The organism is Limnohabitans sp. Hippo3 (genome assembly GCF_003063665.1).
Taxonomy (GTDB): Bacteria; Pseudomonadota; Gammaproteobacteria; order Burkholderiales; family Burkholderiaceae_C; genus Limnohabitans_A.
Window position 1 is genome coordinate 851,793 of record NZ_NESF01000001.1, and the last position, 56,236, is coordinate 908,028.

The 56,236-nt window shown below is 63.2% G+C and carries 56 protein-coding genes (2 of these 56 only partly in view); 26 read left to right on the plus strand and 30 right to left on the minus strand.

Annotated elements, in window-relative coordinates:
* From ccmC to B9Z34_RS03970, 4 genes are all read right to left on the minus strand, one after another.
* A protein-coding gene (ccmC, locus tag B9Z34_RS03955) for a heme ABC transporter permease CcmC (RefSeq protein WP_108426755.1) crosses the window boundary here: on the minus strand, positions 1-211 show its start. The gene continues 557 nt to the left of window position 1, outside the view; 211 of the gene's 768 nt are visible here — the first part of the coding sequence; it begins with the start codon at positions 209-211; its stop codon lies off the left edge, out of view.
* A 10-nt stretch (positions 212-221) separates the two neighbouring features.
* Positions 222-878, minus strand: a complete 657-nt coding sequence (gene ccmB, locus B9Z34_RS03960; protein WP_199220063.1) for a heme exporter protein CcmB — start codon at positions 876-878, stop codon at positions 222-224.
* A 65-nt stretch (positions 879-943) separates the two neighbouring features.
* The gene (gene ccmA / locus B9Z34_RS03965) at positions 944-1,582 is read right to left on the minus strand and encodes a cytochrome c biogenesis heme-transporting ATPase CcmA (protein ID WP_108426757.1); all 639 of its coding nucleotides are present in this window, start codon (positions 1,580-1,582) and stop codon (positions 944-946) included.
* Positions 1,583-1,779: 197 nt separating this feature from the next.
* Positions 1,780-2,106 carry a high-potential iron-sulfur protein gene (locus B9Z34_RS03970; protein ID WP_108426758.1) on the minus strand — a complete coding sequence of 109 codons (327 nt, stop codon included), beginning with the start codon at positions 2,104-2,106 and terminating at the stop codon, positions 1,780-1,782.
* A 192-nt stretch (positions 2,107-2,298) separates the two neighbouring features.
* On the opposite strand from B9Z34_RS03970, the gene B9Z34_RS03975 reads away from it, so the two are divergent.
* The 5 genes from B9Z34_RS03975 to bchO all read left to right on the plus strand — a co-directional run bounded on the left by B9Z34_RS03975 (position 2,299) and on the right by bchO (position 8,032).
* Positions 2,299-2,889, plus strand: a complete 591-nt coding sequence (locus B9Z34_RS03975; protein ID WP_108426899.1) for an NnrU family protein — start codon at positions 2,299-2,301, stop codon at positions 2,887-2,889.
* A 13-nt stretch (positions 2,890-2,902) separates the two neighbouring features.
* Positions 2,903-4,165, plus strand: a complete 1,263-nt coding sequence (locus tag B9Z34_RS03980) for a Coenzyme F420 hydrogenase/dehydrogenase, beta subunit C-terminal domain (protein ID WP_108426759.1) — start codon at positions 2,903-2,905, stop codon at positions 4,163-4,165.
* A gap of 65 nt (positions 4,166-4,230) precedes the next feature.
* On the plus strand, positions 4,231-5,256 hold the full coding sequence (gene bchI / locus B9Z34_RS03985; protein WP_108426760.1) for a magnesium chelatase ATPase subunit I: 1,026 nt from the start codon (positions 4,231-4,233) through the stop codon (positions 5,254-5,256).
* 13 nt (positions 5,257-5,269) lie between these two features.
* Positions 5,270-7,138, plus strand: a complete 1,869-nt coding sequence (locus B9Z34_RS03990; protein WP_108426900.1) for a magnesium chelatase subunit D — start codon at positions 5,270-5,272, stop codon at positions 7,136-7,138.
* Between the two features lie 6 nt (positions 7,139-7,144).
* Complete coding sequence (gene bchO, locus B9Z34_RS03995) at positions 7,145-8,032, plus strand: alpha/beta fold hydrolase BchO (RefSeq protein ID WP_108426761.1); 888 nt, start codon at positions 7,145-7,147, stop codon at positions 8,030-8,032.
* 34 nt (positions 8,033-8,066) lie between these two features.
* Here bchO and B9Z34_RS04000 read toward each other — a convergent pair whose 3' ends face one another.
* The 7 genes from B9Z34_RS04000 to B9Z34_RS04030 form a co-directional block, all read right to left on the minus strand.
* Positions 8,067-8,900 (minus strand): B12-binding domain-containing protein, encoded by an 834-nt coding sequence (locus B9Z34_RS04000; RefSeq protein WP_233249398.1) that lies wholly within the window; start codon positions 8,898-8,900, stop codon positions 8,067-8,069.
* A gap of 262 nt (positions 8,901-9,162) precedes the next feature.
* Positions 9,163-9,654 carry a TspO/MBR family protein gene (locus tag B9Z34_RS04005; protein WP_108426763.1) on the minus strand — a complete coding sequence of 164 codons (492 nt, stop codon included), beginning with the start codon at positions 9,652-9,654 and terminating at the stop codon, positions 9,163-9,165.
* 58 nt (positions 9,655-9,712) lie between these two features.
* A complete protein-coding gene (locus B9Z34_RS04010; protein WP_108426764.1) occupies positions 9,713-10,921 on the minus strand; it encodes a geranylgeranyl diphosphate reductase in 1,209 nt (402 codons plus the stop codon).
* Entirely contained in the window at positions 10,918-12,273 is a 1,356-nt protein-coding gene (locus B9Z34_RS04015) for a BCD family MFS transporter (RefSeq protein ID WP_108426765.1), read from the minus strand. Before B9Z34_RS04015 ends, B9Z34_RS04010 begins: the two co-directional genes overlap by 4 nt.
* The gene (chlG, locus tag B9Z34_RS04020) at positions 12,270-13,205 is read right to left on the minus strand and encodes a chlorophyll synthase ChlG (RefSeq protein WP_108426766.1); all 936 of its coding nucleotides are present in this window, start codon (positions 13,203-13,205) and stop codon (positions 12,270-12,272) included. The genes B9Z34_RS04015 and chlG overlap by 4 nt, the downstream gene beginning before the upstream one ends.
* A 73-nt stretch (positions 13,206-13,278) precedes the next feature.
* Positions 13,279-14,667, minus strand: coding sequence for a transcriptional regulator PpsR (ppsR, locus tag B9Z34_RS04025; RefSeq protein ID WP_108426901.1), 1,389 nt, complete (start codon positions 14,665-14,667; stop codon positions 13,279-13,281).
* A gap of 130 nt (positions 14,668-14,797) precedes the next feature.
* Positions 14,798-15,604 (minus strand): B12-binding domain-containing protein, encoded by an 807-nt coding sequence (locus tag B9Z34_RS04030; protein WP_108426767.1) that lies wholly within the window; start codon positions 15,602-15,604, stop codon positions 14,798-14,800.
* Between the two features lie 247 nt (positions 15,605-15,851).
* Here B9Z34_RS04030 and bchF point away from each other — a divergent pair, with 247 nt between their 5' ends.
* The 19 genes from bchF (at position 15,852) to B9Z34_RS04125 (ending at position 37,682) form a co-directional block, all read left to right on the plus strand.
* Positions 15,852-16,361 carry a 2-vinyl bacteriochlorophyllide hydratase gene (gene bchF, locus B9Z34_RS04035; protein WP_108426768.1) on the plus strand — a complete coding sequence of 170 codons (510 nt, stop codon included), beginning with the start codon at positions 15,852-15,854 and terminating at the stop codon, positions 16,359-16,361.
* The gene (locus B9Z34_RS04040; RefSeq protein WP_108426769.1) at positions 16,358-17,638 is read left to right on the plus strand and encodes a ferredoxin:protochlorophyllide reductase (ATP-dependent) subunit N; all 1,281 of its coding nucleotides are present in this window, start codon (positions 16,358-16,360) and stop codon (positions 17,636-17,638) included. The genes bchF and B9Z34_RS04040 overlap by 4 nt, the downstream gene beginning before the upstream one ends.
* A 17-nt stretch (positions 17,639-17,655) precedes the next feature.
* Positions 17,656-19,305, plus strand: coding sequence for a ferredoxin:protochlorophyllide reductase (ATP-dependent) subunit B (gene bchB / locus B9Z34_RS04045; RefSeq protein WP_108426770.1), 1,650 nt, complete (start codon positions 17,656-17,658; stop codon positions 19,303-19,305).
* A complete protein-coding gene (locus B9Z34_RS04050) occupies positions 19,280-23,110 on the plus strand; it encodes a magnesium chelatase subunit H (RefSeq protein WP_108426771.1) in 3,831 nt (1,276 codons plus the stop codon). Before bchB ends, B9Z34_RS04050 begins: the two co-directional genes overlap by 26 nt.
* A complete protein-coding gene (gene bchL, locus B9Z34_RS04055; RefSeq protein ID WP_019429120.1) occupies positions 23,107-24,018 on the plus strand; it encodes a ferredoxin:protochlorophyllide reductase (ATP-dependent) iron-sulfur ATP-binding protein in 912 nt (303 codons plus the stop codon). Before B9Z34_RS04050 ends, bchL begins: the two co-directional genes overlap by 4 nt.
* A gap of 21 nt (positions 24,019-24,039) precedes the next feature.
* Positions 24,040-24,747, plus strand: coding sequence for a magnesium protoporphyrin IX methyltransferase (gene bchM, locus B9Z34_RS04060; protein ID WP_108426772.1), 708 nt, complete (start codon positions 24,040-24,042; stop codon positions 24,745-24,747).
* Positions 24,744-26,195, plus strand: a complete 1,452-nt coding sequence (locus tag B9Z34_RS04065; RefSeq protein ID WP_108426773.1) for a BCD family MFS transporter — start codon at positions 24,744-24,746, stop codon at positions 26,193-26,195. Before bchM ends, B9Z34_RS04065 begins: the two co-directional genes overlap by 4 nt.
* Before the next feature lie 27 nt (positions 26,196-26,222).
* On the plus strand, positions 26,223-26,987 hold the full coding sequence (puhA, locus tag B9Z34_RS04070; RefSeq protein ID WP_108426774.1) for a photosynthetic reaction center subunit H: 765 nt from the start codon (positions 26,223-26,225) through the stop codon (positions 26,985-26,987).
* Positions 26,984-27,637 carry a photosynthetic complex putative assembly protein PuhB gene (gene puhB, locus B9Z34_RS04075; RefSeq protein ID WP_108426775.1) on the plus strand — a complete coding sequence of 218 codons (654 nt, stop codon included), beginning with the start codon at positions 26,984-26,986 and terminating at the stop codon, positions 27,635-27,637. Before puhA ends, puhB begins: the two co-directional genes overlap by 4 nt.
* Complete coding sequence (gene puhC / locus B9Z34_RS04080) at positions 27,634-28,155, plus strand: photosynthetic complex assembly protein PuhC (RefSeq protein WP_108426776.1); 522 nt, start codon at positions 27,634-27,636, stop codon at positions 28,153-28,155. Before puhB ends, puhC begins: the two co-directional genes overlap by 4 nt.
* Before the next feature lie 19 nt (positions 28,156-28,174).
* Complete coding sequence (gene acsF, locus B9Z34_RS04085; RefSeq protein WP_108426777.1) at positions 28,175-29,257, plus strand: magnesium-protoporphyrin IX monomethyl ester (oxidative) cyclase; 1,083 nt, start codon at positions 28,175-28,177, stop codon at positions 29,255-29,257.
* On the plus strand, positions 29,251-30,036 hold the full coding sequence (gene puhE, locus B9Z34_RS04090; RefSeq protein WP_108426778.1) for a putative photosynthetic complex assembly protein PuhE: 786 nt from the start codon (positions 29,251-29,253) through the stop codon (positions 30,034-30,036). Before acsF ends, puhE begins: the two co-directional genes overlap by 7 nt.
* Positions 30,037-30,046: 10 nt before the next feature.
* Positions 30,047-31,618 carry a phytoene desaturase gene (locus tag B9Z34_RS04095; protein WP_199220051.1) on the plus strand — a complete coding sequence of 524 codons (1,572 nt, stop codon included), beginning with the start codon at positions 30,047-30,049 and terminating at the stop codon, positions 31,616-31,618.
* Entirely contained in the window at positions 31,605-32,699 is a 1,095-nt protein-coding gene (locus B9Z34_RS04100; RefSeq protein WP_108426779.1) for a phytoene/squalene synthase family protein, read from the plus strand. The genes B9Z34_RS04095 and B9Z34_RS04100 overlap by 14 nt, the downstream gene beginning before the upstream one ends.
* A gap of 10 nt (positions 32,700-32,709) precedes the next feature.
* Positions 32,710-33,153 carry a BLUF domain-containing protein gene (locus B9Z34_RS04105; protein WP_108426780.1) on the plus strand — a complete coding sequence of 148 codons (444 nt, stop codon included), beginning with the start codon at positions 32,710-32,712 and terminating at the stop codon, positions 33,151-33,153.
* A 259-nt stretch (positions 33,154-33,412) separates the two neighbouring features.
* Positions 33,413-34,486: an ABC transporter ATP-binding protein gene (locus B9Z34_RS04110; RefSeq protein ID WP_108426781.1), complete on the plus strand. Its 1,074-nt coding sequence runs from the start codon at positions 33,413-33,415 to the stop codon at positions 34,484-34,486.
* A gap of 58 nt (positions 34,487-34,544) precedes the next feature.
* A complete protein-coding gene (locus B9Z34_RS04115; protein ID WP_108426782.1) occupies positions 34,545-35,876 on the plus strand; it encodes an ABC transporter substrate-binding protein in 1,332 nt (443 codons plus the stop codon).
* A gap of 34 nt (positions 35,877-35,910) precedes the next feature.
* Positions 35,911-36,813, plus strand: a complete 903-nt coding sequence (locus tag B9Z34_RS04120) for a carbohydrate ABC transporter permease (protein WP_108426903.1) — start codon at positions 35,911-35,913, stop codon at positions 36,811-36,813.
* Positions 36,814-36,839: 26 nt separating this feature from the next.
* Complete coding sequence (locus B9Z34_RS04125) at positions 36,840-37,682, plus strand: carbohydrate ABC transporter permease (protein ID WP_369907565.1); 843 nt, start codon at positions 36,840-36,842, stop codon at positions 37,680-37,682.
* Positions 37,683-37,784: 102 nt separating this feature from the next.
* Here B9Z34_RS04125 and B9Z34_RS04130 read toward each other — a convergent pair whose 3' ends face one another.
* On the minus strand, positions 37,785-38,426 hold the full coding sequence (locus B9Z34_RS04130) for a flavin reductase family protein (protein ID WP_108426784.1): 642 nt from the start codon (positions 38,424-38,426) through the stop codon (positions 37,785-37,787).
* Positions 38,427-38,536: 110 nt separating this feature from the next.
* Positions 38,537-39,517: a tripartite tricarboxylate transporter substrate binding protein gene (locus B9Z34_RS04135; protein ID WP_108426785.1), complete on the minus strand. Its 981-nt coding sequence runs from the start codon at positions 39,515-39,517 to the stop codon at positions 38,537-38,539.
* A gap of 257 nt (positions 39,518-39,774) precedes the next feature.
* On the opposite strand from B9Z34_RS04135, the gene B9Z34_RS04140 reads away from it, so the two are divergent.
* Positions 39,775-40,533: an aspartate/glutamate racemase family protein gene (locus B9Z34_RS04140; RefSeq protein WP_108426786.1), complete on the plus strand. Its 759-nt coding sequence runs from the start codon at positions 39,775-39,777 to the stop codon at positions 40,531-40,533.
* Between the two features lie 8 nt (positions 40,534-40,541).
* On the opposite strand, the gene B9Z34_RS04145 is transcribed toward B9Z34_RS04140, so the two are convergent.
* Positions 40,542-41,435, minus strand: coding sequence for a LysR family transcriptional regulator ArgP (locus B9Z34_RS04145; protein WP_108426787.1), 894 nt, complete (start codon positions 41,433-41,435; stop codon positions 40,542-40,544).
* A gap of 75 nt (positions 41,436-41,510) precedes the next feature.
* Here B9Z34_RS04145 and B9Z34_RS04150 point away from each other — a divergent pair, with 75 nt between their 5' ends.
* The gene (locus B9Z34_RS04150; RefSeq protein ID WP_108426788.1) at positions 41,511-42,158 is read left to right on the plus strand and encodes a LysE/ArgO family amino acid transporter; all 648 of its coding nucleotides are present in this window, start codon (positions 41,511-41,513) and stop codon (positions 42,156-42,158) included.
* A 214-nt stretch (positions 42,159-42,372) separates the two neighbouring features.
* On the opposite strand, the gene B9Z34_RS04155 is transcribed toward B9Z34_RS04150, so the two are convergent.
* The 16 genes from B9Z34_RS04155 to bchC form a co-directional block, all read right to left on the minus strand.
* Positions 42,373-43,770 carry a PucC family protein gene (locus B9Z34_RS04155; RefSeq protein ID WP_108426789.1) on the minus strand — a complete coding sequence of 466 codons (1,398 nt, stop codon included), beginning with the start codon at positions 43,768-43,770 and terminating at the stop codon, positions 42,373-42,375.
* Positions 43,771-43,819: 49 nt separating this feature from the next.
* Positions 43,820-44,017, minus strand: coding sequence for a light-harvesting protein (locus B9Z34_RS04160; protein ID WP_108426790.1), 198 nt, complete (start codon positions 44,015-44,017; stop codon positions 43,820-43,822).
* 12 nt (positions 44,018-44,029) lie between these two features.
* Positions 44,030-44,182, minus strand: coding sequence for a light-harvesting antenna LH1, beta subunit (gene pufB, locus B9Z34_RS04165; protein WP_108426904.1), 153 nt, complete (start codon positions 44,180-44,182; stop codon positions 44,030-44,032).
* A gap of 103 nt (positions 44,183-44,285) precedes the next feature.
* Positions 44,286-45,149 carry a carotenoid 1,2-hydratase gene (locus tag B9Z34_RS04170; protein ID WP_108426791.1) on the minus strand — a complete coding sequence of 288 codons (864 nt, stop codon included), beginning with the start codon at positions 45,147-45,149 and terminating at the stop codon, positions 44,286-44,288.
* On the minus strand, positions 45,146-46,678 hold the full coding sequence (gene crtD, locus B9Z34_RS04175) for a 1-hydroxycarotenoid 3,4-desaturase CrtD (RefSeq protein ID WP_108426792.1): 1,533 nt from the start codon (positions 46,676-46,678) through the stop codon (positions 45,146-45,148). The genes B9Z34_RS04170 and crtD overlap by 4 nt, the downstream gene beginning before the upstream one ends.
* Positions 46,671-47,498: a hypothetical protein gene (locus B9Z34_RS04180; RefSeq protein ID WP_233249399.1), complete on the minus strand. Its 828-nt coding sequence runs from the start codon at positions 47,496-47,498 to the stop codon at positions 46,671-46,673. The genes crtD and B9Z34_RS04180 overlap by 8 nt, the downstream gene beginning before the upstream one ends.
* 35 nt (positions 47,499-47,533) lie before the next feature.
* Positions 47,534-48,595: a photosynthetic reaction center cytochrome PufC gene (pufC, locus tag B9Z34_RS04185; RefSeq protein ID WP_233249400.1), complete on the minus strand. Its 1,062-nt coding sequence runs from the start codon at positions 48,593-48,595 to the stop codon at positions 47,534-47,536.
* Complete coding sequence (gene pufM / locus B9Z34_RS04190) at positions 48,592-49,569, minus strand: photosynthetic reaction center subunit M (RefSeq protein ID WP_108426793.1); 978 nt, start codon at positions 49,567-49,569, stop codon at positions 48,592-48,594. Before pufM ends, pufC begins: the two co-directional genes overlap by 4 nt.
* Before the next feature lie 47 nt (positions 49,570-49,616).
* Positions 49,617-50,453, minus strand: coding sequence for a photosynthetic reaction center subunit L (gene pufL / locus B9Z34_RS04195; protein ID WP_108426794.1), 837 nt, complete (start codon positions 50,451-50,453; stop codon positions 49,617-49,619).
* An 83-nt stretch (positions 50,454-50,536) separates the two neighbouring features.
* Complete coding sequence (pufA, locus tag B9Z34_RS04200; protein ID WP_053168888.1) at positions 50,537-50,746, minus strand: light-harvesting antenna LH1, alpha subunit; 210 nt, start codon at positions 50,744-50,746, stop codon at positions 50,537-50,539.
* A 10-nt stretch (positions 50,747-50,756) separates the two neighbouring features.
* On the minus strand, positions 50,757-50,981 hold the full coding sequence (locus B9Z34_RS04205; protein ID WP_062403216.1) for a hypothetical protein: 225 nt from the start codon (positions 50,979-50,981) through the stop codon (positions 50,757-50,759).
* Between the two features lie 44 nt (positions 50,982-51,025).
* Positions 51,026-51,169, minus strand: coding sequence for a light-harvesting antenna LH1, beta subunit (gene pufB, locus B9Z34_RS04210; RefSeq protein WP_019425952.1), 144 nt, complete (start codon positions 51,167-51,169; stop codon positions 51,026-51,028).
* Between the two features lie 140 nt (positions 51,170-51,309).
* Positions 51,310-52,836 (minus strand): chlorophyllide a reductase subunit Z, encoded by a 1,527-nt coding sequence (gene bchZ, locus B9Z34_RS04215; RefSeq protein WP_108426795.1) that lies wholly within the window; start codon positions 52,834-52,836, stop codon positions 51,310-51,312.
* Positions 52,833-54,386, minus strand: a complete 1,554-nt coding sequence (gene bchY, locus B9Z34_RS04220; protein WP_108426796.1) for a chlorophyllide a reductase subunit Y — start codon at positions 54,384-54,386, stop codon at positions 52,833-52,835. Before bchY ends, bchZ begins: the two co-directional genes overlap by 4 nt.
* Before the next feature lie 31 nt (positions 54,387-54,417).
* The gene (locus B9Z34_RS04225) at positions 54,418-55,434 is read right to left on the minus strand and encodes a chlorophyllide a reductase iron protein subunit X (RefSeq protein WP_108426797.1); all 1,017 of its coding nucleotides are present in this window, start codon (positions 55,432-55,434) and stop codon (positions 54,418-54,420) included.
* Positions 55,431-56,236, minus strand: partial view of a chlorophyll synthesis pathway protein BchC gene (bchC, locus tag B9Z34_RS04230; RefSeq protein WP_108426798.1) — the 3' portion only. The gene runs 148 nt beyond the window's last position; the window shows 806 of its 954 coding nt (coding positions 149-954); its start codon lies off the right edge, out of view; its stop codon occupies positions 55,431-55,433. The genes B9Z34_RS04225 and bchC overlap by 4 nt, the downstream gene beginning before the upstream one ends.

The window sequence follows — 56,236 nt, forward strand, 5'->3', positions numbered from 1 at the left end:
CCAGGTAAATGACCATGGCCATCCACGACACGGGCACATGGATGTAAATGATGCGGTAGGCCTGCCCCTGCTGCGCGTCGGACGGCGCGACCATGAAGCCCACCCACAAACCCGCCAGTGCCAGCACCGTGGCCAGCAGTGCCAGCCAGGGCCACAGGCGACCGGCCAGGGGGTAGAAGTGCTGCGGTGCGGCGTAATGGAAGAGCTTCATGGTCAATCCCTCATTCCAGCGCCAGGCGCAAAGCCGCCGCACACGCCCAGGGGCTGAAGGCCGCTGAACCAAGCAAAAGCGCCAGCAAGACCGAGACATGCGCTTCTGCGCCCAGGCCGCGCATCTGCGCATCGACCGCACCCGTGCCGAACACCAGCACCGGCACATACAAAGGCAAGAGCAACAGCGACTGCAGCACGCCACCGCCGCGCACGCCCAAAGTCAGCGCCGCACCGATCGCGCCCAACAAGGACAGCACCGGTGTGCCGATCAAGAGCGTGAGCGCCAGCATGCCCAAGGCCTCTGACCCCAGGCCAAACTGCAGGCCCAAGAGCGGCGACAGCAGCACCAAAGGCAAACCCGAGATCAGCCAATGCGCCAACAGCTTGGCCGCGACCAGCCAAGACAAGGGCGCGGCCGACAGCGCCAGCTGCTCCAGGCTGCCGTCCTGGTGATCGGCCTCAAACAGGCGGTTCAGGCTCAGCATGCTCGCCAGCAAGGCCGCCACCCACAACACGCCCGGCCCGATCAGGCGCAGCGTGGCGGGTTCCGGGCCGATGGCCAGCGGAAACAAGGCCGCCACCAAGACAAAGAAAAACACCGCCCCCAACCACTCGGCCTTGCGCCGCAAGGCCAAGCGCAGGTCGCGCCGCAACACGCCGCCCATGGCCTGCCAGGGGCTGGGCAGCGCGGGCGCAGACGTGTGGACCGGGACGGTGATGGCCGAGGCATTCATGCGCGGCCCAACTGCAAGCGTGCACCCGGGCCTTGCAGGTCCAGATCGTGGTGGCTGGTCATGACCACAGCGCCGCCCGCGTCCACATGCGACTGCAGCAAGGCGCGGGCCGTGGCGGTGGCCTGCGTATCCAGGCCCACCAGGGGCTCGTCCAAAATCCACAGCCGCGCCGGGCTGGTGCGCAAACGCGCCAAGGCCACGCCTTGTCGCTGGCCTTGCGACAAGACCCGCACCGGCAAATTCGCCCGGGTATGCAAGCCCTGCTCGGCCAGGGCTTGCAGCGCCTGCGCGCGGCTGAGCGCTAAACCACTGACCTGGGCATCGGCGCAAAGGTTCTCACAAGCGCTCAGATCGGGCTTGAGGCCCAGCGCGTGGCCGATGTAATGCAGCACCGAACGGTCGGGGCGCGAGAGTGGGGACTGCGAGGAAGAAGTCAAAGAGGGCCACTTGACCTGGCCGTGTGCGGCCGGGGACAGGCCGCACAGGATGCGCAGCAAACTGGTCTTGCCGCAGCCGTTGCCGCCTTCGATGTGCAACCAGCTGCCTGCGGGCACGGAAAAGCTGACGCCCTCGAACAGTGTCCGCTGGGCCTTTTGGCAGGCCAGGTCCATCGCTGTGAGCACCCAAGACGCCATGAAAGGGCTTTCCGGTCGGTTGAAGACAAAGCCCAGTGTAACGATAGATTGACACTTTGTGTGTTCAAAGACCTGAAGCAGACGGGTAAATCAGGGTAAACCTTGATCCCGAGGGCTCCACAGCCGCAAAAAAACCGCCCGAGGGCGGTTTGGCGTTCTGGGCAAACCTTTGGCTTGCCCAAGAGGCTGTGCGTGCATCAGCCTTTTTTGGCCCAAGCCGAGCACCAGCCTTTAGCAGACACTTGCTTGCCCGCGAACAGTGGGCAACCACCGGCTGCAGCACCGGCCTTGGCCTGGAACAAGGCGCAATTGGCACAGTTGTTGCCCGCGGCGTACTTGGGGTTCTTGGCCTTGTCCACTTTGGTGGCATCGGCTTTATAGGCCAGGCCCACAGCCTGCGGGTCTTTTTCATCCACCATGGCTTGGGCGGAGGCTTCGCTCACGGCCAAAACAGCAGTGGCGGCCGTGGCCACTTGCATCATGAACACGCGGCGTGTCGAGGAAAGAGAAGAAAAACGGGACATGAAGGACTCCTGATAGAAATGGTCAGAAATTACTGAGCGGTTCATTGTGCGCCAGAACAGTCACCTTGTCATTCCGGGCTTGATACTTGAGCAAAACACACAGGAAAGCCCTGCTTTTTGAATGTCAACCGCTGTGGACACACCCATGTCAGAATGCGGCACCATCCCACCCCGAACTGCAAAGGTTTTGACATGCTGCAACTGCTCATCGGCTTGGTCCTGTTTTTAGGCATCCACTCGCTGCAAAGCCTGGCACCGCAAGTGCGCCAGAACGCCATCACCCGCTGGGGAGCGCTGGGTTTCAAAGCGGTTTATGCGGCCGTGTCGTTGTTGGGGCTTTATTGGTTAATCCAAGGCTATGGCCAGGCGCGCCTCGACCCGGTGGTGTTGTGGACACCACCTCGCGGCATGCAGCACGCCACCATCTTGCTGATGTGGGTGGCCATGGTCTTGCTGGTGGCCACTTACGTGCCCGGGAACCAGATCAAAGCCAAACTGCGCCACCCCATGACCTTGTCGGTCAAGGTCTGGGCGCTGGGGCATTTGCTGTCGAATGGCAACCTGGCCGATGTGCTGTTGTTCGGGGGTTTCCTGGTCTGGTCGGTGCTGGTGTTTCGCGCAGCCCGGCAGCGCGATCGCCTGAGCATGCACACTGCGCCTGAGGGCAAGCTGCTCGGGACTTTGCTGGCCGTGCTGGTGGGCACCGGGGTGTGGGCCGCCTTCCTGATGGGCGGTTTGCACCTCTGGCTGGTGGGCGTGATGCCTTTCACCCGCGCAGGCTGAGCTCCAAGCGCCCGTGCAGCCGGCACACCCCATCGCCGCGTTCGCCGACGCGGCCCCCACCAGAAAGCTGTGCACCGACTGCGGCCTCTCGCGCACGGCCGAGCCCAAGCGCTGCGGCCAAGCCTGCCAGTTCATCCAGCCCGACTACCCGGGCCTGGAGCAGCGCGTGCACGGCCGTGTGCGCCAACAGGGCACCTCGGCGCACCCAGCCCAGCCCGATGAGTTGTTTTTCGGGCCTTACCAACAGATCCTGAGCGCGCGCCTAGACCCGCCCACGCAGGGCGCGCAGTGGACCGGCATCACCACCCGCCTGGCCGAAGTGCTGCTCGAACAAGGCCTGGTCGACGCCGTGATCGCCATGGCCGCCGACCCCAACGACCGCTGGCGGCCGCGCCCGGTGCTGGTCACCCGCGCCCAGGACATGGCGCAGTGCCGGGGCATGCGCATGGGCTACGCGCCGCTGCTGAGCCTCGTGGAGCCCGCGCTGGCCCAAGGCCATAAGCGCTTGGCCGTGATCGGCATCCCCTGCCAGATTTACGCCCTGCGCGCCATCCAGCCGCAGCTCGAACGCGAGCAAGGCCTGGAGCAGCTCTATGTCATTGGCACGCCCTGCTCGGACAACACCACCACCGAAAACTTTCACCAATTTTTGGGCCTGATTTCGGACCGACCGCAGGACATCAGCTACGTGGAGTTCCGCGCCGATTACAAGGTCGAGGTGCGCACCGACCAAGGCGACCAACGCCTGATCCCGTTTTTGAACCTGCCGCTGTCCACCTTGCCGCCCGACTTTTTCCCGCTGACCTGCCGCACCTGCGTGGACTACACCAATGTGCTGGCCGACATCACCGTGGGCTACATGGGCGGGCACGGCCAGCAGTGGTTGCTGGTGCGCAACGCGCGCGGGCAATCGGTGCTGGACGGCATCCAAGCGCAACTGGTCACCAGCGCCCCCATCAGCCGCGGCAGACGGGATGGCCCGGTGCGCGGCTTCATGGCCAACACCGAGCGCGCCGCTGGCGGCCTGCCGCTGCGGCGCATGCCCGCCTGGATCAAACCCCTGGTCAATTGGCTCATGCCCCGGGTGGGGCCACGCGGCCTGGAGTTTGCGCGCGCCCGGGTCGAGATGAAGGCCATCGAGTCCATCTTGCACCTACGCCGCGAAGCGCCAGCGCGCATCAAAAACATGCTGCCGCAGCACGTTTGGGATTTGGCGGCGCGTTATGGGCTGAAACCCGAATCTGACAAAGTGGACGCCTCCGCCAACAAGCTGTAAATTTAACTTGACACTTTGCCATGTCTTTTGGATGATGGGCCGAGAACAGTTTTGCGGAACGCCCCATGGCATTGACCTTCCCTTTTGCGGCCATCGTTGGTCAAGATGAAATGACCCTCGCCATCCAGGTGGTGGCGGTCGACCCCTCGATCGGTGGCGTGCTGGTCTTGGGCGACCGGGGCACCGGCAAATCCACCGCCGTGCGCGCCCTGGCCGACCTGCTGCCACCGATTTCGGTCGTCAAAGGCTGCCCTTACCGCTGCGACCCGGCTAGGCCCGCAGGCGCCTGCCCGGTCTGCCAGGCCCGCGACCCCAAAGCCAAAACCCCAACCGAACGCCAACCTGTGGCCGTGGTCGACCTGCCTTTGGGCGCGACCGAAGACCGCGTGGTCGGCGCACTCGATCTGGAAAAAGCCCTGTCTCAAGGCGTGAAGTCCTTCGCCCCCGGCCTGCTGGCCCAGGCACACCGGGGCTTTTTGTACATCGACGAGGTCAACCTGCTCGACGACCACCTGGTGGACCTGCTGATCGACGTGGCCGCCTCGGGCGAGAACCTGGTCGAGCGCGAAGGCCTGAGCGTGCGCCACCCCGCCCGCTTTGTGCTGGTGGGCAGCGGCAACCCCGAAGAAGGCGAGCTGCGTCCGCAATTGCTGGACCGCTTTGGCCTGTCGGTGCAGGTGCGCACGCCGCAAGACCTGGCGTTGCGCGTGAGCATCATCAAACGCCGCGACGCCTTCGACAAAGACCCTGCCGCCTTCAAAGCGCTGTGGCACAAGGACAACCAGAAACTGCAAAAACGCATCCTCAAAGCGCGTGAGCTGCTCGACGAGGTGCAGGTCAGCGACGACATGCTGATGCTGTGCGCCCGCCTGTGCCAGCAGCTGGGCACCGACGGCCTGCGCGCCGAGCTCACGCTGCTGCGCGCCACCCGGGCCTATGCCGCGCTGCAAGGCCACCAAGCCGTGAAAGCCGAGCACCTGCAAAGCATGGCCCCGCTGGCCCTGCGCCACCGCCTGCGCCGCAACCCGCTGGACGACACCGACTCGGGCGCGCGCGTTCAGCGCAGCTTGCAAGAAGTGCTGGCCGCCTGAATTGGCTGCACGCATGGCCCGCGAAGCCCCGCCACCTACCACGCCTTCGGACCCGCTGGAGCGCTGGAACGATGCGCTCACCGCGCTGCAGCTGCTGCAACTCGACCCACACGGTTTTGGCGGTGTGTGCCTGCGCGCGCCGCACGGCCCGGTGCGCGAGCACTGGCTGCAAGCGCTGGCGGGCTTGGGGCTCGGCTTGGTCAAAGTACCCGGCTCGGTGGACAGCGAGCGGTTGCTGGGCGGCATCGACCTGGCCAACACCCTGCAAACCGGCCAGCTGCACATGCAGGCGGGCTTGCTGCAACAAGCCGACCAAGGCCTGGTGTGCCTGCCCATGGCCGAGCGCCTGTCGCCCGCCCTGCTCGCCCCTTTGGTGCAAGCGCTGGAACAAGGCCAGGTGCCACCCACCCGCCACAGCGCCGCCCCCACAAGCACCCGCTTTGGCGTGGTGGCGCTCGACGAATCCTTGCCCGACGAACCGGGCGTGGGCGCGGCCCTGGCCGAGCGCCTGGGCGTGTGGCTGGACCTGCACGAGCTCTCGCCCAGCGACATCCACGCGGGGTGGCAGGGCGACAGCGAATCGGAGGACCTGCAGATTCGTCTCAGCCCCAGCGCTTTGGCCCGCGCCCGCGATCAGCTGCCGCAAGTGCAAGCGAGCGACGAACACATGCAAGCGCTGTGCGCCGCCGCTTGGGGCCTGGGCATTGGCTCTTTGCGCGTGCCCAGTTTGGCACTGCGCGTGGCCTGCGGTCATGCGGCGCTGAATGGTCGCAGTACCCTGGACGCCGACGACCTGGGCTTTGCCGCGCGCTGCGTGCTGGCCCCCCGCGCCACGCAGTGGCCGGCCGAGCCGTCTGCGCAAGAATCAGAACCGGCGCCACCGGAAGACGCCTCGGAGCCACCAGAAACACCAGACAACGCCGACCCAGCACCTGAGAGCGACGCTGAAAAAAATCAGGATCAAGACCCTGGCCCACCGCCCGAGCAGAACGCCGAACCCAGTGCCGAAGACCTGCAAGAAATGTTGGTCGCCGCCGCCTTGGCCAGCTTGCCGCCGCACATGCTCGACGCGCTGATGACGCGCCAAGGCGCGGCCAGCCACCACACCTCGGGCCGCAGCGGCCAAACCCGCGCGGGCTCGCAACGCGGCCGCCCCCTGCCCCCACGCCCAGGCCGCCCCGGCGGTCAGGCGCGCCTGCACGTGCTGGCCACCTTGCGCGCCGCCGCGCCCAAGCAGCGTTTGCGCCAAGCGCACAGCACCGGGCGCGTGGCCATCCGCGCCGAAGACTTCCACATCCAGCGCTACCAACAACGCGCCTCCAGCTGCCTGATCCTCGCCCTCGACGCCTCGGGCTCGGCCGCACTGCAGCGCCTGGCCGAAGCCAAAGGCGCGGTCGAGTTGCTGCTGCAGCAGTCCTATGCCCGGCGCGACAGCGTGTGCATCGTGGCCTTTCGGGGCGCGCAGGCGCAGCTGCTGCTGCCCATGACACGCTCGCTGGTGCGCGCCAAACGCGCCATGACCGGCCTGCCCGGCGGCGGCGGCACGCCACTGGCCCTGGCTTTAAAAATGGCGCACGAACAAGCCACGCAGCTGCAGCGCCAAGGCGTCACGCCGATTTTGGTGGTGCTGAGCGACGGCCGCGCCAACGTCACACTGCAAGGCCTGGGCGGCCGCGCCCAAGCCCAAACCGACGCCCAAAGCTGGAGCCAGCAGTGGCGTCTGAGTGGCCACCGCGCCTTGTGGATCGACACCTCGATGCAGCCCGATGCACAGGCCCAGCAACTGGCCGCCACCATGGGCGCGAGCTACCTGCCCATGCCGCAGGTGCAGTCGCAGCGCATGGCTCACGCCATCGAACGCGTGCGCAACCCCGGCGCATGAAACGCGATGTTTGAGCGTTTTTACCCCGGCATGGTCTGGGCCGAACACCGGAGCCACTGGCCACATGCTCAGCACAGCCGCTTCGTGCAAGCGGGCGGCATCCAGTGGCATGTGCAGCAAATGGGCCAAGGCCCGTGCATGCTGCTGCTGCACGGCACCGGCTCGGGCAACTTCAGCTGGCGTGGCCTCATGCCCGCGCTGGCCGAGCACTTCACGGTGATCGCGCCCGACCTGCCCGGCCACGCCTTCACCAGCCGAGGCCCCGAGGGTGCGCTGTCGCTGCCCGGTATGGCCGAGGGCTTGCGGGCCTTGATGCTGCAACTGCAACTCACGCCGCAGGTCATCGTGGGCCACTCGGCGGGCGCTGCCATTGCCGCACACATGGCGCTGCACTTTGACAGCGCGGCGCGCAGCACCCTGATCGGCCTGAACCCGGCCTGGCTGCCGCTGCCGGGCGTAGCGTCCTGGCTGTTCGGCCCTGCCGCCAAATTGGCGGCGCTCAACCCGCTCTCGGCCTGGGCCACCGCCAAGCTCGCGGCCAAGCCCGGGGCGGTGGCCGAGTGGATCGCGCGCACCGGCTCCACGCTGGACGCGCCAGGCATCGATCTGTACACCCGCGTGCTCAGCCACTCGGGCCATGTGCACGGCGTGCTGTCGATGATGGCGGCCTGGCGGCTCAAACCCCTGGCTGCGCGCCTGCACGAGATCCGCAACCCGGTGTTCATGCACATCGGCGCACAAGACCAAACCGTGGCCCCCGCCTTGGCCGACGAAGCCTGCCAGCGCTTGCCGCAAGCGCGCCAGCACATTCAGCCCGGGCTGGGCCATTTGGCGCATGAACAGGACCCGCAGGGCACAGCCGAGCACATCCTGCGCTGGTGCACTCCCCGTTGAGCAGGGCATGCAAAGCAGCGACCGCTGGCGCAGTTCAGCGGGCGCGGACCAGGTGCTTGACGGCGCCCACGGCCTCTCGCACATCCGTGAAGATGGCGTCAGCACCCAGCTCATGCGGGTCGAACGTCCGGATCATGAAAATCGGCCCCCCCAGCACCACACGGACCTTGGGGTTGCCCGAGCTTTCGCGCAAATGCCCAATCAAAGCCGGCAAGGTCTGCAGCTGCGCCTCCAGGGCCACCGAAATGCCCACCACATCAAACCATTCGTTGGCCACAGCCCGCAGCAACTCGGACTCGGAGGACGAGATTTCCAGCACCACCTCAGACCCGGCCTGACGGAAAAAGTCGGCCACGATGGTCAAGCCCAAAAAATGCTGGGAACCCGGCGCACAGGCGAGCATGATCCGCTCGCTCTCGCCCTCGACGCTGGGCCCGGCGGGTGACTCGTAGCCCAAGCGGTAAATCATCTGGTGCATCAAGGCCAGGCCACACGTGACCTGGGTGAAATCACACAGATCCTGCTCCCACAAAACCCCCAGGTGGCGGGCAGCGGGGGTGATCAATTCCAGAAAGATGCGGTCATGCGCCAAACCGCGGGCCATCAAGGCATCCACAAGCTGGTTGGCCTTCAAGCCATCGCCGCTCAGACAGTGTTGGGTGAACGCCAAAAATTCGGGAAGTTCGCCCGCTGGCAGCTGCTCGCTCAGAGCCTTGGCCTTGGCGGGGAAAAATTGCTGCACATTGAGCAATCGGGGAATGATCTGCTTTTCGATCACCGCCAGCAGGGATTCCTTGCAATCCTCTGGCAAGTTGTTGGCCCGTTTCAAACCATTCGATTGACCACCCAAGCCATTGAACTCAGACATGCGCGTTCCTTGCAGCACGAGCGTGTCACCCTTGGGGAAGGTAAAAACCGGGGCGTCAATTCGCCAGCAACATAGCATGCCGGTCCGCTGCTGCAGATTGCTTTATAGATTTTTTGCCCTGCTGCAACAAGCATGGCAAACCCCTAGCCCTGGCGGGTGGGCTGCCAGGGCAAGGCGTCAACCCTCACCTGCACAGTGGGCCCCACCCCTTCAAACCAACTGCTTTTGAACCACAGACCTAGCCAGATTAGAGTCCACGGTGTTACACGAGACCGACAAAAGGTCCGTTGAGCTGCACGGTTTGCCAGTTCAGCACAGCGGCGATGCTGACCCAGACCCAGTAAGTGATGAGCAACAAACTCGCCCAGCGCGACAGACGCCACAGACCCACGATCAGGGCCAGGATGGACAGCCACAGCAACACCACTTCGTACAGGGCCCAGTCAGGGCGCTGCAGTTTGAAGTACAGCGCACTCCACAGGATATTGAGCAGCGCGTTCGCGCCAAACAGCCCCGCCACGCGCCGACGCAAAGCGGCGGTGTCGGCCGCCTGCCAGGCCAGCCAGCCGCTGATCGCGCACAAGCTGAAAATCGTGGTCCAGATGACCCCGAACGCGGCATCAGGGGGTTTCCAGGCCGGATGCTTGAGCGCGAAGTACCACGGCCCCAATTCGGTCAAGGCCGCGCCAATGCCCGCCGTGGCATAGCTCAGCGCAAAGGCCACTGCCAAACGGGTCCAAGCAGATTTATTCATGAGCGGTATTGTCCTCGGATCCCAACTACAGGTCCGGTGTGCCACCGCACCCAGGGCATCACGTTCGTGCCAGGCCCAGCAGGTGGGCCATGTCCTTGAAGAAGATGCGCACGTGCGCCATCGGGTCCTTGCGGGCCAGCTCCTTGTTCATGTAGGACTCGAAGGTCAGGCGTTGCACGTCGCGGTCTTCGCAGATCTTGACGAACTTTTCGCGGCGGCGGTCGTTCTGGTACCAGAAGTACTGCATCACGCCCAAGATCCAGAACACCCGACCATGCTGCTTCATGAAGCTCTTGCGACCTTGTTTCAAGCAGGCGCTGTTGCCGGTTTTAAGGGCCTGGTGCGCCGCTTGCGCCACACGGCGTGCGCAGTCCATCGCGTAGTAAATGCCTTCGCCCGAAGAGGGGGCGACCACACCCGCCGCATCGCCCGCCACGATCACGTCGCGCCCGTTGTCCCATTGGGGCAGCGGCTTGAGCGGAATCGGCGCACCTTCGCGGCGCAAAGTGGGCGCGTGGGTCAGACCCGCAATTTCACGCAAACGCGCCGTGGCGCTGCGCAGCGAATAGCCTTTGTCGGCGCTGCCCATGCCCACGCTCATGGTCTTGCCGTGCGGGAACACCCAGCCGTAAAAGTCGGGCGAGACCTCGCCCTGGTAGTAAACATCGCAGCGCGCCGCGTCGTAACCGGGTTGTCCCACGGGCGCTTCGATGATCTCGTGGTACGCGAACACATATTTGGTTTTGTGCGCATTGGGAATGGCTTGGCGCGCGACTTCGGACCGGGCACCGTCGGCCCCCACCACCATGCGGGTGGACACCCTGACCGGATGGGCATGCTCGGCGGCGGCATGCTCTTTGGGCGTGACCGGGGTGTAGTGGACCCACAACATGCCGCTGTCATCGCGCTGCAACTTGTCAAAGATCGCCTGGCAACGCACCGCACCCGACTGGGCAGCGCGTTCGCGCAAATACTCGTCGAACTCGTCGCGGTCGACCATGCCGACAAAACCGTTGTCGATGGGGATGTCCACTTTGTTGTCGGCGGGCGAGATCATGCGGGCGCAGCGCACCTTGGCCACCAGCAGGTGGTCAGGAATATCGAAATCCTGGATCAGGCGCGGCGGGATCGCGCCGCCACAAGGCTTGGTGCGGCCCTGGCGGTCCAGGAGCAACACGCGCCATCCCTGGCGCACCAAATCGTGTGCGGCGGTGGCTCCCGAAGGCCCGCCCCCTACCACGACGAAGTCGTAATCGGTCTGGTTCATGAGCTTGACCCACCTTTCAGCAATACGGGACCATCCAAACGCAAACGCTGGCGCTGTGCAGGACCGGCGCGCAGGCGAGAAGCCACCGCTGCCGAGACCGCAAACATGAGCGCCTGCATGCCAAACACGGCGGCATAGGCCGTGCGCTGTTCACCCAACACGGCGTGGGCCAGATCGCTGGCCGCGGTGCCGAGCAATCCCCCCAAACCAAAGGCCGCAGCTTGCGCCGCGCCCCACAAACCCATGCGCGTGCCTTCGCGGCCCGGGCCACCTTCACCCGCCAGTCGCATCATGGTGGCAATCGCCGCGATCGAGAACGCGCCATTGGCCACCCCCAGAAACACCACATTGGCCTTGAGCGGCCAATCGACCGACACGGCCGAGCTGACCAGACCCAGCGTGGCCAGCGCCGATACCAGACAGCCGCCCACCATCCAGGCCTGCACCGAACCCAGGCGCCCCGCCACCCAGCGCGAACCGGCCCCGGCCACCGCCAACATGCCGATCAATACCCCCATGTGGTGCCAGCCCGAGAGCTGCGTGGTCTGGCCCGGCGTGAAGCCGTGCACCGCACCCGCGAAGGGCTCCAGAATGAGGTCCTGTGCGCTGTAGGCCAGCATGGACATGAACACAAACACGGTGAAGGTGCGCGCCGCAGGCTCGGCCCAGACCTCTTGGAAGGCCTCTTTGAAATTCTGTTTTTGCAGGCGTTCGGTGTTGTCGCTAGCGGCAGAGGTCAAGACCGAGCCGCCGTCTTTTTCCAGGCCCCACAAACACAGCGCCGTGATGCACGCCGTGAGCAGGCTCAGGCCCGCCGAGACCTGCAGCAGCACCTGCGGGCTGTAGGGGTCGATCAGCTTGCCGACCACCCCGGCCGTGACGGCAAAGCCCACGATCATCATCAGCCACACGGTGGTGGCCGCGGGCGCGCGGCGCTCGTCGGGCACGCGCTTGGCCATCAGCGCCAGCAGCGACGTGCCGCAAGCGCTCACGCCCAAACCGATCAGGCCGAAAGACAACCAGGCCAGCAACGCGCCATACAAAGGTTGCGCGGCCATCCACACCGTGGCCCAAGCGGCCATCACGCCACCCACGCCCAGCACGACCATGCCGCCCATCATCCAGGGCGTGCTGCGCCGCCCCTTGTCGGAGCCAAAGCCCATGCGCGGGCGCACCATTTGCACCGCGTAATGCCAGGCCACCAAAAAGCCGGGCAGCAAAGCCGGCAGCGCCAGCTCAACCACCATGATGCGGTTGAGCGTGGACGTGGTCACCACCACCACCGCGCCCAGACAGGCTTGAATCAGCCCCAAGCGGATGATTTGGAACCAGCCAAACACGGGGACGTTCATAAGACCCCCACGCTGCTGTGCAAACCGCTCAACTGGCGCAGCCCCCAGGCGCTGACCATCATGCCGCTGACAAACAGCGGCACACCAAAGGCCGAGACATGCAAGGCGCGCTCAATCGGTTGGCGCAAAAATTTGAGCATCAAGGGCAGCTGCAAGACCGCCAAGGCCAAGACAGCCGCCGAATGCCAGGGCAGCTGCCAATAAGCCAGCAACAGGGTCACCGCCAGCTGCGGCACCAGCATGAACACACAGGCCATGCGTGCTGCGTCGTGCGCGCCCAGCTGCACCGGCAGCGAGGCCACGCCCATGCGGCGGTCGCCTTCAATGGCCTTGAAATCGTTGAGCGTCATGATGCCGTGTGCCCCCACGCTGTAGAGCAGCGCCAGCGCCACCGAATGCGGCCCCGGCCAGGCCCCACCCAGCATCACGGCCGTGCCGGTGAGCCAGGCCAGTCCTTCGTAACTCAGGGCGCAGGCCGCATTGCCCCACCAGCCGTTGTTTTTCAGGCGCACGGGCGGTGCGCTGTAGGCCCACGACAAGGCAATGGCCAGGGTGCAAGCCGCAAAGCCCCAAGGTCCCATGAGCGTGGCCCAGACCAGCGACAGCGCGGTCCAAGCGATGGCGATGCCCAAACCCCAGCGCCCGGGCATGCGGCCCGAGGGAATGGGGCGGTTGGGTTCGTTGATGGCGTCCACGTGGCGGTCAAACCAGTCGTTCACGGCCTGGCTGCTCGCGCAGACCAGTGGGCCGGTCAACACCAAACCCAGCAAGAGCAAAGCCCAATTCGCGCCCAAGTCCTGGCCCGAAGCCACCACGCCGCAGGCAAAAGCCCACATGGGCGGAAACCAGGTGATGGGTTTGAGGAACTCCGCCACCGTGCCCAGCGCAGGCCGGGTGCGTGGGGGTGTCAGAGCGAGTGGCGGGGTGTCCATGCCCCCATTGTGAAGAGACTTTCCAAAATGTCAATCAAGATTGACACTTATCGTCAGCTCAAAGTGACATTCTTCAAGGATTGTCGGCTTCAGCCTCGGCCACCATGCCAAATCGGCGAAGTTTGACGTACAGGCTTTGGCGCGACAAACCCAGCATTTCCGCCGCCGAGGCGCGGTTGTTGTGGGTCAGCTCCAGCGCGGCCTCAATGCACAGGCGCTCGATGGTGTCCACCGTCTCGCCCACGATGTCCTTGATGGGGCGACGCCCCACCAGCTGAGACAAATCGGCAAAGGGATGGATCTGGCTTTGCGCCACAAACGCCCCACCTTGCAGGCGACGGTCCATGTCGCGCACGAAAAAGGCATACATCGGCTCGGGCCGGCTCAGGCACACTGCCGACACCTCGACCGGCAAGGTCATGCCCGACAAGGTGCGCACCTCGGTGGCGAAATTGCGCACCGGCAACTGCTGGCGCAAACTGGTGTTGAGCACGCCCCAGTCCACCGCGCCACGCTGCAGCCAGCGCTCCAGGTTCTGGCCCACCACTTGCGAGGAGGCGGTCAGGCCCAGCAAAGCCATGCCCTCTTCGTTGACGCTTTTGATCGTGCCCGAGGTGTCGGTGAGCAGCCAGCCGTCCGGAAAGCGTTCCATGGCCTCGCTGAGCGCGGCCGAAGACCCGGCCTCGTGCAAGGGGGCCGCGACGGCGTCGCGGGTGACCAGACGCACCAGAAACTGCGCCCCACCCTCCTGGCGGAACACCGTGGCCGACACCGTCCAGGCCGAAGGCAGTCCCGCCACACGGGCCGAGCACATCTCGATCCGGCCCGTGGCCAGCGCCATGCGCAGCAAGGACTGCACTTCGCCTTGGCTGTCGGCTTCAAAACACTCACGCACGTCACGGCCTACTAGGCGTTTGCCCGCATCCTTGAGCAGGGACTGCGCGCCCACATTGGCCTCCAGCACGCGCTGGGTGCTGGCATCCACCATCAATACCGCCTCGGAGGACGTGTCAAACAGCACGCGGTAGCGCGCCTCGATGTGGCGCAGGCGCAAATAGTCCCGCTCCATCGACTGCTGGGTTTCGACCAAACGGCGCTGCAGCTCGGCCAGGCTTTCCAGGTCACGGCCGAGGGCCAGCAATTTGCTGCCGCCCAGTGGCAAGAGCACATATTGCAGGGCCACCTCGTTCCCCAAAGGGGACAGGTGGTTCACATGCCGCCAGCGCAGGAAGTCGGGTGTGCCCTTGGACTGGAGCATTTCCTGGATTTTGATGCGGCTTTCGGTGGTGACGGTGTCGATCCAGCGGCGCCCGATCCAGGCCTGGCAACCCAATGCCGCCAAGGTGTCACGCCCGGTGGAGACGTCCTCGATCACCCCTTGCAGGTCCATGACCAAGGTGACGTCCGACACCACACCCAGCAACTGGGACAAGGTAGACGGGTCCAATGAGGGAAGCTTCATGCTGTAAACCAACTGCGTTTGAGTATCAGGAAGTTGACACTTGAATTTGTCATACAAGTATAGGCTGATATAAGGAGAAAAACGCTTGGCCTTGCGGTTTCTATGTGTTCAGACGCACACACAGGGCCTGTCAGCTCGCGCTCACCGCCGCAGCCAACATGGCTTGCGTGATGTGCGTCACCGTGGTGGGCGCATCTTCTGCGAGCACCCGGGCGGCCAGGCCTTGCAGGCGCTCAGGGGCCACCAACGCCATCGGTCCACCGACAAACACCCGCAAGCTCAGGTTGTCCGAGTTGTCACGCAACTGCGGCAAAAGCGTCCTCAGGGTGTCCAGGTGCCGGTCGGTGCTCACCGAGATGCCTGCCGCATCAAACCAGTCCGACTGGAACAGCCGTTTGAATTCGGCCACATCCTGCGGCACGCCCACGGTGACCGTCCAGCCGGCACGCTTGAAGAACTCACTGAGCATGAACAGCCCCATGCTGTGCTGGGCCCCCGGCTCGGTCAGCAACAGCAGGCTCAGGCCATTGCGCTGGCGCGGCGCTTCCTGCAGGAACTCGCTGCTGAAGTCGTGCAGCAGCTGCTGCAAGTGGGCTGACGCGATGGTGGTCATGGCGAAATCGAGCCGGTCAGCGCTCCACCACTCGCCCAGCAAACGGGCGCAGGGCGTGATGCCTTGCAGGTAAATGTCTTCCAGCGACTGCCCCTGGCGCTGCCAGCCGAACACCACCTGGCGCGCCGCATCCAGGCCTTGCAGACAGGCTTGCGCCAGGATCTGGATTTGCGCCATGTCGAGCGCCGACTTGCCGGCAAAGGTGGTGCCGCCCACCAAACGTGGGCCCACAGGGGCACCCTGCCGCAAGGCTTCGGGCCAGTGGTGCGTCAGTCCGGGGCCAGAGGGCGGGGACTGCGAGTTTTCAACATTGAATTGAGCCATGACAAGCACCGATCATCAGAGGGATACACCAGCGGCAGGCTCCTGGGGATCGGAGTGCTCGTCGCAAGAGTTGCATTGGGCCGGGCACCGGAATGCCCCTGCACAACACAGGCTTGAGTGTGAGTGGGTTGGGAAGAGTTGTATCTAGTGTAAACCCTATCATTCGAGAATATTGTCAATTTATGTTGACACACTGTATGTCCAGACTTACATTCATCCCAAGCCCACCCACCCAACCAGGTCCTCCATGCCCGCTTCCTCCCCCCCGGTTTTGTACACGCCAGCGCAACGCGCCCGGCGCGACGCGACCGCCTGGACCCTGGTGCAAGGCGTCTTGGCACCGGTGCAGTTTTTGATTTTCGGTATCAGTTTGTACCTGGTGCTGCGCAGCCTGCAAACCGGCGAGCACACCGACTGGGCCCTGGCCTCGGTTGTGCTCAAGACCGTGGTGCTCTACGCCATCATGGTCACCGGCGCGATCTGGGAAAAAGTGGTCTTCGGCCAGTACCTGTTTGCCCCCGCCTTCTATTGGGAAGATGTGGTCAGCATGGGGGTCATGGCCCTGCACACCGCCTATGTCTGGGCTTGGTGGCAAGGCGCTTGGAGCGCCAACGATTTGCTGTGGCTAGCCCTAGCCGCGTACGGCAGCTACGCCATCAATGCCGCGCAGTACATCCGCAAGCTGCGCATGGCGCGGCTGCAAAAACAACCTTCCTCCACCTCTTTGCCCGACACGGGTGCACAGGCCAGCACATGAGCACCGTCATCCCGATCCGCGCAGAAACTGCTGGTTGCACCGACGTCGTGCCTTTGGTCGAACGCGGACAGCGCGAGGTGTTTTGTGGCCTGACCGGCATCATCTGGCTGCACCGCAAGATTCAGGACGCCTTCTTTTTGGTGGTGGGCTCACGCACCTGCGCCCACCTGATCCAGTCGGCCGCCGGTGTGATGATCTTTGCCGAACCCCGCTTCGGCACCGCCATCATCGACGAGCGCGATTTGGCGGGCCTGGCCGATGTCCACGAAGAACTCGACCGCGTGGTGGGCCAATTGCTGGCGCGCCGCCCCGACATCCGCTTGTTGTTTTTGGTGGGCTCTTGCCCGTCCGAGGTCATCAAGCTCGATTTGTCGCGCGCCGCCGAGCGCCAAAACCAGATTCACCACCCCAAGGTGCGCGTGCTCAATTACTCGGGCAGCGGCATCGAAACCACCTTCACCCAAGGCGAAGACGCTTGCCTGGCGGCCATGGTTCCTGGTTTGCCCGCCAGCACCGACACAGCCCCCACCCTGATGGTGGTCGGCACCCTGGCCGATGTGGTCGAAGACCAGATGCGCAGCCTGTTCGATCGCATGGGCTTGCAAGTCAGCTTCTTCCCGCCGCGCAACAGCCAGGCCATGCCGGTGGTCGGGCCCAATACCCGTTATTTGTTGGCCCAGCCCTTCTTGGCCGACACCGCCCGCGCCCTGCAATCGCGCGGTGCGCAGCATTTGCCCGCGCCCTTTCCACTCGGCGTAGAAGGCACAACCGCTTGGCTGCAAGCGGCCGCCACCAAGTTTGGCGTGACCCCCGAGGTGTTTGAACAAGCCACCGCCGCCCCGCGCCAACGCGCCGACAAAGCCCTGGCCGTGCAACGCCAAATGCTGGAAGGCCAGCGCATCTTCTTCTTCCCAGACTCGCAGCTCGAAATTCCGCTGGCGCGATTTGTGCACCGCGAACTGGGCATGGATTTGGTGGAAGTGGGCACGCCCTATTTGCACCGCCAGCACATGGCCGCCGAACTGGCGCTCATCCCCGCAGGCACCCGCATCAGCGAAGGCCAAGACGTGGACCTGCAGCTCGACCGCTGCATCGCCGATGCGCCCGATCTGGTGGTCTGCGGCCTCGGTTTGGCCAACCCGCTCGAAGCCCAAGGCATCACCACCAAGTGGGCCATCGAATTGGTATTCACCCCCATCCAGGGCTACGAGCAAGCGACCGATTTGGCCGGACTGTTCAGCCGCCCGCTCAAGCGCCGCCTGAAGCTGGCCGCCTGAAAGCGCAGGAACACCCCATGCAACTGACGCTCTGGACTTACGAAGGACCGCCCCATGTGGGCGCGATGCGCGTGGCCACCGCCATGACGGACGTGCACTACGTGTTGCACGCCCCACAAGGTGACACTTACGCCGACCTGCTGTTCACCATGATCGAGCGCCTGCCGCGCCGCCCCCCCGTCACCTACACCACCTTCCAGGCGCGCGATTTGGGCGGCGACACCGCCGAACTGTTCAAGGACGCCGCACGCCAAGCCATGGCGCGCTTCAAGCCTGCCGCCATGTTGGTGGGCTCGTCCTGCACGGCGGAGTTGATTCAAGACGACCCGGGCGGTTTGGCCCAGGCCCTGCAACTGCCCATCCCCGTGGTGGCGCTGGAGTTGCCTTCGTACCAGCGCAAAGAAAACTGGGGCGCGAGCGAAACCTTTTACCAACTGTGCCGCCACCTGGTGCACAAACCCGCCGCCGACAAACCCGCCAAGGCGCGGCCCACTTGCAACATCCTGGGCCCCAGCGCCCTGGGCTTTCGCCACCGCGACGACGTCAAGGAAATCACGCAACTGCTGAACCAACTCGGTGTCGATGTTGCCGTGGTCGCGCCCTTGAGCGCCAGCGTGGCCGATGTGCAAAAACTGGCCGAGGCCGACTTCAACGTGGTGCTCTACCCCGAAATTGGCCTGGCCGCCGCGCAGTGGTTGCAGCGCCAGTTCGACCAGCCTTACACCAAGACCGTGCCCCTGGGCAGCCACGCCACGCGCGACTTCATCGCCGAAGTCTGCACGCTCACTGACCTGCCCCAGCCCGCACAAGACCCAAACAACGCACACGCCCACTGGTACGCCAAGTCGGTCGACTCGACCTACCTGACCGGCAAGCGCGTCTACATTTTTGGCGACGCCACGCACGTGGTGGCCGCCGCCCGCATCGCCAGCCAGGAGATGGGTTTTGAGGTGGTGGGCCTGGGCACTTACAGCCGCGAATTTGCCCGTGAAGTGCGCGACTGTGCCAAACGCTACGGCGTCGAAGCCCTGATCACCGACGACTATTTGGAAGTCGAAACCCAGATCAACGCGCTGCAGCCCGAGCTGATTTTGGGCACTCAAATGGAGCGCCACATCGCCAAGCGCCAGGGCATTCCCTGCGCGGTGATTTCGGCCCCGGTGCATGTGCAAGACTTCCCCGCCCGCTACGCGCCGCAAATGGGTTTTGAAGGCGCGAACGTGCTGTTCGACACCTGGGTGCACCCGCTGATGATGGGCCTGGAAGAACACCTGATCGGCATGTTCCGCGAAGACTTCGAGTTCCATGCCGGGGCTGCGCCCTCGCATTTGGGCAGCACGCGGCCTGCGACCGAAAACGTGGCACCCGTCAGGACTGAACCTGCAGCCCCAGCGCCGGTAGCCCTTACCCCCACACCATCACTGTCCACCAACGGCATCCAAGCCAATGGCTTGACAAGCGACGGGGTCAAAGCCGTCGCGCAGCCCGCCCAAGCCGCATCCAACCAGGCCACCTGGAGCCCCGAAGCCGAAAAGGAGCTGGGCAAGATCCCGTTCTTTGTGCGGGGCAAAGCCCGCCGCAACACCGAGCGTTTTGCCCAAGACCTGGGCGTGGCGACCATCACCGTGGAGACGCTCTACGATGCCAAAGCCCACTTCAGCCGGTAAACAGGCCGCCTCCAACGCACCGCGCATGAGCGTGGTCCTGCTGACCATGGACAGCCACCTGGCCAGCGCCGCCGAGAGCGCCGCCGAGCGCCTGGCCCGCGACCTGCCCGGCCTGCACCTGCAAACCCACAGCGCTTCGGCCTGGCGCGACAGTGACCAAGCCCTGGCTGCCTGCCTGGCGGCCGTGGCACAAGCTGATCTGGTCATCGTCACCATGCTCTTCATGGAAGATCATTTCCTGCCGGTGCTCGACGCCCTGCAGGCGCGCCGCGAGCATTGCGACGCCATGGTCTGCATCATGTCGGCCCCGCAAGTCACCCAGCTCACCCGCATGGGCAAGCTGGTCATGGGCCGCGAATCGGGCGGCCTGATGGCCTTGCTCAAAAAGCTGCGCCCCAGCGCCAAGAACAAAGACACCGGCGCCGAGACCGGCGCACCGTCGAGCGCCGGGGCCAAGCAAATGGCCATGCTGCGCCGCCTGCCCAAGCTGCTGCGCTTCATCCCCGGCACCGCGCAAGACCTGCGCCTGTTCTTCTTGACCATGCGTTACTGGCTGGCCGGGTCCGAGCACAACATCGAGCACCTGGTCAAAACCCTGGTGCACCGCTACGCCCAAGGCCCTCGCGAGCCGCTGCGCGCCCTGGCCCAGCCCGAAGACCCGATCGAATATCCCGAGGTGGGCCTGTACCACCCGCAGATGAAACACCGCATCAGCGAACAGCTGAGCGACCTGCCTGGCCACGGTCGCCAAGACCAGCCCGCGGTGGGCCTGCTGCTGCTGCGCTCGTATTTGCTGGCGGGCAACACCGCGCATTACGACGCGGTCATCCATTCACTGCAAGCGCGCGGCCTGCGCGTGATCCCCGCGTTTGCCAGTGGTCTGGACGCCCGCCCGGCCATGGACCGTTTCTTCAAGCAAGGCACGGGCGCGAAGATCCAATCCTTGGTGTCGCTCACCGGTTTTTCCTTGGTCGGTGGCCCGGCCTACAACGACGCCAGCGCCGCCGAAATGGCCCTGAGCGAACTCGATGTGCCCTACATCGCCGCACACCCGCTCGAATTCCAATCGATCGAGCAATGGGGCGACTCCACCCGTGGCCTGCTGCCGGTGGAAAACACCATCATGGTGGCCATCCCCGAACTCGACGGCTCGATCTTGCCCATGGTCTACGGCGGCCGTCCCGGGCCCGCCGGTCAAACCTGCCACGGCTGCGACAAGCGCTGCACCTTCCCGAGCGGCCCGCGCAGCCAGGACATGTTCACCTGCAGCGAACGCACCGAGATGCTCACCGCCCGCGTCGAGCGCCTGGTGCGCCTGCGCGACAAACCACGCGCCGAGCGCAAGCTGGCCATCGTGCTGTTCAACTTCCCGCCCAACGCGGGCAGCGTGGGCACGGCCGCTTACCTCTCCGTCTTCCAGTCGCTGTTCAACACCTTGCAGCGCTTGTCGATCGAGGGCTACCAAGTCACATTGCCAGACAGCGTGGACGACCTGCGCAACCGCCTGTTGCAAGGCAACGCCAGCCAGTACGGCACACAAGCCAATGTGCTGCACGCCATCGACACCGGCCACCACGTGCAAAACGAACGCTGGTTGAACGAGATCGAAGCGCAATGGGGCCCCGCCCCCGGCAAACACCTGACCAACGGCCAGTCCCTCTTTGTGCTCGGCGCTCAGTTCGGCCAGGTGGTGGTCACGGTGCAACCGGGCTTTGGTTACGAAGGCGACCCGATGCGCCTGCTGTTTGAAACCGGCTGCGCTCCTACCCACGCTTTCAGCGCCTTTTACCGCTACCTGCGGGACGACTACGCCGCCGACGCGGTGCTGCACTTTGGCACGCACGGCGCGCTCGAATTCATGCCCGGCAAACAAACCGGCCTGTCGGCCCAGTGCTGGCCCGACCGCCTGATTGGCGCGCTGCCCAATGTGTACCTGTATGCCGCCAACAACCCGTCCGAAGGCGCATTGGCCAAACGCCGTGGCGCGGCCACGCTGGTGAGCTACCTCACGCCCTCGCTCACGCACTCGGGCCTTTACAAAGAACTGGTGAGCCTGCAGCAATCGATTGAGCGCTGGCAGCAAATGGGGCCTGACCAGGCGCAGGACCGCGACAGCCTGACCACGCTGATCCGCGAACAAGCGCAGAGCATCGACCTGGCCGTTCCAGCCCATCAGGCGGCAGACCCCACCGCCTGGATTGAACAACTGCAAAACCAGCTGCTCGAACTCGAATACGCCCTGATCCCCGAAGGCCTGCACGTCATGGGCCAGGCCCCCACACGCGAGCAGCGCCTGGGCACGCTGCAGGTCATGGCCGACGCCATGGGCTTGAGCGCAGCACAAAACTCAGCCTTGATGGAAGCCCTGGTCGACGGTGCCAGCGAAGCGCAACTGAACGCGCAGTTCAGCACAGAGCTGCCCGCTGGCGACAAAGCCCAGGCTGAGACGCTGCGCCAGCTGGTGCGCAGCAACCGCCTGCTGGGCGAAGACCACGAAATGCAAGGCCTGATGCGCGCCCTCGACGGCCGCTACCTGCAACCCGCCCCCGGCGGCGACCTGATCCGCAACGCCAACGTGCTGCCCACCGGGCGCAACCTGCACGGCCTCGACCCCTTCCGCATGCCCTCGGCCTTTGCGGTGCGCGATGGCATGCGCCAGGCTGACAAACTCTTGGCCCGTTACCAACAAGACCACCAAGCATTGCCCGAGACCGTGGCCATGGTGCTGTGGGGCACCGATAACCTCAAGACCGAAGGCAGCCCCATGGCGCAAGCACTGGCCTTGATGGGCGCCGCCCCGCGCTTTGACAGCTACGGCCGCTTGGCTGGCGCACAGCTGATTCCTTTGGCCGAGTTGGGCCGCCCTCGCATCGACGTGGTGATCACCTTGTCGGGTATCTTCCGCGACCTGCTGCCCATGCAAATCCGCTTGCTGGCCGAAGCCGCGTTTTTGGCGGCCAGCGCCGATGAACCCATTGAGCAAAACTTTGTGCGCCAACATGCCTTGGCCTACCTGGCCGAGCACGAAGGCAGCAACATGGAGTGCGCGGCGCTGCGTGTGTTCGGCAACACCGAAGGCGCGTACGGCGCGAACGTGAACCACCTGATCGACAGCAGCTGCTGGGAAAACGAAAACGAACTCGGCGACGCCTTCACCCAGCGCAAGGGCTTTGCCTATGGCCGCGAAGGCCGCCCGGTGCGCAACACCGCCGTGCTGCAAAGCGCGCTGGCCAGTGTGTCGCTCACCTACCAAAACCTCGACTCGGTCGAGCTGGGCGTGACCAGCATCGACACCTACTTCGACACCTTGGGCGGCATCAGCCGCGCCGTGCTCCAGGCCAAGCACCAACGCGACGGCAACGCCGCCGAAGCCCCGCCGGTGTTCATTGGCGACCAAACCCAAGGCGAAGGCGTGGTGCGCAGCCTGACCGAGCAAGTGGCCCTGGAAACCCGCAGCCGCATGCTCAACCCCAAGTGGCACGAAAGCATGTTGCAGCACGGCTACGAAGGCGTGCGCCAGATCGAGGCGCACCTGACCAACACCATGGGCTGGTCGGCCACCACGGGACAAGTGCAGCCCTGGGTCTACCAACAACTGGCCCAGACCTTTGTGCTGGACCCCGCCATGCGCGAGCGCATGGCCCAGCTCAACCCCACCGCATCGGCCAAAGTGGCCAATCGCCTGCTGGAGGCCACCCGCCGCCAGTACTGGCAACCCGACGCCGAAACCATGACAGCCCTGCTGCGGGCCGGTGAAGAACTTGAAGACCGCCTTGAAGGCATACACGAAGGACTCCCAGCATGATCGAAACCACCAGCATCCCGGTGAACAGCATCCAGAGGGTCCGCGGCGCAGACGGCGAAGGCAGCGTGCAGTTCCAGATGGACCCCACCGTCAAGATCGGTACCGCCAAGGTGTTTGCGGTTTACGGCAAGGGCGGCATCGGCAAAAGCACCACATCCTCCAACCTGTCGGTGGCCTTCAGCAAGTTGGGCAAGCGCGTGCTGCAAATCGGCTGCGACCCCAAGCACGATTCCACCTTCACCCTGACCAAAAAACTCATGCCCACCGTGATCGACGCGCTCGAAACGGTGGACTTCCATGCCGAAGAGTTGCGCCTCGATGACTTTGTCTTCAAAGGCTACAACGGCGTGATGTGCGTGGAAGCCGGGGGGCCGCCTGCAGGCACCGGCTGCGGCGGTTATGTGGTCGGCCAAACCGTGAAGCTGCTCAAAGAACACCACCTGCTCGAAGACACCGACGTGGTGATTTTTGACGTACTGGGCGATGTGGTGTGTGGCGGTTTTGCCGCTCCGCTGCAACACGCCGACCGGGCGCTCATCGTTACCGCCAACGACTTCGACTCGATCTTTGCGATGAACCGCATCGTGCAAGCGATCGGCGCCAAGGCCAAAAACTACAACGTGCGTTTGGGCGGTGTGATCGCCAACCGCAGCGATGCGACCGACCAGATCGATAAATACAACGCGGTCACGGGCCTCAAAACCATGGCGCACTTCCCCATGCTCGACGAGATCCGCAAGAGTCGTTTGCAAAAGTGCACGCTGTTCGAGCTCGAGCCCACACCCGCCGTCAAGGCCGTGCAAGACGAGTACATGCGCCTGGCTGCAGCCCTGTGGCTGGGGGCCGACCCGCTGCCGTCGATTCCTATGAAAGACCGCGACATTTTTGACCTGCTGGGTTTTGACTGAAACCCAGCCAGAAAGCACCCCATGAACACCACCGCCTACGAACAACGCCGCAGCCAGATCGAGCACTACTTTGACCGCACCGCGGCCGATGCCTGGGCACGCTTGACCTCGAACGAGCCGGTGGGCCGCATCCGTGCCACCGTGCGCGCAGGGCGCGACACCATGCGCGAGACCCTGCTGTCGTGGCTGCCGCAAGACCTGCGCGGCCTGCGCGTGCTGGACGCTGGTTGTGGCACCGGTGCATTGGCCCTGCAAGCGGCACTGCGCGGTGCGGATGTCATGGCGATTGACCTGTCGCCCACACTGGTCAAGCTCGCCGCCGAACGCATGGCCGCCGAGCACCCCACATTGCCCGGCTCGGTGGAGTTTTTGTCGGGCGACATGCTCAGCCCCGACTTGGGTCACTTTGACCATGTGGTCTGCATGGACTCGCTGATCCACTACGACAGCGACCAGATCGCCGAAGCGCTGGCCAGTTTGGCCCAGCGCACACGCGGCTCCATGGCCTTCACCTTTGCGCCGCGCACACCGCTCTTGGCACTCATGCACAGCGCGGGCCGCCTGTTCCCGCGCAGCGACCGCTCACCGTCTTTGTCGCCCGTGGCGCACGCCGACTTGCTGCAACGCATGCAAAACCACCCTGATTTGCAGGGCTGGCAAGGCGCGCGCATGCAGCGCGTGGCCAGCGGCTTTTACACCTCTCAAGCCTGGGAGTGGACCCGCTCATGAAACTGCGTATCCCGGTCCCCCGCTGGCTGACGGCTTACGGCACACGCTTCATGCCGTTTGCCGACGCGGCCTCGCCCGAGCTGCCGATGGCGCGCTTGCTGCGCCTGTCGCTGTTCCAGGTGGTGATCGGCATGGTGACGGCACTCCTGGTGGGCACGCTCAACCGGGTCATGATTGTGGAGTTGCAGGTGCCCGCCTGGTGGGTCGCTTTAGCGGTCGCCATCCCCATGGTGTTCGCACCGCTGCGCACCCTGATCGGCTACCGCAGCGACACCCACCCCTCGGCGCTGGGTCTGCGCCGCATCCCGTATTTGTGGACCGGCACCTTGCTGCTGTTTGGCGGCCTGTCCATCATGCCGTTTGCCTTGTTGCTGCTGTCCGAGCCCGAGGCCGCCAACCTATGGGTGGGCCAGCTGGGCGCATGCCTGGCCTTTGTGCTGGTGGGCGCGGGCATCCAGGTCACACAAACCGCGGGCATGGCGCTGGCGCACGATTTAGCCAGCGACGACAAACGCCCCCGCGTCGTGGCCCTGCTCTACAGCATGTTGCTGGTGGGCATGATCGCCAGCAGCGCGGTGTTTGGCCTGGTGCTGAGCGACTTCAGCCCCCAAAAACTCATCCAACTGGTGCAAGGCAGTGCGGTCATGGTGGCGGTGATGAACTTGGCCTCGCTGTGGAAGCAGGAAGCCCGAAGCGCCAAGCGCGGCCGCCGCGAAGCCGGGGGTTTTGCCCACAGCTGGCGTGACGTCATGGCCCAGCAGCAGATGCGCCGCTTTTTGTGGACCCTGGGCATCGGCACCTTCGCCTTCAACATGCAAGACATCGTGCTCGAGCCTTACGCGGCCGAGATTTTGAAACTCGACGTGGGCGCCACCAGCGCCCTCACGGCCTTAAGTGCCGGTGGCGCTTTGCTGGCCTTTCTCTTGTCAGCCCGCTGGTTGTCCGGCGGCATGCACGCCTGTCGCCTCGCCAGCCTGGGTGTGCTGCTGGGCTTGCCCGCGTTTGCGATGGTGATTTTTTCGGGCCCGCTCGAAGCGGCCTGGATGTTCCGCATCGGCGTGGGCCTGATCGGTTTCAGCGGCGGTTTGTTTTCGGTGGGCATGCTGGTCACGGCCATGGGCATGGCGGCGGACGGCAGCCCGCTCGGCCACCTGGGTGGCCTGGTCATCGGCACCTGGGGCGCGGTGCAAGCCACTAGCGCGGGGGCGGCGATGGCGCTGGGCGGGGCTTTGCGCGACGGCGTGTCGGTGCTGGCCATGTCGGGCGCTTTGGGCGAGGTGCTGGTCACCCCCATCACCGCCTACAGCTTCGTTTACCACCTGGAAATGTATTTGTTGTTTGTCGTGCTGGTGGCCCTGGGGCCTATGTTGCGTGCGAGCCGCCTGGCCGCGCGGGCAGCCAGCACACCATCCACCCAACCCTTTGGCCTGGCGCAACTGCCGGGCTGATACACCGATTTTTTGAAGGAGACAGCCATGGAAACAGGCGCAATCACCCAGTACGTCGATGTGGCCCAAATCGTTTTGTACATGTTTTGGGCATTCTTCGCGGGACTGATTTATTACCTCTTGCGTGAAAACCACCGCGAGGGTTACCCCATGGATTCGGGCCGCGAGAACGGCCCGAAGATCGAAGGCTGGCCACCCGTGCCCGAGCCCAAGGCCTTCAAGACCCAGGACGGCCACACCTACCTCTCGCCCGATCTGGCCCGACCTGATGGCGAGTACAGCGCCCAACCCACCCATGGCTGGAACGGCGCGCCGCTGGAGCCCTTGGGCGACCCGCTGCTGGCAGGCGTGGGCCCGGGCGCCTGGGCCATGCGCGCCGACATCCCCGATGCGGACCCGCACGGTCACCCCAAAATCGTACCCCTGCGCGTCGCCACCGATCACTCAGTGGCCAAACAGGATGTGGACCCGCGAGGCTTGCCCGTCTGGGGTGCTGACAAAGTGGTCGCAGGCACCGTGGTGGACCTGTGGGTCGACCGCATGGAAATGATGTTCCGCTACGCCGAAGTGCAATTGGCCAACTCGGACAAGCGGGTACTGCTGCCCATGACGTTCGCACGCATCAAGAAAGACGGCACGCATGTGCAGGCCATTTTGGGCCACCAGTTTGTGAACGTGCCACAAACCAAATCGAACCAGCAGATCACCTTGCTCGAAGAGGAAAAGATCACCGCCTATTACGGTGCGGGCACCCTGTACGCCACACCTGAGCGCCAGGAACCGATCATATGAAAGCCACCCACGAACACGAATGGGAAGCCGCCCCCGGCCTGCCCAGCGCCCTGCCCAAGGGTGAGCGTGTGGTCTGGCAAGGCGCACCCGACTGGAAACGCCTGGCCATCCATGCCTTCCATGCGCGCAAGATCGCGCTGTACTTCGCACTCATGCTCGCGGTGCAGGCCATCAACCTGACGGCCCCCGAAGGCAAGGTCGACTGGAAACCTCTGGTGGTGGCCGCCAGCCTCTATGCCCTGGCCCTGGCGCTGCTCTTGGGCACCGCCTGGATGTCGGCGCGCAGCACGCTCTACACCCTCACCAACAAGCGCGTGGTCATGCGCATCGGCATCGTGCTCACACTGACCTTCAACCTGCCCTTCAAACGCATCGCGGGTGCATCACTCAAGACCCAAGGTGCGGGCACGGGCGACATCGCGCTGGCCTTGCACCCCGAAGACCGCATCGGCTGGGCCCACCTGTGGCCGCACCAGCGCGCCTGGCATGTGACCCAACCGCAGCCCACCCTGCGCTGCGTGCCCGAGAGCGCAAAAGTGGGTGAATTGCTGCTGAACCTGTGGCGCGCCGAACGTGCAGGTCAAAGCTTGCAGCTGGGCGATGCCCCTGTGAGCAGCCAAGCCACACCACCCCAAGGCATGCTGGCATGAACACCCTGCCCCCACATGACTGGCAGCACAACCGCCAAGCCCCCCAGAGCCAAGGCCTGAACCGGCCCATGGCCTGGATCGGCGTGATGCTGCTGGCCATGCTGGTGGCCGTGGGCCTGGCACGCTGGTCGGGCCTGGACCCGCGCACCCCCGATGCCGCCGTGCAGTGGCAACGCGACCTGCAGTTTCGCGACCTGCCCAGCGGCGACATCGCCGTGGTGGACCACCGCAGCGGCCAGCAAGTGGCCCAGTTTTCGGGTGAGCAAGGTTTTCTGCGCAGCACCTTGCGTGCCCTGGCCCGTGAGCGCCAGCGCGAGAGCCTGGGGAAAGAAGCCCCCTTTTTGTTGATCGGCCGCACCGACGGTCGTCTGACCTTGCAAGACCCCAGCACCGGCCAGCGCATTGACCTGGAGTCCTTTGGTCCCAGCAACGCCGCCGTATTCGCGGGCCTAAGACTGGCAGGGCAAGACACCACGCCTGTGAACACCCCCCACCGCGAACCCGTTAAACCCGATTGAACCCGCACCGGAGAACCCCATGAACGCCACCGCTGTCCACACCATCGAAACCGCTGAAGACGCTAACAAAAAGGCGGTGCACAGCGACATGATCAGCCCGCGTTTTTACACCACCGACTTCGATGCCATGGACCGCATCAACATCGAGCCGGTGCGCGCCGAGTGGGACAAGATGATGGCCGAGTACGAGGGCGACAACAACCACGACCACTTCCAACGCGACGAAGCCTTTGCGGGCGAAGTAGCCGCCGGCATGGCCACGCTCTCGCCTGAGATGCGCCAGGAGTTCATGGACTTTCTGGTCAGCTCCCTCACGTCGGAGTTTTCGGGCTGCGTGCTCTACAACGAGATCCGCAAGAACGTCAGCAACCCCGACATCAAACAGCTGATGACCTACCTGGCGCGCGACGAATCGCGCCACGCTGGCTTCATCAACCTGTCGCTGCGCGACTTCAACCTGGGCATCGATTTGGGCAACTTGAAGCGCACCAAGAAGTACACCTTCTTCAAGCCCAAATACATTTACTACGCGACCTACCTGTCCGAGAAGATCGGCTACGCGCGCTACATCACCATCTTCCGCCAGCTCGAAAAGCACCCCGAGAAACGCTTTCACCCCATCTTTCGCTGGTTCGAGTTGTGGTGCAACGACGAGTTCCGCCATGGCGAGTCGTTCGCCCTGATCATGCGCGCCAACCCCAAGTTGCTGAGCGGCGGCAACAAGCTGTGGATTCGCTTTTTCTTGCTGGCCGTGTACGCCACCATGTACGTGCGCGACCACACCCGCCCCATGCTGCACGAAGCCATGGGCCTGGATTCGAGCGAGTACGACTACCAGGTGTTTCGCATCACCACCGAGATCACCAAACAGGTGTTCCCGCTGGCGCTTGACACCGATCACCCCGACTTCCGCCGGGGTCTGGAGCGCCTGTTTGCCCTGTCGCGAGCCATGACCAAAGCCAAGACCCGCGGCGGCGTGGTGGGCAAGCTGCAGCAAGGCGTGTGCGCCGTGAAAGCCGCTGCCACCTTTGCGCGGCTGTACTTCATGCCCGTCATTGCCCAAGACCTGTCGCCCCAGGTTCGCATGGAACCGGCATGGTGACTGAAGTCGTTTGGGCCTGCGTGTTCACGGCCCTGTGCTGGTGGCTCGGCACGGGTGTGATCCTCTGGCTCGACCGGCTGCCTGCGCGCAGCTTCCGTTTCAGCCTCACCGGCTGGACGGTGCTCTTGGCTTTGAGTTTTTGGGGCGTGGCCCACAGCATGCAGGCCGTGAGCGTGTTCAACGCCTACCTCGCCTTTGGCAGCGTGATCGTGATGTGGGGCTGGCACGAGCTGGCCTTTTTGACCGGCTGGATCACCGGCCCGCGCAAAACCCCATTAGACCCCGGCCTGACAGGTTGGCCACGCTTTGTGCAATCGGTGCAGGTCATGCTGTACCACGAGCTGGCTTTGCTGGCCAACTTTGCCGTGCTGTGGTGGATGCAAGAGGGGCAATCCAGCCATGTGGCCATTTGCACCTTTGCGCTGCTGTGGTGCATGCGCCTGTCGGCTAAACTGAATTTGTTTTTTGGCGTGCCACAAAACGGCGCGCAATACCTGCCCGATCACCTCAAGTACCTGGCCAGTTATTTCCGCACCTCCAGCGGCGTGTCTCTGTGGTTCGTACTTTCGATGGGCGTGGCCATGGGCACTTGGTTCTGGCTGGTCTGGCTCGCCCAGCAAGGAGCAGTGGCCATCACCACCGGCTGGGTCATGCTGGCCACTTTGCTGGGCCTCGCGATTGTTGAACACGTCATCATGATTTTTCCTTGGCCACTGGAGCGGCTGTGGGGTTGGGCCATGGGCCAGACCCGCAAACCTGCTTTGACCACACCCCCTTGAAGGCCCCACCATGAACACGATCACACACACTTACCGCTCTGAGGGTTTCGGCATTCCAGCCGCCCCCACGGGCACGGATCTGGGCACTCCCGCCACGATGCGCCATCGCCCGGTGGCGGTGGTCATTGGCAGCGGCTTTGGCGGGCTGGCCGCGGCGATTCGCCTGAGCGTCAAAGGCTACGAGGTCAAGGTGTTTGAAAAACTCGATGCCCCCGGCGGCCGTGCCTGTGTGCACCGCCAGGACGGCTTCACCTTTGACGCGGGACCGACGATCATCACCGCGCCATTTTTGCTCGAAGAGCTGTGGGCTCTGTGCGGCAAAAGCTTTGCGGACGAGGTGAAGCTGGTGGCCATGGACCCGTTCTACCGCGTGCGATTTGCCGATGGCACCTGGTTCGACTACAACGGCGACCCCGAGCACATGCGCGCCGAAGTGGCCCGCTTTGAGCCCGATGACCTGCCCGGCTATGAACGCTTTTTGGAGGAAGCCGAGCGCTGCAAAACCCTGGGTTTTGAAGGCATGGGCGACATGGCTTTTGACAAGGTCAGCGACCTGATGGCCGCCATCCCCGACTTCTTGCGCATGGGCGCGTGGCGCAGCCTCTACAGCCTGGTGGCCAAACACATGCGCAACGACAAGCTGCGCATCGTGATGAGCTTTCACCCGCTGCTGATCGGCGGCAACCCCTTTGCCGTGACCTGCGCTTATGCGCTCATCAATTCGCTCGAGCGCACCTGGGGCGTGCACTCAGCCATGGGCGGCACCGGGGCGATTGTGAAAGGCCTGGTTGGCCTGCTGCAAGAACGCGGCGTCCCGCTGCGCTGCAACGCGCCCGTGACGCAAATTCGCATCGAAAACGGCCGCGCCTGTGGTGTCGAATTGCAAAGCGGCGAGTTCGTACCCGCCGACATCGTGGTGAGCAACGGCGACACCGCCTGGACCTACAAAAACCTGGTGGCGCCGCAGCACCGTCGCGTGTGGACCGACCGCAAAATCGCGAATGGCAAATACTCCATGGGCCTGTTCGTCTGGTACTTCGGCACCTCCAAACAATACAAGGATGTGCCGCACCACATGATGGTGCTGGGCCCGCGCTACCAAGGTCTGCTGCAAGACATCTTCAACCAACACAAACTGGCCGAAGACTTCAGCCTGTATCTGCACCGCCCCACCGCCACCGACCCCTCGCTGGCCCCCGAGGGCTGCGACACCTTTTACGTGCTCTCGCCCGTCCCGCACCTGGACAGCGGCACCGACTGGCCCGCCTTTGCCGAGACCTACCGCGCCGCCATTGCCGAGAGCCTGGAGGCCAGTGTGTTGCCCGGCTTGCGCGATTGCATCGTGACCAGCAAGGTCAGCACACCGCAGGATTTTCACGACAACTTGTGGTCTTACAAAGGCGCGGGCTTTGGCCTGGAGCCGCTGCTGCTGCAAAGCGCGTGGTTCCGTCCGCACAATCGCAGCGAAGATGTGCCAGGCCTGTTTGTGGTGGGTGCCAGCACCCACCCGGGCGCGGGTGTGCCCGGTGTGCTGATGTCGGCCAAAGCCTTGGAGACGGTGGTGCCCCATGTCAAGGTCTGACCTCAATCCCAACACTGTGAACCTGCCCGAGCTCGATTTCGACTCGCAAGACCTGCAGGCCTGCGTGGCCATGATGCAGGGCGGCTCCAAAACCTTTTTTGCAGCCAGCCGCTTGCTGCCCCTGCGCGTGCGCACAGCGGCCATCGCGCTGTATGCCTTTTGCCGCGTGGCCGACGACCTGGTGGACGAAGCCGCTGCGGGCGACACGCCGCTGGCCGTACTGCAAGAGCGCCTGGACGCCATCTATGCCAGCACCCCGCACGACCATGTCGAAGACCACGCGCTCAGCCTGGTGGTGCAGCAGTACAAACTGCCGCGCCATTTGCTGGACGCGCTGATCGAAGGCTTTGCCTGGGACGCCGGGGGCCGCACTTACGACAGCATTGAAGACCTGCACGCCTATGGTGCCCGCGTGGCGGGCAGTGTGGGCGCGATGATGAGCTGGATCATGGGCCCGCAAAGCATGGACACCCTGGCGCGCGCCTGCGAGCTGGGCGTGGCCATGCAGCTGACCAACATTGCCCGAGACGTGGGGCACGACGCCAGCATCGGCCGCCTGTATTTACCGCGCCGCTGGCTGGTCGAGGCCGGCATCGACCCCGAAGCCTGGATGGCCCAGCCCACTTTCACCCCCGCCATCGCCAGTGTGGTGGCACGTTTGCTGGACGAAGCCGACCGCCTGTACAAGCAAGCGCACTCGGGCATTGCCGCCCTGCCGCCCGACTGCCGCGCCGCCATTTGCGCGGCCAGCATGATCTACGCCGAGATCGGCCACCAGCTGCGCCGCGAAGGCCTGGACTCGGTCAACAAACGCACGGTGGTCAGCACCACGCGCAAGCTCATGCTGCTGGCCAGCGCCTGGACCCAGGTGCACTGGATTCGGGTGGCCGACCACAGCCCTGCGCCGCTGGCGGCCATTTTGGACCTGGTGCAAGGCTGCCAAGCGGCGACCCAACAAACCGGCAACAAGGCCTATTTTCCCAACCGGGCCATGCCCCAGCGCGTGGCCTGGATGCTCAACCTGTTCGAGCGCCGCGAGACCGAGCGCCTGGACCGCAACGCGGTGCACCCCACACCATGAGCCCCACACCATGAGAGTGCCCAGCCACAGCATCACCGTGCGCCTGCTGTACGTGAGCCGCGCCGTTGGTCCACAAACCACCACGATGACCACGAGCATCCTGGCGCAAGCGCAAGCCCACAACGCCGCGCAAGGCATCACAGGTGTGCTGTGCCAAGGGCAAGGCTTTTTCTTTCAGGTGATCGAAGGCGAGCGCAGCAAGGTCAACGCGCTGTACCGCCGCATCAGCGCCGACACCCGCCACCAGGATCTGGAGATCCTGCACTACGAAGAAATCCACGAACGCCGCTATGGCCAGTGGTCCATGGCGCTGGTGCACCTGTCGGTGGACGACCCCATGGTCCGACTGCACCACCCCGACTTTGACCCCTACTCGGCCACTGGCGCCCAGGTCATGCAGCAGGTGATGGATTTGCTGGAGGCCGGACAGCCCATTCAAATGCCGGTGACCTGAGCCTCAGGCCCCGCAGCGATCAGACCCCGACCGCCCATGACCCCTCCGCGCAGGAGATGCAGCGGTCATGCTGGGGCACATGGCCGAGAGTTCACCCCCCTGGACCCATGTCACCCCCTGTGCACCGGTGAACATAGGAGACGATCCATTAGGGTAAGTGGGTATAAGGAATTGGCCCAAGAATGTGATACTGAATGTCAATTTGAATCATGCGCAGTTGCAGTTCAGATTCAGATTCGTTCAAACAGGAAAGCTTTCAATGGCCAGTGTATCGATCCGATCTGTCAAAAAGAATTTTGGGGATGTTCCGATTCTGCATGGTGTGGACATTGAAATCCAAGACGGTTCTTTCACCGTGCTTGTCGGTCCGTCAGGTTGCGGCAAGTCCACGTTATTGCGCATGATTGCTGGCCTCGAAGAAACCAGCGGTGGCGAAATCCACATCGGCGCACGTCAAGTCAACGACCTCCCCCCCAAAGAGCGGGACATCGCCATGGTTTTCCAAAACTATGCGCTCTACCCGCACATGACGGTTGGCCAGAACATGGCCTTCTCGCTCACCCTGGCCAAAAAACCCCAAGATGAAATCGATGCCAAAGTGGCCCGTGCAGCTGACATTTTGGCGCTCGGCTCTTTGCTCGACCGCTACCCCAGGCAACTGTCCGGCGGCCAACGCCAGCGGGTGGCCATGGGCCGTGCCATCGTTCGCGACCCGCAAGTCTTTTTATTCGACGAACCGCTTTCGAACCTGGACGCCAAGCTGCGCGTGGCCATGCGAAGCGAGATCAAAGAGCTGCACCAACGCCTGAAAACCACCTCCATTTACGTCACGCACGACCAAATTGAAGCCATGACCATGGGCGATCAAATTGTGGTCATGCGCGACGGCCGCATCGAGCAAACCGGCTCTCCGCTGGATCTGTACGACATGCCGGCCAATCAGTTTGTTGCAGGCTTCATTGGCTCTCCGGCCATGAATTTTTTGCCCGGCAAACTGGTGGTGGACGGCCAACAGTGCCAAGTCGAATTGCAGGACGGTCTGCGGCTGCCCCTGCCAAGACCTCTGGCAGGCCAAAACGGACAGCCCGTCATTTTTGGAACACGCCCCGAACACCTGACGCTGGTGGACAGCGGCGGCATCACGGCCCGGGTGGCTGTTCTGGAACCCACGGGGATGGACACCTTTGTCGCTTGCCGACACGAAGGCGTTGAATTTTCTGCGGTTTTCCGCGAACGACACGAATTTGCCTTGGGCAGCACCATCCACCTCCAGCCCGACATGTCACGGGCTCACGTCTTCGACGCAGCGACCGGCAATAGGCTTGCTGCCTGATCGCTGATTTCCCCATCCGTTTTCTCGCCGCCAACCCACTCAAAACAGGAGACATTTCATGACCAAACTGAATCGACGTGACTTCCTCGAAAGCTCTGCCAGAGTTGCAGCCGCTTCCACCACCTTCGGCTTGGGTGCCATGGCCTACGCCCCTGCGGTGCATGCGCAAAACCTCAGCTTCAAACCTGAAAAGGGCGCCAAACTTCGCGTGCTGCGCTGGAGCCGATTTGTGCAAGGTGACATCGATGCCTACATGGCCAACGTGAAAAAGTTCACTGAACTCACAGGCGTTGAAGTGCGGGTCGACAACGAAGGCTGGGAAGATGTGCGCCCCAAGGCCGCTGTTGCCGCCAACACGGGTGCGGGTCCTGACATCATTTTGTCGACCAACGACGATGCCAACCTGTATCCTGAAAAACTGCTGGACGTCACAGACCTGTGCGAGTACCTGGGCAAAAAATACGGCGGCTTCTTCCCCGCTTGCCATGCCTACCTGAAACCAGACGGTAAAAAATGGATTGGCGTGCCCCTGGGTGCGGCCGGCGCCATGCTGGTCTATCGCCAAAGTCAAGTCAAAGCAGCGGGCTTTGACACTTTCCCCAAAGACACCGACAACTTCCTCAAGTTGCTGAAAGCACTCAAGGAAAAAGGCACGCCTGCGGGCTTTGCACTGGGCAATGCCACGGGTGACGGCCTGTGGTGCAACTGGCTGGTGTGGGCGTTTGGTGGCAAATTGGTCGATGCCAACAACAGGGTCGTCATCGACAGCCCCGAGACCATCAAGGCGCTGGAGTACGCCAAAGAGATGTACGCTACCTTCATTCCCGGCACCTTGTCCTGGCTCGACCCCAACAACAACAAGGCATTCCTGGATGGCCAGATCAGCCTGACCAACAACGGCATCTCCATCTACTACGCGACCAAAACATCGCCCGACGAAAAGGTGCGAGCGCTGAATGCCGACGTGCACCATGCCCCTTACCCCGTGGGCCCTGTGGGCACCCCCACAGAGTCACATTTGTTCTTCAATCAAATGGTGATGAAGTACACCAAATTCCCGAACGCAGCCAAGGAATTCCTGCGCTTCATGATGGAAAAGGAGCAGTTCGATCCTTGGCTCACAGCGGCAGGTGGCTACATCGCACCCCCACTGGACTTCTACACCAAGTCGGCCATCTGGACCTCCGACCCCAAGCACACCGCCTACCGCGACCCCGTGAAAAACATGCGCCCTGCGGGCTACGCAGGCAAGCTGGGCTACGCCTCGGCTGGTGCTGGTGCTGACTTCATCATCGTCAACATGGTCGCAGAAGCAGCCAGTGGCTCCAGGACGCCCAAAGAAGCCGCAGAGCGCGCCCAAAAACGTGCTGAGCGTTACTACAAGGTCTGATCGTTTTCAAAACTGAAAAGAACCCATGACACCCTTGCTCGAGAGAATTCAAAACAGCCGCAATGTGCTGGGCTTGATCTTCATGATGCCTGCAGCACTCCTGTTGCTGCTGTTTTTGACATACCCTCTCGGCTTGGGTGTTTGGTTGGGTTTCACCGACACCAAAATTGGCCGTGGTGGTCAATGGATTGGTCTTGAAAACTACATCTTCTTGTTGTCGGACAGCGTCACCCAGTTGGCCTTGTTCAACACCATGTTCTACACCACCGTGGCCAGCGTGCTCAAGTTCTTCCTGGGGCTTTGGCTGGCTTTGTTGCTGAACAAAAACATTCGCTTCAAATCGTTCTTCCGGGCTGTCATTTTGCTGCCCTACATCGTCCCGACGGCCTTGTCGGCGATTGCTTTTTGGTGGATTTTCGATTCGCAGTTCTCGATCATCAGCTGGGTTCTGGTCAAGATGGGCTGGATCGACGCCTACATCGACTTCCTGGGCTCGCCCTGGAATGCGCGCCTTTCCACCCTGGCCGCCAATGTCTGGCGCGGCGTGCCTTTTGTCGCCATCACGCTGCTGGCAGGTCTGCAAACCATCTCGCCGTCTTACTACGAGGCTTCGGCCATTGATGGCGCCACGCCCTGGCAGCAATTCTGGCATGTCACCTTGCCACTGCTGACCCCCATCATTGCAGTCACCATGACTTTCTCGGTGCTGTTCACCTTCACCGACTTCCAGCTGATTTATGTGCTCACACGGGGTGGTCCTCTCAATGCCACACACCTCATGGCCACCCTGTCGTTCCAGCGTGCCATACCCGGGGGCGCTCTGGGTGAAGGTGCGGCCATCGCCATCGCCATGGTGCCCTTCTTGCTCGCCGCCATTCTGTTCAGTTATTTCGGACTTCAACGCCGTACATGGCAACAAGGCGGTAGTGACAAATGAGCAAAGACACACACGACAGCGTAGGCATGTCCTACCTGGACACCAACGCCACCAAGGTTTTCAAAACCTATCTGCCCCTGTTGGTGTTTCTTTTCGTTTTGCTCTTTCCGTTTTACTGGATGGGCATCACGGCTTTCAAACCCGACAACGAACTGCTGTCGCGTGACGGCAACCCTTTCTGGATCATCGCCCCCACACTCGCACACATTGAAAAGCTGCTGTTTCGCACCGCTTACCCACAGTGGATGTGGAACACCGTGGTGGTCTCGGTGACGGCCACTTTCTTCTCCTTGTTTGCTTCGGTGCTGGCAGCCTACGCGATTGAGCGTTTGCGTTTCAAGGGTGCGAAACACACCGGATTGGCCATTTTCCTGGCCTACCTGGTGCCACCGTCCATTTTGTTCATTCCTTTGGCATCGGTGGTGTTTGAGCTGGGCCTGTTTGACACACGCTTGGCGCTCATCCTGACCTACCCCACTTTTTTGATTCCTTTTTGCACCTGGCTGCTGATGGGTTACTTCCGTTCGATTCCTTTTGAACTGGAAGAGTGCGCCATGATTGACGGTGCCAACCGCTGGGAAATCCTGGTCAAAATCATCCTGCCTTTGTCGGTTCCGGGTCTGATCTCGGCAGGCATCTTCGCATTCACCTTGTCATGGAACGAGTTCATCTACGCGCTCACCTTCGTATCGTCCAGTGAGGTGAAAACCGTGCCGGTGGGGGTGGTCACGGAACTGGTGGAAGGTGACGTTTACCACTGGGGTGCACTCATGGCTGGGGCGCTCTTTGGCTCTTTGCCCGTGGCCTTCATCTACTCTTTCTTTGTGGAGTATTACGTCTCCGGGATGACGGGATCCGTCAAAGAATAATTTCACCCATGGCCTGGGTGGCTGGCACAGCCCACCACCCACACAGGCACCGGCCATGCAGATGGCGCTGTCGCCTGTACACGCCTGTGTGGCTAGAGCCCTTCAGATCTGATCAATGGCTGTATGGACCGGCGGGGCTTCACCTGCTTTGTCCGACAGTGAAAATCGGTCTTCGGTACGGGTGTAGAAGCTCGCACCGAAGCGAGCGACCGGTTTGTAGTCGCGCAGGTTGACACGCCAGACTTCGGTGTCGATCAATCCCTCGCGGGCAGCCAACCATTGGATGCGGCCAATAAAGACATAACGGCTGGGGGTTTCCAGTTTTTCGTGCAGCACGCACTCAAAAGCGATCGGCGCTTCCTGGATGCGCGGTGGAGCCACCGTGTGCGAAGGCACAGGTGTCAAGCCCACGGCGGTCAGCTCGCTCACGTCAGAGGGCAGCGATTCGCCACAGTCGTGCATCTTTTGCGCCATGGGTTCATCGGACATGTGCACCACAAACTCGCCGCTGTGCAGGATGTTGGCGGCCGTGTCCTTGAGCCGGCCGTCTTGCAGGCGGTTGATGCTGATCATCAAAATGGGCGGATCTTCGCCGATCATGTTGAACATGGAAAACGGCGCGGCATTGACCACCCCGTTGGCCCCGAGCGTGGTCACCAAGGCAATGGGTCGGGGCACGATCAGACTGGCCATGAGCTTGTAGCGCTGGTAGCTGTTGATCTGGTCAAAGTCGACTTCGGTCATGAAGAAATTCCACAGGGTGGTTGATGAGGCACCAAAAACAAGGGCAGCTTGCAGTTTAGTGCGTGACGGAAGCTGCCGCCTGTTGATGGCGCGAAAGCCTTGGCTGGCGCTCAGGCGATCACTTCGACCTTGGCGCGCTTGGCCACCGCACTCCAGCTGCTGATTTGCGACTGGATGAGCTTGACGAAATCATCGCCCACCACAGGTGTTTTGCGCGGCAGGGTTTGCACTTCTTCTAGCCGCGCCATCACGTCAGGTTTGGCCAGGATCTCGGGGATCAGTGCGGTCAGGCGCTGGGCAATCGGCGCGGGCAGGTTCTTGGGCGCAGACAGACCGAGCCACTGCGAGCCGGTCAGCGAGCCATAGCCCAACTCGGCAAAAGTCGGGATGTTCGGGAAGGCTGCCATGCGCGTGGGCGTAGAGACCGCCAAAGCACGCAGCGAGCCAGCCTTGAGCTGGTTGACGTTGGTGGTGACCGGGTCAAACACACTGTCGATCTGACCACCCAGCAGGTCCTGCATGGCTGGAGCACTGCCTTGGTAAGGCACATGGTCGTGTTCGGTGGCTTGACCTTCGATTTTGAGCAGCTCACCATACAGGTGGTTGGCCGAGCCAATGCCCGAGGTGCCAAAGCGCACGGGCTTGGATTTGGCGGCGTTCACATACTGCGCCAGCGTTTGGTAAGGGGACTGGGCACGAACCAGCAGCAACATGGGCGCTTCAACCAACATGCCCAAGTGGGTGAAATCGTTGACGGGATCAAAGGGCATGGTACGCCGCGTGGCGGTGGCATAGATGTGCACCGAAGCATGGCTGACCAAGAGGTTGTAGCCATCGGCAGCCTGACGGGATGCGAATTCGGTGCCGATCAAACCGCCTGCACCCGCACGGTTATCGACCACCACGGTTTGCGACAAGGCGCTCGACAGGTGCGGTGCCATCAGGCGTGCCACCGTGTCCACCAAGCCACCGGGCGGGTACTGACAAATCAAACGAATGGGGCCTTTGCTGGGCCAGGCAGAATACTGGGCGTGTACCCAAGGGGCAGCCAAAGTGGCGACACCCGCTGCCAATACATCACGACGTTTCATGGAGACTCCTAGAGCAAGCAAGGTTGAAAAAATGGCTTGGCCATCAGCCAGCGCTGTCTCTATGCAGGAGGTGTGCCAACCCGGCACGATGGATGCTTTCAGGCGCAGGGCAAGCACCACATCCACAAACCTTGCACTGGCCTGGCCTCTGGGCCACACCAAAACAGGGCCTCTTGCACAAGGCCGCCCTGTTTTGAGTCAGGCACTTGCACTGGTTTGGGGCCGAAGTCGCATGCACGAAAAATGGAACTCGACTCATGGACACCACAACACCACGCCGCTATTTGCTGATCAATCCGAACACCAACCCCTTGACCACCCAGCGCCTGCAAGATGTCTTGCAACCCCTGGTGCCACCAGGTGTACGGCTGGACGTGGCGACTGCCCGATTTGGCGCGCCCTACATCGCCTGCGAAGCCAGCCACGCGGTGGCGGCGCACGCCTGCCTCGACGCATGGGCGGCTCAGCGCAGCCTGCCTTCGCCTGCACTGCACGGTGTGTTGATTGGCTGTTTTGGCGACCCGGGTTTGTTCGCACTGCGCGAAGTCAGCGGCTGCCCGGTGACAGGGCTGGCCGAGGCCTCGTTCATTCAGGCGGCTGCGCATGGACCGTTTGCCATCGTGACCGGTGGCGAGCGCTGGAAGCCCATGCTGCAGCGCCTGGTCAACAGCTTGGGTTATGGCGCGCAGCTGCGCCACATCGAAACCGTGACCCCCACTGGGGCAGCGCTGCAGGCCGACCCGGAGATGGCCCTGCGCAGCTTGGGACAAGCCTGCGAGAACGCCGCCCGAGCGGGTGTGGCCTGCATCATCTTGGGCGGTGCCGGTCTGGCTGGTTACGCTCAGCGGCTGCAAAACCACTGCGCCCTGCCCTTGATCGACAGCGCACAAGCCGGCTGGGAAGTCTTGCTGCAGCAGCAAGCACCTGCCGCATCAACTGCGCGTGACGGTTTCTTTTCACCCTGGCATGGCATGCCCCATGCCTTCATGGGTTTGCCAACGCGAGTGGCTACATGACCCCGGCTTCAAGCGATCAAACTGCCCTGCGCGGCCTTGAGCACCGCACGGCTCAGGCCATCGAGCAAGGCGGATGCGGCGCGGGTTTCCTGCCAATACAAGGGCACATCGAGCGGTGTGCCCGGCACCAGTTCCAGCAAGGCACCACTTCGCAAGTGGGGGGCAATCAGCGTGAGGGGGTGCAAACCCCAGCCCATGCTGGCCAGTGAGGCCTGCACAAAAGCCTGGGTCGATGGCAAGGTGTGCCGGGGGAGCTCCACGTGCCGATGGCACAGACGCCGCACCCAGCGGGCCTGCAGCTCGTCCTGTGTGTTGAACACCAGACTGGGCGCCTGGGCCAGGGTCCCGGCTGTCACGCCGGACGCCAAGTGGCGCTGTACAAAAGCGGGACTGGCCGCCGCCACATAGCGCATGGCCCCCAGGGCGCGGCTGTTGCAACCGGTGGCAGGGCGTGCCATGGCCGTCACAGCGGCCAGCACCGCGCCGCTGCGCAACCACTCGGTGGTGTGGTCCTCGTTGTCGACCGACACCGCCATCAAGACGGGTGCCCCGGCTGCAAAAGCGGTCAGGGCCGGGGCAAACCAGGTGGCCAGGCTGTCAGCGTTCACCGCGATGGGCAGCGTGACACGTGCCACGCCTTCCGGGGCCAGCCCCGGCAAACTGCCTTGCAATTCCTGCTCGAGCAGACGCACACGGTCCAAGTGCTGGCACAAGCGTCGACCGGTCTCGGTGGCCTGGCAGGGCTGGCCCCGCACCACCAGCGCGCAGCCCACCCGCTCTTCCAGCAAGCGAATGCGTTGCGACACGGCGGACGGCGTGACGTGCAAAGCGCGTGCTGCACGTTCAAAACTGCCCTCACGAACCACAGCCGCCAAGGCTGCCAAAGAGAAATAGTCGAGCATGAAATTAGTTTTTCTAAAGCTGATGAAGCAAAGACAGTTTGTCTTAATCTTGAAAGACTGACAAGCTCATGCCCCATGAACTTACATGACACCCTTTTGTTGGCCTGGCCCGTTTTTGTCCAAGGCCTGTTTCTCAGCCTGGGCCTGATCGTGGCGATCGGGGCGCAAAACGCATTTGTATTGCGCCAGGGTTTGCGCCGCGAACATGTGGTCAGCGTGGTGGCCTTTTGCGCGGCGGCCGATGCGCTGTTGATCACGGCCGGCGTGTTGGGCATGGCGCAGGCGCTGGGCGAGCGACCTGCACTGGCGCAGGCTTTGGCCTTGGCCGGGGCGGTTTTTTTAACCGTCTATGGCTGGCGGGCCCTGCAGCGGGCGCGCCAGGCCAGCACGCTGGATGTGACAAGCCTGGGCCAAGGCATGAGCCGTGGGGCGGCGCTGGTGCAAGCGGCGGCTTTCACCTTGCTCAACCCGCATGTGTACCTGGACACGGTGCTGCTGGTGGGCAGCATCGGCGCGCAGCAGCCCGCGCCCTTGCAGGGCTGGTTTGCGGCCGGGGCCAGCACGGCCAGTGTGCTGTGGTTCAGCGCTTTGGGCTTTGGGGCGCGTTGGCTGGCCCCCTGGTTTGCGCGGCCACGTGCCTGGCAAATTCTGGACGCTTTGATCGGGGCGACCATGTGGGTGCTCTCGGGCCTGCTGGTGCGCCATGTCTGGCGCACGCTGTGAAACAACAGGGCTGGTCACCGGCACAAAAAAACCGCCTCGCAGCGGTTTTGGGGGATGGGCGCAGTCAGGCCTCACTTGCGTGGGCCTTTGGGACGGTTGAACCAGTTGGCCAGCATGAACAGGCCAAAAACCACGAACATGATGATGAGGATGTGTTTGATTTCCATGGCTTTTCCTTGAGTTGAGGGTGAAGGGTCCAAACGGTTGGGAGACATTATGCAGAGTTGAGCGGTGACCGTACAGACGCACCCGTTGGCCGTATCAAAGGCGCCATGGCCCAAAGGGTCAAGGCCAGCAGGAGGATTTCGAGGCCATAAACCACCGAGTAAGCCATGACCGAGCTGCTGCCGAGTGCCACGCCGTCGCGCACCATGCCGCCCAGCGCCATACCCAGACCCGCGGCCGTAGCCTGCACCGCGCCCCAAGCCCCCATGGCCAGGCCGGTTTGCTCGGGCGGCGCCATTTGCATGGTGGCAGTCAGGGTGCCATGGGCAAACAAACCGCCGCCCAGGCCGATCAGAAAAATACCCAGAGCGAACAAAGGCGCAGAAGCCAGCGGGCCGGAAGCGATCACGGCCACAAAGGCGGGCACGCCCACCCAGGCGCCCCAGCTGGCCATGCGGTAGGCGTCAGCACCGCGGCTGAGCACACGCGAAGCCCAGGCAAAACCGATCAGACCACCCAAGGCCAGATTGGCCGTGAGCAAGGTGGTGGTGGAAACGCTCAGGCTGAGGATCTCGCCGCCATACGGCTCCAGCAACACGTCTTCCATGGTGAAGGCCATGGTGCCCAGGCCCACCGCCAGCAAACGCCGCAGGGTGTTCGGGCCTTGACAAAAGAGTTGCCAGGCTTGTGCGAAAGTGTGTTCGATGGGCGTACCCGGTTTGCGCAGACGGCTGCGCGGCTCTTGTTTCCACAGGGCGATCACGTTGAGCACCAAGGTCATCACCGCCACAGCCTGAACCACGCGAATCAGCTGACCAGGGCTGTAGTCACGCAACAAATGGCCCAACATCAAAGCGCTGCCGATCATGCCAACCAATTGCATCACATACATGAGGCCGACCACCTGCGGCTGACGCTCGGGTGGTGCCAGGTCGGTGGCCAGCGCGAGACCCGCGGTTTGCACGGTGTGCATGCCGATGCCCACCAGCATGAAGGCGCCTGCGGCCCCCACCATGCCAACCCAGGCCGGAGCCTGACTAGACTGTCCGGCACCGGCGAGCACCAGCAGCGCAAAAGGCATGATGGAAAAGCCGCCGAACTGCAGCAAGCTGCCCATCCAGATGTAGGGCACGCGCCGCCAGCCCAACTGCGAGCGGTGGTTGTCCGAGCGAAAACCAATGAGCGCCCGAAACGGCGCAACCAGCAAAGGCAGGGCCACCATCAGCGACACCAGCGCGGCGGGCACTTGCAACTCGACAATCATCACGCGGTTGAGGGTGCCCACCAGCATGACCATGGCCATGCCGACAGAAATTTGAAACAAGGACAGACGCAGCAAACGCGACAGCGGCAAATCATCGCTGGCGGCATCCGCAAAAGGCAAAAAACGCGGGCCCATGCTGGCCAGCACATGCGCCACAGAAGATCGTGATTTTGTTTTGGTCATAAATGAATGACCAGACGCTTGCGCGTCTGGCCGTTCGGGCTTGTGTCCCTTACTTCTTCACTGCAGCATCCGCAGCAGCAGGCGCTGCCATGGCGACTTTGGTGCCGCCGTTGAGGTAATTTTTCACCCAGGTGGTGTTCATGGTCAGGGCCAGGTGCACGCTGAAGGACGAAATCGCCACAGCCGCAATGAACACTGGAATACCGACTGAAGGTTTCACCACGCACCACATTTTGGAATAGATCATGATGTTGCTCCTTTATTTGAGCCAGGGTGAATAGATGTAAGCCAGCAGGTGGGCAAACGCGGCGATCATGCCGAAGATTTGCGTGCCCTGAATGAGATTGCGGTGAATCTCTTCTGACTCGCCCTCGGTCAGTCCGGTTGGCCAGACTTTGTCTGAATTAGACATGGTTTTCTCCTTGAGGAAGACGTGCACGGCCCGCACGAGGGCTATTCATGACCACCACGGCCAGGAATGGGGTTGCCTTGAAAACAGTTCAAGGGTGTTCATCTCAAGCCCGCCGTGGCATGCGCCAGGGCAGCATGGCTTGAACCACCGGTGACACCAAACGCGGCACCGACAGGGTTTCGTGAAAGGCAAGCAAAGGCTCACCGGCGTAATCAAATTGCAGCAAGGCACGCTGGTAAAACGGCGTGTCTTCGAGTTGTTCGTGCACCCGCACGGCTTGGGTGCTGCGCATACGGCGATCAATGCGCCAAGCTGTCTTAGGCAGGCGCTGCACCGGCGGCGTGGCCAGCGCCTCGACCGTGCCTTTGGGCGTGAAGCGCAGCGACAGCACACGGTCATCGGCGGCGGGCGCTTGCATGTCGTAAAACACCACGGTGCTGCCGTCGCGCGTGCGGGCACGCGACCAGTCCCAGGTGTGAAAGCCCCGGTCCACCGGCTCGTCGCCCTCGTTGGAATCCAGATAGGCGTGGCCTTGCCATTTCAGGTCGGGGGCGCTCAGATCGACCTCGATGCGCGAGGCGGGCGCCAGTGGCCCCCAACGGTGGCGGCCTGCGGCGTCCAGGGGCGTGGAATAGCCAAACAGCTGCTGCGGCCAAAGTTTGATGCGGCCGCGCACACGGCGCGGCACCGGCACACACACTTCGTCGATGTCGATGCTCAGGCAGTCGCCGTCCCAGCTCAGCTGGCTCGGGCCGATGGTGAACTGGCGTTCGCTGCGCTGGCAGTGGCGCTGGCCGCGCTCGGTCATGGCCCAGCGGCTCTGGCCTTTGCTGTAAATGGCCACGTTCAGAGCGCAATGGTTGTCTGGATGGGCGCTGCCGCTGCGGCGCGCCCAAGCGTAGTAAGGCGAGAACACACTGCCCACAAAAGCAATGAGGGTGATGCCGTGTTGGCCGTCGTCACTCATGGCGTCGACATACCACCACAGGTAGCCCCCGTCTGGAACCGGTTGGTCGAAGCGAGGCCCGCCATCAGCGCCTCGGCCGCCCGCTGCCCGGACAGCGCCGCCATCGGCACGCCCGGCCCCGGGTGCACGCTGCCCCCCGCCAGATACAGGCCCTGCAGGGGTGTGGTGGAGCCAGGTCTTTGGAAGATGCTCGTCCATCCGTGCGTCGCCTGCCCGTACAGCGCTCCGCCGCTGGCCGGAAAGCGCCGATGGAAATCCTGTGGGGTCGTGCGCAGGCTGTTGGCCCTTGTAGGCGTCAGTGACAGCCCCAGTTGGCGCAGATGCTGAAAGGTGTGCGTTTGGCATTGTTCTAAAGCCTCCTCGGTGACCGCATTGCCATCACCGTTGGCGGGGGCGTTGACCAAACAAAAAAGGCGCTCGGCCTCGCCTGGCGCAAGCTGCGCAGGCCGGTCTTGCGCGCAGACATACACCGTCGGTTGCTGTGGCAGCTGCTGGTGCTCGAAGATGTCTTCGAACTCGCTGGCGTAGGTGCTTTGAAAAAACACGTTGTGCCGGTCCAGCGCCACGCCCTCGGTGGGGGTGTGCATGGACCAAGTCAGCGCCGACAGCGAGCGCGGCGGTGCGGCCTGCGGCACAGCCCGGCGCACACCGTCGCCCAACAGGCCTTGGCGCAAGGCGGCGGCATCGCCATTGAAGATCACGCGGTCGGCGGGCAAGAACTCGCCCGACTGCAGGTGCACACCGCACACCCGTCCTTGGCGCTGTTCGATGCGCTGGCAAGTGCTGTGGTAGCGGAACACCGCGCCACGGCGGCGGGCCACACGGGCCAGCGCCTGGGCCATACCGACCATGCCGCCTTCAACCGACCAGACCCCGTCCATCTCGACCTGCGCAATCAGCATGAGCGTGGCGGGCGACTGCCAAGGCGAAGAGCCGCAATAGGTGGCGTAGCGTGCAAACAATTGGCGCAAACGCGGATCGGAAAACTGCTGGCCCAGTTGCTGCCACAGGCTGCGCATGGGGCCCAGTTGGGCCAACACGCCCAAGCCTTTGAACCCCAAGTCGCCCATGAAGCCGCCCATGCTGGGGCGCTGGGCGCGGATCATCGGGCCTTCGAGCGTGGCGTAAAGTTGGCGCGTGGTTTTACAAAAATCCCTGAATCGCCGCGCCTCATCGCCACTGGACCAAGCGGCAAGGGCCGCCTCGCTCTCGCGCGCATCGGCCGACAAATCGAGTTGGCTGCCATCGGGCCAGAAGTGGCGGGCGAGCACCTGCAGCGGCGTGATGCGCATCTCGGCTTCCACGCTGGTGCCCACGCTGCGCAGCAAGTCGTCGAACACCCAGCGCATGGTGAACACGGTGGGGCCGCTGTCGATGTGGGCACCGTTCACTTCGCGGCTGTGCACCTTGCCGCCGGGCTCGCCCGAGGCTTCGACCACGGTGACATCCAGCCCCTGGTGGGCGAGCGTAATGGCGCTGCACAAGCCGCCCATGCCTGCGCCGACGATGACGACACGTGGCTCAGACATGGCTGAGCTCCAGACGGGGCGTATCCACAACGGGTGCAGTGTCCAGCGCCGCGGCAGCGCCAAGAGGCGAAGCGTTGTCAAACTGAAAAGGCTGACCTTTCCAGACCCCGGCCATCTGCAGCACCTGCATGCGCACGAACAGCGACTCGGAAAAAAACTGGTGTTTGTAGGCCGCTGCACTGGCGACCTGGTGCGCACCCTGGTGGGCGTAGTTCAGCATCGATGCCGTGTCTTGCCACAAACTGAAGGTGCATTGGCGCACCAAGGGCGCCTCGCCCAGGCCCATGGCCAACAGGCAACCGGGGGATTGGTCGAGGTCAGCCTGCGCTGCCGGGGCGTAACGCCAGAAGGCCATGGCCTTGGTGGGCACGATGCTGGCGCGTGTGAGCACAGCGAAGGGGCCTGGCGCTTGCGCACCATCTTGACCTGGCTCTCCCAGTGATTGGGCGCTGCTGGCCTGCCAGGCTTGCTTGTCCCAGTGGCCGCGCGCCGATTGCACCGCCATCACGCCGCTCCAGCATTCACGCGCACGGCTGCGGTAAGCCTGCACCGCCGGGCTGTCCAGAAACTGCAGGGCCAGATCGAGATGGGTGAACGTGCAGATCAGGCCCTGGTGCGTGGCACTGGGGCGCAGGCTAAAACCCCCGCCGTGGCCACTGCCCATGACCTTGACCATGGTCAGGCCCGGCACCTCCTTGTAGGGCGTGGCTCCGGCCACCAGCCGCAGCCAGCCCCAACCCTGGTGCTGTCGCAAGAAGTCGGCCAGCAACACCACCACCACGCCAGACAGCGGGTCATGAAGGTTGGCGATGGCTTCCATAACGGGCGTCCGGCAAAGGTGCGAGGGCCAGCGGACTACTTGGCCGCGACTTTGGACGCAGCCAAAGCGGGTTTGAGCAACTCGGGGAAGTCCTTGGCCATGGGCGCACCGTTCAGAGGCTTGTACGCACCCTGGTGGCAGGTGGCGCAGTTGAGCTTGGCCACGTCACCCAACGGGCCCTTGCGGTGCGCCGGGAAGACTTCGGTCAAAGGCTCCATGTAGGTCAGGTTCAGGTCCCGCGCCATGCGGATGCCGTGCCAGGCCGTCACGCGTTGCGGTGGGCTGTTCTCCCAGTTCTGGAAGGACTGGGTGTTGTGGCAGTAGGTGCAGTTCACGCCCAACGAGGTCGACATGTGCGTCATCAAGCCATAGGTCCACTCGGCCTGCTTGATCGACTGGCGGTTGCCCGATGGCAAGGCCGTGGGACCATTCACGCGGATGTTCTGCTTGTCCAGCAGGAAGGGGGTGAACGGGTCGTTGGGCAGCGAGGACAAATTGACCACCGGCGAAGGGGTGTTCTGTCCGGCCTTGTCACCGATGAAGTTCGAGCCTTGCGGCTGAGGATCAGACTTGAACCAGATGGCGTTGGGCACCGGCTCACCCCGGTGGCAGGTGTAGCAGGTCACGCCGGTCTGCGCGACGTGCGGCTGCCAGTCGGCGTTGATGTGCTGCGTCATCTCGACCATGCGCCGCGCCACCACCTTGGTGTATTTGCTGTCGTCCTCAAAATTGGGCAAGGCATGGCAATAGCCGCAGCCTTCTTGCGGGGCCACCCAGCTGGTCATCGAGACCATCAGGCGGTTGAACTCGCCCACACTCAGATGGCCCAGCACTTTGACGTTCTTGTAGGCCTGCGCGGCCTTGGGGCCGTCCGAGCCCGGTGAAGGAATCGCCACGGGCGGTTGGTTCTTTTCGGTTTTGACTTCGAGCAGACGGGCGTTGTAGACCTGCGCCATGCCGGTGCCGCGGTAGCCGCTTTGCACCGTCTCTGGAATCGGGCGCTCGCAACCGGCGAGCACCAGGCCCACCAGTGCAAAGCCCAAACCTTGGGCCAGGCGTCTTGTCCAATGCGTTTTGTGGAGGGTGTGGGTGTTCATGGCTTGGCTCCTGTGCTCAGCGCGGGGTCCACCACCGCTGGAAAGATTTCGGGGTACGGTGGCGCCACGCCATGCTTGATGGCCCAGAGGTACCAGTTGTCCACCACGGTGCCAGTCAGCAAGATGCCGATGCCGCCGGTGATGGGGCACAGCACAGCGAACCACCAGGCCCAGCGGTGAATCGATTCCATGGTGGCGTTGAAGCCCATGGTCCAGCGCCAGAACAAGGCCGCACGTTCCGAGGCCGTACCCCGGTCAGTGATCTGCTCGATCTCGCGTTCACCACCGAAGCGGGTCACGGCCAGAATGGTCGCGCCGTGCATGGCAAACAGCAGCGCCGAGCCGTACAGGAACACGATGGACAGCGCGTGGAAGGGGTTGTAAAACAGGTTGCCGTAGCGCAACGAGAAAGCCGCCGTCCAGTCCAGGTGGGAGAAGATGCCGTAAGGCACCGCCTCACCCCAAGAACCCATCAGGATGGGGCGGAACAAACCCAGCACCAGGAACAACCAGATGGCTGCAGCAAAAGCCCAGGCGATGTGTGTGCCCATGCCCAGCTCGACCGCGCGGCGGTAGGTGCGGGCCCACCAGAACATGACCGATGCGGTGAGGAACAGGCCCACGATGAGGAACCAGCCACCTTGGTTGAGCGGCGGCATGCTCAGGCCGTAGCTGGGCGGTGGCGGCTCAAGCGAGAGCCAGAACAGCTGGCGCACAAACTGGATCGGGTCGTAGTTGACCGAGGCCAGCATGTTCATGCCGATCAGGGTGAAGGCGATCATGCCGAACACGAGCGAAGCCAGACCCAGACCACCCAGGTAAATCGGGCCGAGTTGGGCATTGCCCAACTTGCCGATCCAGTAGTTAATCAGAGGCTGCCCCGTGCGCGGGCTGTTGCCGTGTCCGAGTTCCACCCCGTGGTGGACTGGACCCACGGCTTGCACCGTGGTGAACAGGTTTTGATAGTCGGCCATTTGCGGTACTCCTCAATTCTTGGGGTTCGGGCTGCGTGCAGTCCGAATCAGAGTGGCCACTGGGACCAGATCGGCATGTTCAGCCACCAGCTCCACCACTCAGGCCAACCACGGCTCCAGAAGGGGCCGCTGAGCACGATACACAGGGCGCTGAACAACACAGCCGCCAGCGCCAGGAACAGGCCCAGGCGGTGGATGCCCAAGGTGCCGATCGAGTAGCCGATGATGTCGCGGAAGAACGTGTCCTCGTGCTCGGGGGTCTTGACCACGGTGCCCGGTGCGGGATTGGTGGATGACAAGATCAAACCGCCGTGCAGCGACAAGGCAAACACGCTGGCGAAGAAGAAACTCACGGCGATCATGTGCGCCGGGTTGTAGTGAAAGTGCAGGTACTGGTAGCCCACGTTGGACACCCAGTCGAGGTGGCTGTAGATGCCGTACGGAAAGCCGTGGCCCCAGGCGCCCATGAGCACCGGCCGCACGACCACCAAAGTGACATAAGCCGAGATGGCCACACCGAAGGCCACGGGCACATGAAAGCCCATGCCCAGCTTGCGGCAGATTTCGACCTCGCGCATCATCCACGAGCCGAATGCTCCGATGGCGCACACCGTGATGAGCTGCCACAGGCCGCCTTCCATCAGGGGCGCAAAGCGCAAGCCATACGACAAGTCAGGCGGTGCGATGCTGATCTGCCAAAGGTTCCAGGTGGGCCCTTGTGAGGCACCCCACAAGATGAGGGCCGTGCCCAGGAACGAAAAGAACAGGGTTGTGACGCCGAAGAAACCGACGTAAAACGGTCCGACCCAGAAATCGAACAAATCACCACCCAGCAGGGTACCACCGCGAACACGGTACTTTTTCTCAAAATTCAGCATGGCCATGGTTGGGTCCTCCTGCATCAGTGGATCAACAGACGCCGCCTTGACACGAGGTCAATGACGGCTTCTGAACGGCAAGTCCTGGATCAGGACTTGGGTGCGGCGAGCGAAGCCACCGCAGTCGGCAGCGGCGAGTTTTGCGCCGATGCAGCGACGGGTTTTTTCGCACCGTCGAGCCAGTTGAATTTGTTGGTGCTGAGCAAGATGAGGTGAATCATCGCGGCCAGGCCAAACAAGAAAATGCCCTGCAGTACCATGGCACGCAATGGGTCGTAAAGTCGCCAAATTCTCCACATGGTGAATCTCCTAAATGATGTGGGACATGAAGGTGTACACCGCAGCTTTCACACCCTGACTCATGCTCTTGGCATCTTCTGCACCGGGCAGCAGATCCCGCCAGTGAACGCCGACCAGTTTGGCCAGTACGACGACCACGAACAGACATCCGAATCCGATGAGGAAAATGGACCAGTAAGCGGGAGACTCATCCGCACGCGAATGGGCCTCGTTGAGGTGGGTTGTGTTTTGCATGACAGTGACTCCGTCAATCTATGGATGAAAAAACAGGCTCTGAATCAGAACCAGGGACGCCACGCCCAGACCAGGATGTGTGCCAGCACAGCAACTGCTGTAAAGCCCACGGTGCCCTGCATCCAGTAGTGGTGGAACTCCTGGGCTTCCTCATCGGTGAGTCCGGAAATTGATGTCTTGGTGGACATGTTTTGCTCCTTTTAAAGAGGCCTTGCGACCCGGGTTGCGCACAGCCCGCGCAGATGGGCATCCGCAGCCAAAGGCCACGACATGGGGTGAAAGGCACTGCCAGGGGCAGCACCCGTGTTGGTTTGAAAGGCTGGTGCGCTCATGCCGTCACCCCCAGACCCAGTTCGCGGCTGGCCGCGTTCACATGGGCTTCGGTCACCTCGCTGTGGCCTTGGGCCTGCGAGAGTTGTTCGGCCTGGTCGCGCAAGCGCTTGGCCGCTGAAATCTGCACCAGCACCGGCTGGCTTTGCACCACATCGCGCAAGCGCTGCTGGGCCTGGTCTTGCCAGCTGGCGTTGGGGGCGACCACGCCACGCGCTTGCGTGGCTTCGACTTTATCCATCTCGGTACCCAGCGGCAGGATGTGGAACAGCGCATCGAACAGCGCGTTGCACACCTCCTGGATCAGGTAGCTTGCGCCGCTGTAGCCCATGAAAGGCGTGCCGGTGTGGCGGCGGATGATCGCGCCGGGAAAGGACGCGGGAATGAAGGCCGCACGCATGGGGCTGCCGCCCGAGATTTCGCTCAGGTACATGCGCTCGTTGTAGCTGCCAAACATGATCAGCGGCGTTTGCGTTTTGACCAGTTCGCGCACGGCGGCGTTGTCCGTCTTGGTGCCCGCGGTGCGCGACACGCTGAAGCGACAGGGCAAGCCCATTTCGTTTTGGAGGAAGTTTTTCAGCCCCCGCGAATAGGTCTCGCCCGCCACCACGGCAAAACTGGCGGTGGCAAAAAAGTCTTGCGTGACCGAGCGCCACAGGTCCCACATGGGCTTGAGCGTCGTGTGCTTTTCGCGCTCGATGAAAGGCTCGGGGTCCAGGTGCAGCAACTCACCCAATTTGCGCAAAAAGTTGGTGGTGCTGTGCAGGCCAATCGGCGCTTGTAAATAAGGGCGCTCCAGCGCCTCGCACAACATGCGGCCAAACTCGCGGTACATGCAGATGTTCACATCGGCCTCGACCAGGCGCGACACATCGGCCAAGTGGCTGCCCAGCGGAAAGACCATGTTGACCTCGGCACCGATGCCTTGCACCAGGCGGCGGATCTCGGCCAGGTCGCTGGCGCTGTTGAAAGTGCCGTAGCAAGGCCCAATGATGTTGACGCGCGGCTTTTCGCCCGCCGGACGGTCTTCAAAAGGCTTGCGGGCAGGCACTTTGCGCAGACCATACTCGCTCCACAGCCAGTACATCGCGCGGTTGGCGCACTGCCACTGGTCTTCGTCGATGGTGCGTGGCAAAAAGCGGGCGATGTTGGTGCCTTCGGGCGTGACGCCGCCACCGATCATCTCGGCAATCGAGCCGGTCACCACCACCGCGGGCAACTCAGGGTCGAGTGTGGCATGAGCGCGCTTCATTGCGCCTTCGGTACCCTCACGGCCCAGTTGCTCTTCGGCCAGACCGGTCACCACAATCGGCAACTCGTGGGGCGGCAAAGCGTCGGTGTAATGCAGCACCGAGGTGACAGGCAGGTTTTCGCAGCCGACGGGGCCATCGATCACCACCTGCAAACCCTTGATGGCGGTGAACACATACACCGCGCCCCAGTACCCGCCTGCGCGGTCATGGTCGAGGATCAGTGGCGATTTGGGCTTGGCCACGGTGCTGGGAGGAGGTGTGACCTGGTTCATGAACCCATCTCCTCGGCTTTGCGCTTTTTCAAGAGCTTTTCAATCTGGCGGCGGGTTTCGGCCTTGAACTCGGGCCGGTCTTTGGGCACCGACTCCCACACGCCTGCGGCGTGGCCTGCGCCCACATCGCCAAAGAAATCCTTCATGGCGTCAAAGCGGGCCTGGTTGCCCATGGCCGCTTGCACCACTTGCACCAAAGACCCGGCACCGGCCACGCCCATCAAGGGACGAGCCGAAATCAGGTTGGTGAAGTAGAGCGATGGCACGCTGTTTTGCTTGGCGATCTGCACTACCGGCGTGGTGCCGATGGCCAACTGCGGCCGGTATTCGTACATGGCGTTGAGGTCTTGCTCCAGCGAGGCGCGCATTTGCACCTGCACGCCCTTGGCCTGCAGCCAGGCGATGTCTTGGGCGTTCCACTCGGTGGCGGGGCAGGCCGAGCCCACGTAGCGCAGATCGGCACCACACTCGACGAGCAAACGGCCCACCAACAACTCGGAGCCTTCGTAGCCGCTCAGAGTGATGCGTCCCTTGATCGGTTTTTGCATCAAAAGCCCACGCATTTGGGCCAACGACTGGTTGCGCGCCACATCGATTTGCGCCTGCGCAATGCCTGCAGACTGACCAATGTTTTGCAACCAGTCTTGTGTGCCTTCCAAACCCACCGGGGCGGAGCCCACGATGGGGCGACCGGCGGCTTTGAATTCGCGCACGCTGGCGGTGTAAAACGGGTGGATGGCCGCGGCCACCGAGCAGTCGAGCGCGGCATACAGCTCGCGCCACTCGCGGGTGGGCACCACCGGGCCAGCGGCCAGGCCCATGGGCGCGAGCATCTGGCCGATGATGACCGGATCGGCCGGGAACATCTCGCCGAGCAAGGCCACCGTGGGCTTGTCACCGCGACCGGCGCGGGGCGCGGCCACCGGGCCGCTCATGATTTCTTCGCGGGCGTATTTCAGCATCGCTCCGGCCAACACGTCTTTGGCTTCGGCGTGCGTGGGCACGCCAAAACCGGGCACATCGATGCCGATGATGCGCACGCCGTTGATCTCTTTGGGCAGCAGCTGCAGCGGCACGCCACTGGCCGTGGGCACGCACAGGTTGATGATGATGACGGTGTCGACCTGCTTCGGGTCGGCCTCGGCGTGCACCGCTTCGCGGATGTCTTCAAACAGCTTACCCGTGACCAGCGACTCGGAGTTGAACGGCACATAGCCCACGCTGCGGCGGGCGCCGTAAAAATGCGAGGTGAAGGTCAGGCCATAGACGCAGCAGGCCGAGCCCGACAAGATGGTCGCGGTGCGCTTCATGCGCAAGCCAACACGCAGCGAGCCAAAGGCCGGGCACATGCTTTGCGGCTGGTCGTGCGGACCGGCATCGGGCTGGCGCGGGTAATCGCGGGCGTATTGGTCGAGCACCTCGGACTTGCCCGCCTCTTTGGCCGCAGCCACCATGGCCTCGGTGCCGGCGTGGCAACCCATGCCGTCGCCTTGCAAAGCGGCGGGCTTGGCAGCGTCGGCGCTGGGGTGAATCGGTATGGTGCGTGTCATGGCCTGTTCCTGTGGGTGTGTCTTGAGCGGTTCAGGCCGCGTCGTAGACGACTTCCAGCGAGGGTTTGATGTCTTCGTGTTTACCCACCATGTCGAACACGGTGGCGGGCTCCAGCACCACATTGCGGCCCACCACGTCGGCGCTGAACAGGCCCAGCAACTGGTCCTGGGTCTGGGGTTTCGGGCGCATCGGAGGCGCTTCGGCCACGTTCTTGGCCAGCTCGGCAAACAGCGGGCCCCACTCGCCGTCAGGCCGGCCGATGATCTCGTAGCTCGCGCTCTTGCGGCGGATGTCTTCGTTGGCCGGAATGGCGGCCAACACCGGGATACCGGCGTTGTTGGCAAAGGCTTGGGCTTCGCCCGTGCCGTCGTCTTTGTTGATGACCATGCCGGCCACGCCCACGTTGCCGCCGAGCTTGCGGAAATACTCCACCGCACTGCACACGTTGTTGGCGACGTACAGCGATTGCAGGTCGTTGCTGGCGACCACGATCACTTTTTGGCACATGTCGCGGGCTATGGGCAGACCAAAGCCGCCGCAGACCACGTCGCCCAAAAAGTCGAGCAGCACATAGTCAAAACCCCAGTCGTGGAAACCGAGTTTTTCGAGCGTCTCAAAGCCGTGGATGATGCCCCGGCCGCCGCAACCGCGACCGACCTCGGGACCACCGAGTTCCATGGCGAACACGCCATCGCGCTTGAAGCAGACGTCACCAATGCTCACGGCCTGACCGGAGAGTTTGAGGCGCGAGGAGGTCTCGATGATGGTGGGGCAGGCTTTACCGCCGAACAGCAAACTGGTGGTGTCGCTTTTCGGGTCGCAGCCGATCAGCAGCACTTTTTTGCCTTGCTGGGCCATCATGTAAGACAGGTTGGCCAGCGTGAAGCTTTTGCCAATGCCGCCTTTGCCGTAGATGGCAATGATTTGTGTCTCTTTGGTCACCTCGGTGGTGCTCACGGCGTCGGGCTCGACGTCGGCCTCACGGCGCAGCACTTCGACAAATTTGATGGGCTGTGAGGGGGTGGCGGCGTCAGTTGAGGTATTCATGCGGAAGCACTCCAATCCAGAATCATCTTGAGACAGCTCGCATCTCCGAAGGCAGTCTCGTAAGCAGAACCAGCATGCGTCGATGGCTGGGTGTGGGTGATCAAGCCGTCGAGCGACAAACGGCCGGTGTTCACCAGCTCGTTGACGGCCAACAAGTCCGGGCGTTTCCACTCGGCGGCGATGCGCATGCGCGCTTCGCGCATGAAGGCCGGTGCGTAGGCAAATGAGAGGTCTTGTTTGTAAAAACCGGCCAGCACCAACTCGCCACCGGGGCGCAGGCGCTGGATCAGACCGTTGAGCAGGCTGCCGTCGCCGCTCACGTCGTAAATGGTTCGGTAGTCGCGGCGTGGGTCGTCTTGCGGCTGCACCACGGTGTAGCCCTCAGCCCCGACAAATCGCTCGGCCTGTGTTTCCCACACCGTGGGGGCGGGCAAGCCGGCGGCCACGGTCAAACGGGCCAATAAGCGGCCCATGACACCATGACCCACGATGAGTTCGGGCGGTGCGAACGGGTCTTGCTGACCACCACCCGACACCGCGTGGTAGGCCGTGGCAGCCAGCGCCAGCAGCACCGATTGCGCGCCCAGGTGTTCGGCCACGGGCACGACTTTTTGCGCAGTGACCACCAGTCGCGAAGCCGCGCCACCAAACAGGCTTTTGACCCCGGTGAAGCAATTGGCGCCCGGCACAAACACACGTTGCCCGGCTCGCACGCCGGTGTCCGAGGCGGCGCGAACCACGCGGCCCACCGTCTCGTAACCGGGCACCAGCGGGTAGCCCATGCCCGGGAAGGGCGGCATGC

Bases quoted from the DNA above. Each gene is read 5' to 3' on its own strand.
- ccmB (WP_199220063.1), bottom strand. From the start codon at position 878: ATGGGCGGCGTGTTGCGGCGCGACCTGCGCTTGGCCTTGCGGCGCAAG.
- ccmA (WP_108426757.1), bottom strand. From the start codon at position 1,582: ATGGCGTCTTGGGTGCTCACAGCGATGGACCTGGCCTGCCAAAAGGCC.
- B9Z34_RS03970 (WP_108426758.1), bottom strand. From the start codon at position 2,106: ATGTCCCGTTTTTCTTCTCTTTCCTCGACACGCCGCGTGTTCATGATG.
- B9Z34_RS03975 (WP_108426899.1), top strand. From the start codon at position 2,299: ATGCTGCAACTGCTCATCGGCTTGGTCCTGTTTTTAGGCATCCACTCG.
- bchI (WP_108426760.1), top strand. From the start codon at position 4,231: ATGGCATTGACCTTCCCTTTTGCGGCCATCGTTGGTCAAGATGAAATG.
- B9Z34_RS03990 (WP_108426900.1), top strand. From the start codon at position 5,270: ATGGCCCGCGAAGCCCCGCCACCTACCACGCCTTCGGACCCGCTGGAG.
- bchO (WP_108426761.1), top strand. From the start codon at position 7,145: ATGTTTGAGCGTTTTTACCCCGGCATGGTCTGGGCCGAACACCGGAGC.
- B9Z34_RS04000 (WP_233249398.1), bottom strand. From the start codon at position 8,900: ATGTCTGAGTTCAATGGCTTGGGTGGTCAATCGAATGGTTTGAAACGG.
- B9Z34_RS04005 (WP_108426763.1), bottom strand. From the start codon at position 9,654: ATGAATAAATCTGCTTGGACCCGTTTGGCAGTGGCCTTTGCGCTGAGC.
- B9Z34_RS04010 (WP_108426764.1), bottom strand. From the start codon at position 10,921: ATGAACCAGACCGATTACGACTTCGTCGTGGTAGGGGGCGGGCCTTCG.
- B9Z34_RS04015 (WP_108426765.1), bottom strand. From the start codon at position 12,273: ATGAACGTCCCCGTGTTTGGCTGGTTCCAAATCATCCGCTTGGGGCTG.
- chlG (WP_108426766.1), bottom strand. From the start codon at position 13,205: ATGGACACCCCGCCACTCGCTCTGACACCCCCACGCACCCGGCCTGCG.
- ppsR (WP_108426901.1), bottom strand. From the start codon at position 14,667: ATGAAGCTTCCCTCATTGGACCCGTCTACCTTGTCCCAGTTGCTGGGT.
- B9Z34_RS04030 (WP_108426767.1), bottom strand. From the start codon at position 15,604: ATGGCTCAATTCAATGTTGAAAACTCGCAGTCCCCGCCCTCTGGCCCC.
- bchF (WP_108426768.1), top strand. From the start codon at position 15,852: ATGCCCGCTTCCTCCCCCCCGGTTTTGTACACGCCAGCGCAACGCGCC.
- B9Z34_RS04040 (WP_108426769.1), top strand. From the start codon at position 16,358: ATGAGCACCGTCATCCCGATCCGCGCAGAAACTGCTGGTTGCACCGAC.
- bchB (WP_108426770.1), top strand. From the start codon at position 17,656: ATGCAACTGACGCTCTGGACTTACGAAGGACCGCCCCATGTGGGCGCG.
- B9Z34_RS04050 (WP_108426771.1), top strand. From the start codon at position 19,280: ATGCCAAAGCCCACTTCAGCCGGTAAACAGGCCGCCTCCAACGCACCG.
- bchL (WP_019429120.1), top strand. From the start codon at position 23,107: ATGATCGAAACCACCAGCATCCCGGTGAACAGCATCCAGAGGGTCCGC.
- bchM (WP_108426772.1), top strand. From the start codon at position 24,040: ATGAACACCACCGCCTACGAACAACGCCGCAGCCAGATCGAGCACTAC.
- B9Z34_RS04065 (WP_108426773.1), top strand. From the start codon at position 24,744: ATGAAACTGCGTATCCCGGTCCCCCGCTGGCTGACGGCTTACGGCACA.
- puhA (WP_108426774.1), top strand. From the start codon at position 26,223: ATGGAAACAGGCGCAATCACCCAGTACGTCGATGTGGCCCAAATCGTT.
- puhB (WP_108426775.1), top strand. From the start codon at position 26,984: ATGAAAGCCACCCACGAACACGAATGGGAAGCCGCCCCCGGCCTGCCC.
- puhC (WP_108426776.1), top strand. From the start codon at position 27,634: ATGAACACCCTGCCCCCACATGACTGGCAGCACAACCGCCAAGCCCCC.
- acsF (WP_108426777.1), top strand. From the start codon at position 28,175: ATGAACGCCACCGCTGTCCACACCATCGAAACCGCTGAAGACGCTAAC.
- puhE (WP_108426778.1), top strand. From the start codon at position 29,251: ATGGTGACTGAAGTCGTTTGGGCCTGCGTGTTCACGGCCCTGTGCTGG.
- B9Z34_RS04095 (WP_199220051.1), top strand. From the start codon at position 30,047: ATGAACACGATCACACACACTTACCGCTCTGAGGGTTTCGGCATTCCA.
- B9Z34_RS04100 (WP_108426779.1), top strand. From the start codon at position 31,605: ATGTCAAGGTCTGACCTCAATCCCAACACTGTGAACCTGCCCGAGCTC.
- B9Z34_RS04105 (WP_108426780.1), top strand. From the start codon at position 32,710: ATGAGAGTGCCCAGCCACAGCATCACCGTGCGCCTGCTGTACGTGAGC.
- B9Z34_RS04110 (WP_108426781.1), top strand. From the start codon at position 33,413: ATGGCCAGTGTATCGATCCGATCTGTCAAAAAGAATTTTGGGGATGTT.
- B9Z34_RS04115 (WP_108426782.1), top strand. From the start codon at position 34,545: ATGACCAAACTGAATCGACGTGACTTCCTCGAAAGCTCTGCCAGAGTT.
- B9Z34_RS04125 (WP_369907565.1), top strand. From the start codon at position 36,840: ATGTCCTACCTGGACACCAACGCCACCAAGGTTTTCAAAACCTATCTG.
- B9Z34_RS04130 (WP_108426784.1), bottom strand. From the start codon at position 38,426: ATGACCGAAGTCGACTTTGACCAGATCAACAGCTACCAGCGCTACAAG.
- B9Z34_RS04135 (WP_108426785.1), bottom strand. From the start codon at position 39,517: ATGAAACGTCGTGATGTATTGGCAGCGGGTGTCGCCACTTTGGCTGCC.
- B9Z34_RS04140 (WP_108426786.1), top strand. From the start codon at position 39,775: ATGGACACCACAACACCACGCCGCTATTTGCTGATCAATCCGAACACC.
- B9Z34_RS04145 (WP_108426787.1), bottom strand. From the start codon at position 41,435: ATGCTCGACTATTTCTCTTTGGCAGCCTTGGCGGCTGTGGTTCGTGAG.
- B9Z34_RS04150 (WP_108426788.1), top strand. From the start codon at position 41,511: ATGAACTTACATGACACCCTTTTGTTGGCCTGGCCCGTTTTTGTCCAA.
- B9Z34_RS04155 (WP_108426789.1), bottom strand. From the start codon at position 43,770: ATGACCAAAACAAAATCACGATCTTCTGTGGCGCATGTGCTGGCCAGC.
- B9Z34_RS04160 (WP_108426790.1), bottom strand. From the start codon at position 44,017: ATGATCTATTCCAAAATGTGGTGCGTGGTGAAACCTTCAGTCGGTATT.
- pufB (WP_108426904.1), bottom strand. From the start codon at position 44,182: ATGTCTAATTCAGACAAAGTCTGGCCAACCGGACTGACCGAGGGCGAG.
- B9Z34_RS04170 (WP_108426791.1), bottom strand. From the start codon at position 45,149: ATGAGTGACGACGGCCAACACGGCATCACCCTCATTGCTTTTGTGGGC.
- crtD (WP_108426792.1), bottom strand. From the start codon at position 46,678: ATGTCTGAGCCACGTGTCGTCATCGTCGGCGCAGGCATGGGCGGCTTG.
- B9Z34_RS04180 (WP_233249399.1), bottom strand. From the start codon at position 47,498: ATGGAAGCCATCGCCAACCTTCATGACCCGCTGTCTGGCGTGGTGGTG.
- pufC (WP_233249400.1), bottom strand. From the start codon at position 48,595: ATGAACACCCACACCCTCCACAAAACGCATTGGACAAGACGCCTGGCC.
- pufM (WP_108426793.1), bottom strand. From the start codon at position 49,569: ATGGCCGACTATCAAAACCTGTTCACCACGGTGCAAGCCGTGGGTCCA.
- pufL (WP_108426794.1), bottom strand. From the start codon at position 50,453: ATGGCCATGCTGAATTTTGAGAAAAAGTACCGTGTTCGCGGTGGTACC.
- pufA (WP_053168888.1), bottom strand. From the start codon at position 50,746: ATGTGGAGAATTTGGCGACTTTACGACCCATTGCGTGCCATGGTACTG.
- B9Z34_RS04205 (WP_062403216.1), bottom strand. From the start codon at position 50,981: ATGCAAAACACAACCCACCTCAACGAGGCCCATTCGCGTGCGGATGAG.
- pufB (WP_019425952.1), bottom strand. From the start codon at position 51,169: ATGTCCACCAAGACATCAATTTCCGGACTCACCGATGAGGAAGCCCAG.
- bchZ (WP_108426795.1), bottom strand. From the start codon at position 52,836: ATGAACCAGGTCACACCTCCTCCCAGCACCGTGGCCAAGCCCAAATCG.
- bchY (WP_108426796.1), bottom strand. From the start codon at position 54,386: ATGACACGCACCATACCGATTCACCCCAGCGCCGACGCTGCCAAGCCC.
- B9Z34_RS04225 (WP_108426797.1), bottom strand. From the start codon at position 55,434: ATGAATACCTCAACTGACGCCGCCACCCCCTCACAGCCCATCAAATTT.